Source organism: Streptomyces sp. ML-6 (genome assembly GCF_030116705.1).
Classification (GTDB): Bacteria; Actinomycetota; Actinomycetes; order Streptomycetales; family Streptomycetaceae; genus Streptomyces.
The window spans coordinates 4,294,224-4,350,852 of the sequence record NZ_JAOTIK010000001.1 but is presented as its reverse complement, the minus strand read 5'-3'; the positions used below and the strand labels follow the sequence as shown (position 1 = coordinate 4,350,852).

At 71.9% G+C, this 56,629-nt stretch carries 50 protein-coding genes, 1 tRNA gene and 1 riboswitch (2 of these 52 only partly in view); of the genes, 23 read left to right on the top strand and 28 right to left on the bottom strand.

The window, feature by feature from the left end; all coding sequences use genetic code 11:
- The 4 genes from groL to thrC all read right to left on the bottom strand — a co-directional run.
- A protein-coding gene (groL, locus tag OCT49_RS19320) for a chaperonin GroEL (protein WP_072487928.1) crosses the window boundary here: on the bottom strand, positions 1–1,517 show its 5' portion. Its footprint begins 106 nt before the window's first position; only the first 1,517 of its 1,623 coding nucleotides appear in the window; it begins with the start codon at positions 1,515–1,517; the stop codon falls past the left edge of the window.
- Positions 1,518–1,818: 301 nt separating this feature from the next.
- On the bottom strand, positions 1,819–2,025 hold the full coding sequence (locus OCT49_RS19315; RefSeq protein WP_003967346.1) for a cold-shock protein: 207 nt from the start codon (positions 2,023–2,025) through the stop codon (positions 1,819–1,821).
- A 444-nt stretch (positions 2,026–2,469) separates the two neighbouring features.
- Positions 2,470–2,748, bottom strand: a complete 279-nt coding sequence (locus tag OCT49_RS19310; RefSeq protein WP_148837220.1) for a MoaD/ThiS family protein — start codon at positions 2,746–2,748, stop codon at positions 2,470–2,472.
- Between the two features lie 31 nt (positions 2,749–2,779).
- On the bottom strand, positions 2,780–4,072 hold the full coding sequence (gene thrC, locus OCT49_RS19305) for a threonine synthase (RefSeq protein WP_283853107.1): 1,293 nt from the start codon (positions 4,070–4,072) through the stop codon (positions 2,780–2,782).
- An 18-nt stretch (positions 4,073–4,090) separates the two neighbouring features.
- Positions 4,091–4,218, bottom strand: a riboswitch (SAM riboswitch).
- A 154-nt stretch (positions 4,219–4,372) separates the two neighbouring features.
- On the opposite strand from thrC, the gene OCT49_RS19300 reads away from it, so the two are divergent.
- Together OCT49_RS19300 and OCT49_RS19295 are read left to right on the top strand one after the other, a co-directional pair.
- Complete coding sequence (locus OCT49_RS19300) at positions 4,373–5,335, top strand: glucosyl-3-phosphoglycerate synthase (protein ID WP_283853106.1); 963 nt, start codon at positions 4,373–4,375, stop codon at positions 5,333–5,335.
- Positions 5,336–5,389: 54 nt separating this feature from the next.
- The gene (locus tag OCT49_RS19295; RefSeq protein WP_283853105.1) at positions 5,390–6,805 is read left to right on the top strand and encodes an alpha,alpha-trehalose-phosphate synthase (UDP-forming); all 1,416 of its coding nucleotides are present in this window, start codon (positions 5,390–5,392) and stop codon (positions 6,803–6,805) included.
- A gap of 94 nt (positions 6,806–6,899) precedes the next feature.
- Here the strand turns inward: OCT49_RS19295 and otsB are convergent, their stop codons facing one another.
- The 3 genes from otsB to OCT49_RS19280 all read right to left on the bottom strand — a co-directional run bounded on the left by otsB (position 6,900) and on the right by OCT49_RS19280 (position 9,636).
- Positions 6,900–7,790, bottom strand: coding sequence for a trehalose-phosphatase (gene otsB / locus OCT49_RS19290; protein ID WP_283853104.1), 891 nt, complete (start codon positions 7,788–7,790; stop codon positions 6,900–6,902).
- Between the two features lie 218 nt (positions 7,791–8,008).
- Entirely contained in the window at positions 8,009–8,266 is a 258-nt protein-coding gene (locus OCT49_RS19285; RefSeq protein WP_283853103.1) for a DUF3263 domain-containing protein, read from the bottom strand.
- A gap of 80 nt (positions 8,267–8,346) precedes the next feature.
- Entirely contained in the window at positions 8,347–9,636 is a 1,290-nt protein-coding gene (locus OCT49_RS19280) for an ABC transporter substrate-binding protein (protein WP_283853102.1), read from the bottom strand.
- Between the two features lie 357 nt (positions 9,637–9,993).
- Here OCT49_RS19280 and OCT49_RS19275 point away from each other — a divergent pair, with 357 nt between their 5' ends.
- The 6 genes from OCT49_RS19275 (at position 9,994) to OCT49_RS19250 (ending at position 15,913) form a co-directional block, all read left to right on the top strand.
- Entirely contained in the window at positions 9,994–10,902 is a 909-nt protein-coding gene (locus OCT49_RS19275) for an SIS domain-containing protein (RefSeq protein WP_283853101.1), read from the top strand.
- Between the two features lie 179 nt (positions 10,903–11,081).
- Complete coding sequence (locus OCT49_RS19270; protein ID WP_502963395.1) at positions 11,082–12,014, top strand: ROK family protein; 933 nt, start codon at positions 11,082–11,084, stop codon at positions 12,012–12,014.
- Positions 12,014–13,168 carry an N-acetylglucosamine-6-phosphate deacetylase gene (nagA, locus tag OCT49_RS19265; RefSeq protein ID WP_283853100.1) on the top strand — a complete coding sequence of 385 codons (1,155 nt, stop codon included), beginning with the start codon at positions 12,014–12,016 and terminating at the stop codon, positions 13,166–13,168. Before OCT49_RS19270 ends, nagA begins: the two co-directional genes overlap by 1 nt.
- A 227-nt stretch (positions 13,169–13,395) precedes the next feature.
- Positions 13,396–14,430: a 1-phosphofructokinase family hexose kinase gene (locus tag OCT49_RS19260; protein ID WP_283853099.1), complete on the top strand. Its 1,035-nt coding sequence runs from the start codon at positions 13,396–13,398 to the stop codon at positions 14,428–14,430.
- A gap of 66 nt (positions 14,431–14,496) precedes the next feature.
- The gene (locus tag OCT49_RS19255) at positions 14,497–15,348 is read left to right on the top strand and encodes a class II fructose-bisphosphate aldolase (protein ID WP_283853098.1); all 852 of its coding nucleotides are present in this window, start codon (positions 14,497–14,499) and stop codon (positions 15,346–15,348) included.
- A gap of 223 nt (positions 15,349–15,571) precedes the next feature.
- Positions 15,572–15,913: a peptidase inhibitor family I36 protein gene (locus OCT49_RS19250; RefSeq protein ID WP_283853097.1), complete on the top strand. Its 342-nt coding sequence runs from the start codon at positions 15,572–15,574 to the stop codon at positions 15,911–15,913.
- 63 nt (positions 15,914–15,976) lie between these two features.
- Here OCT49_RS19250 and OCT49_RS19245 read toward each other — a convergent pair whose 3' ends face one another.
- Both OCT49_RS19245 and cdgB read right to left on the bottom strand, forming a co-directional pair.
- Complete coding sequence (locus OCT49_RS19245) at positions 15,977–16,948, bottom strand: CBM35 domain-containing protein (RefSeq protein WP_283853096.1); 972 nt, start codon at positions 16,946–16,948, stop codon at positions 15,977–15,979.
- A 152-nt stretch (positions 16,949–17,100) separates the two neighbouring features.
- Positions 17,101–18,744, bottom strand: a complete 1,644-nt coding sequence (gene cdgB / locus OCT49_RS19240; protein ID WP_283853095.1) for a diguanylate cyclase CdgB — start codon at positions 18,742–18,744, stop codon at positions 17,101–17,103.
- A gap of 428 nt (positions 18,745–19,172) precedes the next feature.
- Between cdgB and OCT49_RS19235 the strand changes: the two genes are divergently transcribed.
- On the top strand, positions 19,173–19,679 hold the full coding sequence (locus OCT49_RS19235) for a flavin reductase family protein (protein WP_283853094.1): 507 nt from the start codon (positions 19,173–19,175) through the stop codon (positions 19,677–19,679).
- Between the two features lie 142 nt (positions 19,680–19,821).
- Here OCT49_RS19235 and arfB read toward each other — a convergent pair whose 3' ends face one another.
- A complete protein-coding gene (arfB, locus tag OCT49_RS19230) occupies positions 19,822–20,256 on the bottom strand; it encodes an alternative ribosome rescue aminoacyl-tRNA hydrolase ArfB (RefSeq protein ID WP_283853093.1) in 435 nt (144 codons plus the stop codon).
- A gap of 209 nt (positions 20,257–20,465) precedes the next feature.
- On the opposite strand from arfB, the gene OCT49_RS19225 reads away from it, so the two are divergent.
- The gene (locus OCT49_RS19225; protein ID WP_283853092.1) at positions 20,466–21,041 is read left to right on the top strand and encodes a TerD family protein; all 576 of its coding nucleotides are present in this window, start codon (positions 20,466–20,468) and stop codon (positions 21,039–21,041) included.
- Between the two features lie 657 nt (positions 21,042–21,698).
- Positions 21,699–23,279 carry a M4 family metallopeptidase gene (locus tag OCT49_RS19220; protein ID WP_283853091.1) on the top strand — a complete coding sequence of 527 codons (1,581 nt, stop codon included), beginning with the start codon at positions 21,699–21,701 and terminating at the stop codon, positions 23,277–23,279.
- 130 nt (positions 23,280–23,409) lie between these two features.
- Here the strand turns inward: OCT49_RS19220 and OCT49_RS19215 are convergent, their stop codons facing one another.
- The 3 genes from OCT49_RS19215 to OCT49_RS19205 form a co-directional block, all read right to left on the bottom strand.
- Entirely contained in the window at positions 23,410–24,828 is a 1,419-nt protein-coding gene (locus tag OCT49_RS19215; protein WP_283853090.1) for a M1 family metallopeptidase, read from the bottom strand.
- A 71-nt stretch (positions 24,829–24,899) separates the two neighbouring features.
- Complete coding sequence (locus tag OCT49_RS19210) at positions 24,900–26,090, bottom strand: YncE family protein (RefSeq protein ID WP_283853089.1); 1,191 nt, start codon at positions 26,088–26,090, stop codon at positions 24,900–24,902.
- A complete protein-coding gene (locus tag OCT49_RS19205; RefSeq protein WP_283853088.1) occupies positions 26,087–26,683 on the bottom strand; it encodes an ankyrin repeat domain-containing protein in 597 nt (198 codons plus the stop codon). The genes OCT49_RS19210 and OCT49_RS19205 overlap by 4 nt, the downstream gene beginning before the upstream one ends.
- Positions 26,684–26,882: 199 nt before the next feature.
- Between OCT49_RS19205 and OCT49_RS19200 the strand changes: the two genes are divergently transcribed.
- On the top strand, positions 26,883–28,370 hold the full coding sequence (locus tag OCT49_RS19200; RefSeq protein WP_283853087.1) for a sensor histidine kinase: 1,488 nt from the start codon (positions 26,883–26,885) through the stop codon (positions 28,368–28,370).
- On the top strand, positions 28,367–28,996 hold the full coding sequence (locus OCT49_RS19195; RefSeq protein WP_283853086.1) for a response regulator: 630 nt from the start codon (positions 28,367–28,369) through the stop codon (positions 28,994–28,996). The genes OCT49_RS19200 and OCT49_RS19195 overlap by 4 nt, the downstream gene beginning before the upstream one ends.
- A gap of 19 nt (positions 28,997–29,015) precedes the next feature.
- Here the strand turns inward: OCT49_RS19195 and OCT49_RS19190 are convergent, their stop codons facing one another.
- On the bottom strand, positions 29,016–29,924 hold the full coding sequence (locus OCT49_RS19190) for a hypothetical protein (RefSeq protein WP_283853085.1): 909 nt from the start codon (positions 29,922–29,924) through the stop codon (positions 29,016–29,018).
- Positions 29,925–30,042: 118 nt separating this feature from the next.
- Between OCT49_RS19190 and OCT49_RS19185 the strand changes: the two genes are divergently transcribed.
- On the top strand, positions 30,043–30,540 hold the full coding sequence (locus OCT49_RS19185) for a hypothetical protein (RefSeq protein ID WP_283853084.1): 498 nt from the start codon (positions 30,043–30,045) through the stop codon (positions 30,538–30,540).
- 169 nt (positions 30,541–30,709) lie between these two features.
- Here the strand turns inward: OCT49_RS19185 and OCT49_RS19180 are convergent, their stop codons facing one another.
- On the bottom strand, positions 30,710–31,387 hold the full coding sequence (locus OCT49_RS19180) for a pentapeptide repeat-containing protein (RefSeq protein WP_283853083.1): 678 nt from the start codon (positions 31,385–31,387) through the stop codon (positions 30,710–30,712).
- A 116-nt stretch (positions 31,388–31,503) separates the two neighbouring features.
- On the opposite strand from OCT49_RS19180, the gene OCT49_RS19175 reads away from it, so the two are divergent.
- On the top strand, positions 31,504–32,709 hold the full coding sequence (locus tag OCT49_RS19175; RefSeq protein WP_283853082.1) for an NAD(P)-binding protein: 1,206 nt from the start codon (positions 31,504–31,506) through the stop codon (positions 32,707–32,709).
- Positions 32,710–32,812: 103 nt separating this feature from the next.
- On the opposite strand, the gene OCT49_RS19170 is transcribed toward OCT49_RS19175, so the two are convergent.
- Positions 32,813–33,286, bottom strand: coding sequence for a GNAT family N-acetyltransferase (locus OCT49_RS19170; protein WP_283853081.1), 474 nt, complete (start codon positions 33,284–33,286; stop codon positions 32,813–32,815).
- A gap of 193 nt (positions 33,287–33,479) precedes the next feature.
- On the opposite strand from OCT49_RS19170, the gene OCT49_RS19165 reads away from it, so the two are divergent.
- A complete protein-coding gene (locus OCT49_RS19165; protein ID WP_283853080.1) occupies positions 33,480–34,880 on the top strand; it encodes an NAD(P)/FAD-dependent oxidoreductase in 1,401 nt (466 codons plus the stop codon).
- A gap of 80 nt (positions 34,881–34,960) precedes the next feature.
- Here OCT49_RS19165 and OCT49_RS19160 read toward each other — a convergent pair whose 3' ends face one another.
- Entirely contained in the window at positions 34,961–37,600 is a 2,640-nt protein-coding gene (locus OCT49_RS19160; protein ID WP_283853079.1) for a CLIPPER-2 domain-containing protein, read from the bottom strand.
- A 299-nt stretch (positions 37,601–37,899) separates the two neighbouring features.
- Here OCT49_RS19160 and OCT49_RS19155 point away from each other — a divergent pair, with 299 nt between their 5' ends.
- Positions 37,900–39,636 (top strand): thiamine pyrophosphate-binding protein, encoded by a 1,737-nt coding sequence (locus OCT49_RS19155; RefSeq protein ID WP_283853078.1) that lies wholly within the window; start codon positions 37,900–37,902, stop codon positions 39,634–39,636.
- Entirely contained in the window at positions 39,633–40,889 is a 1,257-nt protein-coding gene (locus OCT49_RS19150; RefSeq protein WP_283853077.1) for a Glu/Leu/Phe/Val dehydrogenase dimerization domain-containing protein, read from the top strand. Before OCT49_RS19155 ends, OCT49_RS19150 begins: the two co-directional genes overlap by 4 nt.
- A 388-nt stretch (positions 40,890–41,277) precedes the next feature.
- On the opposite strand, the gene OCT49_RS19145 is transcribed toward OCT49_RS19150, so the two are convergent.
- A complete protein-coding gene (locus tag OCT49_RS19145) occupies positions 41,278–41,658 on the bottom strand; it encodes a hypothetical protein (protein ID WP_283853076.1) in 381 nt (126 codons plus the stop codon).
- A 167-nt stretch (positions 41,659–41,825) separates the two neighbouring features.
- Here OCT49_RS19145 and OCT49_RS19140 point away from each other — a divergent pair, with 167 nt between their 5' ends.
- Positions 41,826–42,800 carry an ArsR/SmtB family transcription factor gene (locus OCT49_RS19140; RefSeq protein ID WP_283853075.1) on the top strand — a complete coding sequence of 325 codons (975 nt, stop codon included), beginning with the start codon at positions 41,826–41,828 and terminating at the stop codon, positions 42,798–42,800.
- A gap of 47 nt (positions 42,801–42,847) precedes the next feature.
- On the opposite strand, the gene OCT49_RS19135 is transcribed toward OCT49_RS19140, so the two are convergent.
- Positions 42,848–42,921 (bottom strand) — tRNA-Thr (locus tag OCT49_RS19135).
- A gap of 179 nt (positions 42,922–43,100) precedes the next feature.
- On the opposite strand from OCT49_RS19135, the gene OCT49_RS19130 reads away from it, so the two are divergent.
- The 3 genes from OCT49_RS19130 to OCT49_RS19120 all read left to right on the top strand — a co-directional run bounded on the left by OCT49_RS19130 (position 43,101) and on the right by OCT49_RS19120 (position 45,624).
- On the top strand, positions 43,101–44,237 hold the full coding sequence (locus tag OCT49_RS19130) for an ABC transporter ATP-binding protein (RefSeq protein ID WP_283853074.1): 1,137 nt from the start codon (positions 43,101–43,103) through the stop codon (positions 44,235–44,237).
- 228 nt (positions 44,238–44,465) lie between these two features.
- Positions 44,466–44,879 (top strand): hypothetical protein, encoded by a 414-nt coding sequence (locus tag OCT49_RS19125; RefSeq protein ID WP_283853073.1) that lies wholly within the window; start codon positions 44,466–44,468, stop codon positions 44,877–44,879.
- A gap of 34 nt (positions 44,880–44,913) precedes the next feature.
- Positions 44,914–45,624 (top strand): nucleotidyltransferase family protein, encoded by a 711-nt coding sequence (locus tag OCT49_RS19120; RefSeq protein WP_283853072.1) that lies wholly within the window; start codon positions 44,914–44,916, stop codon positions 45,622–45,624.
- 286 nt (positions 45,625–45,910) lie between these two features.
- On the opposite strand, the gene OCT49_RS19115 is transcribed toward OCT49_RS19120, so the two are convergent.
- The 7 genes from OCT49_RS19115 to OCT49_RS19085 all read right to left on the bottom strand — a co-directional run bounded on the left by OCT49_RS19115 (position 45,911) and on the right by OCT49_RS19085 (position 53,136).
- Entirely contained in the window at positions 45,911–47,602 is a 1,692-nt protein-coding gene (locus OCT49_RS19115) for a DoxX family membrane protein (protein ID WP_283853071.1), read from the bottom strand.
- 117 nt (positions 47,603–47,719) lie between these two features.
- On the bottom strand, positions 47,720–48,676 hold the full coding sequence (rlmB, locus tag OCT49_RS19110) for a 23S rRNA (guanosine(2251)-2'-O)-methyltransferase RlmB (protein WP_148837186.1): 957 nt from the start codon (positions 48,674–48,676) through the stop codon (positions 47,720–47,722).
- Between the two features lie 96 nt (positions 48,677–48,772).
- Positions 48,773–50,176, bottom strand: a complete 1,404-nt coding sequence (gene cysS, locus OCT49_RS19105; RefSeq protein WP_283853070.1) for a cysteine--tRNA ligase — start codon at positions 50,174–50,176, stop codon at positions 48,773–48,775.
- 94 nt (positions 50,177–50,270) lie between these two features.
- Positions 50,271–50,675, bottom strand: a complete 405-nt coding sequence (locus tag OCT49_RS19100; protein ID WP_283853069.1) for a PPOX class F420-dependent oxidoreductase — start codon at positions 50,673–50,675, stop codon at positions 50,271–50,273.
- A 195-nt stretch (positions 50,676–50,870) separates the two neighbouring features.
- The gene (gene ispF / locus OCT49_RS19095; RefSeq protein ID WP_283853068.1) at positions 50,871–51,497 is read right to left on the bottom strand and encodes a 2-C-methyl-D-erythritol 2,4-cyclodiphosphate synthase; all 627 of its coding nucleotides are present in this window, start codon (positions 51,495–51,497) and stop codon (positions 50,871–50,873) included.
- Between the two features lie 37 nt (positions 51,498–51,534).
- Positions 51,535–52,281 carry a 2-C-methyl-D-erythritol 4-phosphate cytidylyltransferase gene (gene ispD, locus OCT49_RS19090; RefSeq protein WP_283853067.1) on the bottom strand — a complete coding sequence of 249 codons (747 nt, stop codon included), beginning with the start codon at positions 52,279–52,281 and terminating at the stop codon, positions 51,535–51,537.
- Between the two features lie 372 nt (positions 52,282–52,653).
- On the bottom strand, positions 52,654–53,136 hold the full coding sequence (locus tag OCT49_RS19085) for a CarD family transcriptional regulator (RefSeq protein ID WP_283853066.1): 483 nt from the start codon (positions 53,134–53,136) through the stop codon (positions 52,654–52,656).
- An 861-nt stretch (positions 53,137–53,997) separates the two neighbouring features.
- Here OCT49_RS19085 and OCT49_RS19080 point away from each other — a divergent pair.
- Positions 53,998–54,648: a DUF461 domain-containing protein gene (locus OCT49_RS19080; RefSeq protein WP_283853065.1), complete on the top strand. Its 651-nt coding sequence runs from the start codon at positions 53,998–54,000 to the stop codon at positions 54,646–54,648.
- Between the two features lie 122 nt (positions 54,649–54,770).
- Here OCT49_RS19080 and phoP read toward each other — a convergent pair whose 3' ends face one another.
- Both phoP and phoR read right to left on the bottom strand, forming a co-directional pair.
- Positions 54,771–55,442, bottom strand: coding sequence for a two-component system response regulator PhoP (phoP, locus tag OCT49_RS19075; RefSeq protein WP_502963482.1), 672 nt, complete (start codon positions 55,440–55,442; stop codon positions 54,771–54,773).
- 5 nt (positions 55,443–55,447) lie between these two features.
- Positions 55,448–56,629: the 3' portion of a two-component system sensor histidine kinase PhoR gene (phoR, locus tag OCT49_RS19070; protein ID WP_283853063.1), read on the bottom strand. The gene runs 93 nt beyond the window's last position; 1,182 of the gene's 1,275 nt are visible here — the last part of the coding sequence; its start codon lies off the right edge, out of view — the gene reads right to left on this strand; its stop codon occupies positions 55,448–55,450.

Genomic DNA, 56,629 nt, shown 5'->3' with positions numbered 1-56,629 from the left:
GACGCGGCGTTCTGCAGGGCGGAGCGCGTGACCTTCGCCGGGTCGAGGATGCCCTCGGCGATCATGTCGACGTACTCGCCGGTCGCGGCGTTCAGACCGTGGCCGACGGCCAGGTTGCGCACCTTCTCGACGACGACGCCGCCCTCGAGACCACCGTTGACGGCGATCTGCTTCAGCGGGGCCTCCAGGGCCAGCTTCACGGCGTTGGCGCCGGTCGCCTCGTCACCCGAGAGCTCCAGCTTCTCGAAGACGGCCGAGGCCTGGAGCAGGGCCACGCCACCACCGGCGACGATGCCCTCCTCGACGGCGGCCTTGGCGTTGCGCACCGCGTCCTCGATGCGGTGCTTGCGCTCCTTGAGCTCGACCTCGGTCGCGGCACCGGCCTTGATGACGGCCACGCCGCCGGCCAGCTTCGCGAGGCGCTCCTGGAGCTTCTCGCGGTCGTAGTCCGAGTCGCTGTTCTCGATCTCGGCGCGGATCTGGTTGACGCGGCCCTGGACCTGGTCGCTGTCACCGGCACCGTCGACGATCGTCGTCTCGTCCTTGGTGATGACGACCTTGCGGGCGCGGCCGAGCAGGTCGAGACCGGCGTTCTCCAGCTTGAGGCCGACCTCCTCGGAGATGACCGTGCCACCGGTGAGGATGGCGATGTCGCCGAGCATGGCCTTGCGGCGGTCACCGAAGCCCGGGGCCTTGACGGCAACGGACTTGAAGGTGCCGCGGATCTTGTTGACGACCAGGGTCGACAGGGCCTCGCCCTCGACGTCCTCGGCGATGATCAGCAGCGGCTTGCCGGACTGCATGACCTTCTCCAGCAGCGGAAGGAGGTCCTTCACGTTGCTGACCTTGGAGTTCACGATCAGGATGTACGGGTCGTCGAGGGACGACTCCATGCGCTCCATGTCGGTGGCGAAGTACGCCGAGATGTAGCCCTTGTCGAAGCGCATGCCCTCGGTGAGCTCCAGCTCCAGACCGAAGGTCTGGGACTCCTCGACGGTGATGACGCCTTCCTTGCCGACCTTGTCCATGGCCTCGGCGATGAGCTCGCCGATCTGGGTGTCGGCGGCGGAGATGGAGGCCGTGGAAGCGATCTGCTCCTTGGTCTCGACGTCCTTCGCCTGCTCCAGGAGGGCGGCGGAGACGGCCTCGACGGCCTTCTCGATGCCCCGCTTGAGGGCCATCGGGTTGGCACCCGCGGCGACGTTGCGCAGGCCCTCGCGGACGAGCGCCTGGGCCAGAACGGTGGCGGTGGTCGTACCGTCGCCGGCGACGTCGTCCGTCTTCTTGGCGACCTCCTTGACCAGCTCCGCACCGATCTTCTCGTACGGGTCCTCCAGCTCGATCTCCTTGGCGATGGAAACACCATCGTTGGTGATCGTGGGGGCGCCCCACTTCTTCTCAAGGACGACGTTGCGACCCTTGGGGCCAAGGGTGACCTTGACGGCGTCGGCGAGCTGGTTCATGCCGCGCTCGAGACCGCGCCGGGCCTCCTCGTCGAACGCGATGATCTTGGCCATGTGAAGTGGTCCTCCCGGACAGGGGTGGATTTCTCCGGACCGGGAGGCGCCCGCGACGGACGGCCTGCGTGACCGGTGGTTCCTTGCCCCGCCGGCCTGCGGGCCTCACCGGCCCGATCCAAGTTCTGTCACTCTCACCTGGAGAGTGCTAACGCCAATAATTAGCACTCGACCATGGAGAGTGCAAGCGCCCCCGGCGAAGGTCCGGCCACGGCGGGCGCGCCGGAACGCACGGAGGTCCGTACCCCTGGGGGTACGGACCTCCGTGCGTGAGTGGTGTCGTCGGTCGACCGCGCCGTACTCAGCCGACGGCGAGCTTGACCATGTCCGCCTGGGGCCCCTTCTGGCCCTGCGAGATCTCGAACTCAACTCGCTGACCCTCTTCGAGGGTGCGGTACCCGTCCATCTGGATCGCGCTGTAGTGGACGAAAACATCCGCACCACCGTCGACCGCGATGAAGCCGTACCCCTTCTCCGCGTTGAACCACTTGACGGTGCCCTGAGCCATGCCTAACTCCCCTATTACTGGCCCTTGCGCGGGGCCGCACTTCGCGGTCCCGGGTCAGAACCCACCCTCCGACAGGAGAGGGTGCGTGCGCCGGAACGCGTCGACCGCGGCTGAATGTATCTGCCCAACTGCCCTCTGCAACAGGTCAATCGGACGAGAATTCTCGACAGCGCCGAACGCCCGAATATGCGGAATTGGAGAGATTCCAGGGCAAGTCGGGCCAGACAAAGGCGACTTATGACGCAAGGAGTTCAAGCACTTTGGCTGCATCTTGTCGGTCGCGGCGCATTCTCATATGCAGGCGCCGCGGGCAGCTGGGGGGACTTCCCACACTCTACCGCGCTCAACCATGCAGAATTGCCCCCTCCGTTTCAAACCCGGAGAGGTTTGAAACCGGAGAGGGCAATTCCGTTCGGGTGATTCGGGAGGCTCCCCGACGAGCCGTCAGCAGCCGCCCGCGACGGCCGGGATGATCGAGATGCCGGCGCCGTCCGGGGTGGCCGTCTCCAGACCGCTCTCGAAGCGCACGTCGTCGTCGTTGACGTACACGTTCACGAATCGGCGCAGCTTGCCCTGGTCGTCCAGGACGCGGGCGGCGATGCCCGGGTGGTCCTTCTCCAGGGACTCGATGACCTGGGAGAGGGTCGTGCCCTCCGCCGGGACCTCGGCCCGGCCGCCCGTGTAGGTGCGGAGAATGGTGGGGATGCGGACGTTCACGCTCATGGTCGGGTGCCCTTCCTGAAGTCTCGGGTGGTCAGCTGGTGGCGAGGCCCGCGGCGCGGAACGCGTCCAGGCTGGGGCGAATCGTCGCGGTCGCCTGCGAGGTGGCGGCCACCGCGTCGAGGGTCTTGAGGCCGTCGCCCGTGTTGAGGACGACGGTGGTCAGCGTCGGGTCGAGGACCCCGGCCTCGATGAGCTTCTTCGTCACGCCGACCGTCACCCCGCCCGCCGTCTCCGCGAAGATCCCCTCGGTGCGGGCCAGCAGCTCGATGGCGTCGACCACCTGCTCGTCGTTCACGTCCTCCACCGCGCCGCCGGTGCGGCGGGCGATGTCCAGGACGTACGGGCCGTCGGCCGGGTTGCCGATGGCCAGGGACTTGGCGATGGTGTTCGGCTTCTGCGGCCGTACGACGTCGTGACCGGCCTTGAAGGCGGTGGAGACCGGGGAGCAGCCCTCGGCCTGGGCGCCGAAGATCTTGTACGGCCTGTCCTCGACGAGACCGAGCCGGATCAGCTCCTGGAGCCCCTTGTCGATCTTCGTGAGCTGCGATCCGGACGCGATCGGGATGACGATCTGGTCCGGCAGCCGCCAGCCGAGCTGCTCGCAGATCTCGTACGCCAGGGTCTTGGAGCCCTCGCCGTAGTACGGGCGCAGGTTGACGTTGACGAAGCCCCAGCCCTCGCCGAGCGGGTCGCCGATGAGCTCCGAGCAGAAGCGGTTGACGTCGTCGTAGTTGCCCTCGATGCCGACCAGCTCACCGCCGTACACCGCGGCCATGACGACCTTGCCCTGCTCCAGGTCGTGCGGGATGAACACGCAGGAACGGAAGCCCGCGCGGGCGGCGGCGGCGCCCACCGCGCCGGCGAGGTTGCCGGTGGAGGAGCAGGACAGGGTGGTGAAGCCGAAGGCGCGGGCGGCCTCGACGGCGATCGCGACGACCCGGTCCTTGAAGGAGTGCGTCGGGTTGCCGGAGTCGTCCTTGACGTACAGGCCGCCGGTGACGCCCAGCTCGCGGGCGAGGTTGTCGGCCTTGACCAGCTTGGTGAAGCCGGGGTTGAGGTTGGGCTTGTCCGCGACGTCCGCGGGGACCGGCAGCAGCGGCGCGTAGCGCCAGATGTTGTTCGGGCCGGCCTCGATGCGCTTCCTCAGCTCCTCGGGGGAACCGCTCGGCAGGTCGTACGCCACTTCGAGCGGCCCGAAACAGGACGCGCAGGCGAAGATGGGGCCGAGGTCGAAACGCTCCTTGCACTCGCGGCAGGAGAGCGACGCGGCGGGGCCGAGGTCGACGGAGGATTCGGTGTTCGCTGCAACAGTCTGCACAGCCATGATGGCGGAGGCCCTTTCTCCTCATCTTCCTTGTGACGCGCTTCGCCACAAGACGGAATTGGCACCTTCCCCACCGGGTCCTCGCGGCCGGCAGGAGGGTTGCCGGGACTTCAACGGGCCGTTCCCTCAGTCCCTCTGGATGAGCTCTTTGGCACCGGATCTTCGATCCGGGCGTTTATTGGCAGATGGACCCCGACATGCGACGGTCATCCGCGTTGTTCAAGACTGTAACCGAAGCACCAGGCTGTCGAGACAGCAGTCCGAACCGCGAGATGGATCACACAACAGGGAGTATCGACCGTGCTGGAAGAGGTCGAACGCTGGCTGACCGGGCGTTCCTGGTCGGCCGCCGACCGTCCGTTGGAGCGCCTGCTGGCCGCCAAGGCCGGGGACCCGCGCCGCGGAAGCGTGAGCGTGGTGCTGCCCGCGCTCGACGAGGAGGCGACGGTCGGCGACATCGTCACGACGATCCGGCGCGAGCTGATGGAGAAGGTCCCCCTGGTCGACGAGCTCGTGGTGATCGACTCCGGTTCCACGGACGCCACCTCCGAGGTGGCCCGGGAGGCCGGCGCCCGGGTGGTGCACCGTGACGCGATACTCCCCCGGATACCGGCCGTGCCCGGCAAGGGAGAGGTGCTGTGGCGCTCCCTCCTGGTCACCGGCGGCGACATCGTCTGCTTCGTCGACGCCGACCTGAAGGACTTCTCGGCGGACTTCGTCTCCGGCATCGTCGGCCCGCTGCTGACCGATCCGGACGTGCAGTTCGTGAAGGCGATGTACGACCGCCCGTTCGGGGACGGCACCGGCGGGGCGGCGGCCCAGGGGGGCCGGGTGACCGAGCTGGTGGCCCGCCCGCTGCTCAATCTGCACTGGCCGCAGCTGGCCGGTTTCGTCCAGCCGCTGGGCGGCGAGTACGCCGTGCGCCGGTCCCTGCTCGAACAGCTGCCGTTCCCCGTGGGCTACGGGGTGGAGCTGGGGCTGCTGGTGGACGCGCTGCACACGGTGGGGCTGGACGCGCTGGCCCAGGTGGACGTGGGGGTGCGCAGGCACCGGCACCAGGACGGGCAGGCGCTGGGCCGGATGGCGGCGGCGATCTACCGGACCGCCCAACTTCGGCTGTCCCGCGGTCACTTGGTGCGCCCCGCGCTCACCCAGTTCGAGCGGGGCCCGGACGGCTTCGTGCCGCGCACCCACGCCGTGGACACCGAGGAGCGGCCCCCGATGCGCGAGATCGAGGAGTACGTTTCGCGCCGCGCGGCCTGAACCGGCCCGACTTCGCACGTTTGGGCGGTTCGTGATCGGGCTAGATTCCGCAACATGGCCTCCGATCACGAAGCCCAGCCCACTGCCCAGCCCTCCACCCGGCCTTCCGCCCAGGTCCTCGTCGCGTCCAACCGCGGGCCGGTCTCGTACACCCTGGAGACGGACGGATCGCTCGACGCGAGACGGGGCGGCGGGGGCCTGGTCTCCGGGCTCAGCGCCGTCGAGGACAAGCTGTGGGTGTGCGCCGCGCTCGGCGACGGGGACCGGGAGGCGGTCCGGCGCGGGGTCGGCGAGCCGGGCGTGCGGATGCTCGACATCGACGCGGACGTCCACGCGGACGCGTACAACGGCATCGCGAACTCGGTGCTCTGGTTCGTCCACCACATGCTGTACCAGACCCCGCTGGAGCCGGTCTTCGACGCGGAGTTCCGCCGGCAGTGGGCCTCGTTCGAGACCTACAACCGGGCCTTCGCCGAGGCGCTCGCCGAGGAGGCGGGGCAGGGGGCGGCGGTGCTGGTGCAGGACTACCACCTGGCGCTGGTGCCCGGCATGCTCCGCACGCTCCGCCCCGACCTGCGGATCGGGCACTTCTCGCACACCCCGTGGGCGCCGGTCGACTACTTCCGGCTGCTGCCCGACGACATCGCCGAGCAGTTGCTGCGCGGCATCCTGGGCGCGGACCGGGCCGCCTTCCTGACCCGGCGCTGGGCCGACGCGTTCACCGACTGCTGCACCCGGATCGTGGGCGGCACCGGCCGGACCGAGGTCGGGGTGCACGGCCTCGGCGCGGACGCGGACTTCCTGCGCCGCCGCGCGCACGAGGCGGACGTGGACGAGCGGATGGCGGCGCTGCGCGAGCAGGCGGGCCCCGGCCGGAGGACGATCGTACGGGTGGACCGGACGGAGCTCTCCAAGAACATCGTGCGCGGCCTGCTCGCCTACCGGGCGCTCCTCGACGACCGCCCCGAGTGGCGCGAGCGGGTGGTCCACGTGGCGTTCGCGTACCCCTCCCGGCAGGACCTCGCGGTGTACCGGGACTACACGGACGAGGTGCGGCGGGTCGCCGAGGAGATCAACGCCGTGTACGGCACGGCGGGCTGGACGCCGGTGGTGCTGCACGTCAAGGACGACTTCGCCCGCTCGCTCGCCGCGTACCGGCTGGCCGACGTGGCGCTCGTCAACCCGATCCGCGACGGCATGAACCTGGTCGCCAAGGAGATCCCGGTGGTCTCCGACCACGGCTGCGCGCTGGTGCTGTCGCGGGAGGCGGGGGCGTACGAGGAGCTGGGCGGCGACGCGGTGGTGGTGAATCCGTACGACGTCTCCGCCACGGCGGCGGCGCTGCACGAGGCGCTGACGATGGCGGAGGACGAGCGGGCCGCGCGCACGGAACGGCTGGCCGCGGCGGCGGTCGCGCTGCCGCCGCAGCAGTGGTTCCTGGACCAGCTGGACGCGTTGCGGCGGGGTTGAGGGCCTGCGGCCCCTCGACCGGGCGGGCCGGGTCGTGCGGGGCCGGTCGTGCAGTACTGACCACGCGAGTCCGGCTGTACAAGTCCCGGTCGGCTCAGATGTGCTCGGCCAGGGCCGCCAGGAAACCGACGACCGCGGCCGGGCCGGCCAGGCGCAGGTCGGCCCGGTCCGCCAGTTCCGGCACCTCCGCGCCGCCGCTGCACACCAGCAGACCCGGGACGCCGTCGGGGCCCGCGGCACGGAGCTTCTCCACCGCCGCGTACGCCGCGAGGTCGCCGAGGTCGTCGCCCGCGTACAGGACGGACCCGGCGTTCGTCTCCCGTACGTACCGGGCGAGCGCGACGCCCTTGTCCACGCCCGGCGGGCGCAGCTCCAGGACGAGCTTGCCGGGCTCCACGACGAGTCCGTGCCGGGCGGCCAGCTCGCCCAGGGGGGCGCGCAGGGCCTCGAACGCGGCCTGCGGGTCGGAGGCGCGGCGGGTGTGGACGGCGATCGCCCGCCCCTTCTCCTCGGTCCAGGTGCCGTGCCAGGAGCCGGCCCGGTCCAGCACGCCGGGGAGTTCGGCGCGGACCGCGGCGAGGCCGGGGTGCGGGGCCGGGGCGTGGACGGTGCCGGTGACGGCGTCCCAGCGTTCGGCGCCGTAGTGGCCGAGGACGACGAGATGGTCGAGGCCGGAGACCCCTGCGAAGCCGCCGTGCCGGACCGCGACCCCGGCCGGGCGGCCGGTGATCACGGCGACGGAGGCCACCTTGGGGGCGAGCGCGGCCAGGGCGGGGACGGCGCCGGGGTGGGCGCGGGCCTGTTCCGGGTCGGGCACGATGTCGGCGAGGGTGCCGTCGAAGTCGAGGGCGACGACGGCGCGGTCGGGGCGCGCGAGGATCGCGGCGAGAGCCTCCCGGCCCGGTGCGGTGGCGGGGGTCGGGAGCTGGGACGGGGTCTCGCTCGGCGCGGATGCGGGTGCGCGTTCTTCCGGGTTGCTGCCCATGGGGCGAGCCTATAAGCCGGGGCGCGGGGCCGGACCCGTTGCGGCGTTCCGGACGGCGCCGCTCCCCGATCCGGCCGAAAAGCCCCGGGGCGTGTTCCGGAAGCCCCGTCCGGCCAGGGCTTTCGGGACACGCCCGAGGCATGTTCCGGAAGTCCCATCCGGCCGGGGTCGCGGTCCGGCCGAAAAGCCCCGGGGGGCGCTGCCCTCGGAAACGTGTTTCAGCGGCGGTCCCGGCGCGCGTCGCGCACCCGGCGCAGGCGGTTCACCGTCACCGGGTCCTCCTCCAGGGCACGGCGGTCGTCGAGGAGTGCGTTCAGCAGCTGGTAGTAGCGCGTGGGCGAGATGCCGAGCTGCTCGCGGATGGCCCGCTCCTTCGCGCCGGGGCCCGCCCACGACTGCCGTTCGACGGCGAGCACGGCGCGGTCCCTGTCGGAGAGTCCGTCCGGGTCGTCGGGGCCATGCGTGGGGGCGGTCATATCAGCCAACATAACGCCCGTCCGGCGGACCGCCACCTGCCGAGGGCGGGCCCCGGAAGCCCCGCCCCCGGGGTGCGGCCCTACTTCGCGCGCTCCGCCGCGGCCGCATCGCGCGCGATCCGTCCCAGCACGCTCCCGGGGCTGTCGGCCGGTTCGACCGCCCTGCCGATGTTCTCCTTGATCGACTCGCTGGTCCGGGCCCAGGAGGTCTTGCCGTACGGGTAGAACTCCGATTCCGGCAGCGCGGCCAGGAACTTCCACAGCGGCTTGTACGCGGGGTCGGACTCCATGGCCGCCGAGGCGCTGTCGGTGGTGGGGAGCATGTCGTACGCGTCGGCGAAGTCGATGACGTTCTTGTCGGTGAACAGGTAGTCGAAGAACTTGCCCAGTTCCGCGCGGTGGCCGTTCTGCTTGAAGCCCATGATCCAGTCGGCCACGCCCAGCGAGCCCCTGGCGGGGCCGTCGGCGCCGGGCATCGGCACCATGCCGACGGAGACGCCCTTGCGCCCGGCCTCCTGCATCAGCGTGGGATGGCCGTTCAGCATGCCGACCTCGCCGTTGGTGAACGCGGTGAACGCCTTCGCCCGGTCGAGTTTCCCGGGGGCGACGGGGCCGACGAGGCCCGGGCCGACCAGATTCGTTTTCAGCCATTCGAGGGTCTCGGCGTTCTCGGTCGAGTCGATGTCGTACGAGCCGCTGTCGTCGAGGTAGCCGCCCTCCCCGCCGAGCAGCCACATCATGGTCTCGGCCTGGGCCTCCTCCTGGCCGAGCGGCAGGGCGAACGGGTAGGTCACCCCGCGCTGCCCGAGCACCGCCGCGTCGGCGCGGATGTCGTCCCAGGTCCGCGGGGCGTCGAGGCCCGCCTGCGCGAAGAGCTTCTTGTTGTAGAAGAGCAGCCGGGTGCTGGCGACGAACGGCAGCCCGTACTGGGTGCGGTCCACGCTGCCCGCCTCGGCCAGGCGCGGCAGGAAGTTGGCCTGGGCCCGGATGGAGAGCATCTCGTCGGCCCGGTAGAGCTTGCCCGCCCTGGCGTAGTCGGCGTAGGAGGCGATCTGGGCGATGTCGGGGGCCCGCCCCTTCTTCACCATCTCGGCGACCTCGCGGTCGATGGCCTTCCAGGGGCGGACGCTGACGTCCACCCTGATGCCGGGGTGGCTCGCCTCGAAGCCCTTCACGATCTTGTTCCAGTACTTCTCGGAACTGTTGGCCGGGCCGGTGCCGTAGTCGGCCGCGACGATCTTGAGGGTGACGTCCTCCGAGCCGCTGCCACCCCCGCCCCCGCAGCCCGCCAGGGTCGCCGTCATGCCCAGCGCGGTCACGACCGCGGTCAGTATCCGGTAGCGCAACCGCACAGCCCAGACCGTCCTCATCCATAGCGTCGTCCGCGTCGGCCACGCCGTCGTGGGGTCCCGAATGAGCTGCGATCCTGCCCCAGGAGATCGTCGGAGGTCTACACCAAAGTCGGTATCGCTTTCGCAACATATCCAGACAGGTGTGCCGGGCGCCCCTGCGGGGCATTGCTCTCGAACTGGGCCTACTGCTAAGTAAGTTCGGGTGCGGGCGTCTTCTCCCGGGCACGGGCGCGGGCGGGGGCTCAGGCACGGGTCGGGGCCGCCCCCGTTCCGAACGCCACGCCGTACCGCCCGCACCGTCGCATCACACGCCGCCGCATGACACGACGTCACATCGCACGCCGTCACCTCCCACACCCCAAGGAGCCGTTCCGCATGTCGCGTACCGCATCAGAAATCGCCACCCAGCCCGACTGCTGGCGGCGCGCCGCGAAGGCGGGGGCGGTGTTCGACGGGCTGCCGCGGCCGGGCGAGCGCGTCGCGGTCACCGGCTGCGGCACCTCCTGGTTCATGGCCATCGCCTACGCGGCGCTGCGCGAGGCGGCCGGGCAGGGCGAGACGGACGCGTACCCCTCCTCGGAGTTCCCGGTCGGGCGGCCGTACGACCGGGTGGTGGCGATCACCCGTTCCGGTACGACGACCGAGGTGCTGGAGCTGCTGGGCGAGCTGCGCGGCAGGGTCGTCACGGTCGCGCTGACCGCCGATCCGGGCACCCCGGTCATGGGCGCCGCCGACGCGGTGGCCGTACTGGACTGGGCGGACGAGGACTCGGTGGTCCAGACCCGGTTCGCCACCACCGCGCTGGCCTTCCTGCGGGCCGGCCTGGAGGCGTCGGGTCCGCTTCCGGCCGGGGTGAAGACGGTGGCCGCCGCCGCGGTGGACGCGGAACTGGCGGTGACCGAGCCGCTGGACGAGGCGGTCGTCTCGGCCGAGCAGTGGACGTTCCTGGGGCGCGGCTGGACGTACGGACTGGCGCAGGAGGCCGGGCTGAAGATGCGCGAGGCGGCCGGCGCCTGGACCGAGTCGTACCCGGCGATGGAGTACCGCCACGGCCCGATCTCGATCACCGGGCCGCACCGGGTGGCCTGGGTGTTCGGCCGACTGCCGGAGGGGCTCGCCGGTGACGTGGCCCGGGTGGGCGGCACGCTGGTCGCGCACCCCTCGGCCGACCCGATGGCCGATCTGATCCGGGCGCAGCGGCTGGCGGTCGAGCTGGCGGAGTCGAAGGGGTACGACCCGGACCGGCCGCGCCACCTCACGCGCAGCGTGATCCTTTCGTCCTGACCCGTCACGGGGCACCCCGGACCGTACCGACGCGTACCGGGGCGTCCCGACACGTCCTGACGCGTCCCCGGGCCTCGCCCCAAGAGGTGGCAATGGCGTGGTCGCGATTTTGTATGGACACGCAACAAACTGGGATAGTGGACTAGACCTTTTTGGTTCCTCGGGCGAAACTGTTTCCCGTGAAACACGTCATCGCCCTCGATGTGGGCGGCACCGGAATGAAGGCCGCACTGGTCGGGGCCGACGGCGCCCTGCTGCACGAGGCGCGGCGGGCGACGGACAGGAAGCGCGGCGCCGACGCCGTCGTGGAGTCGATCCTCTCCTTCGCCGCGGACCTGCGGGCGTACGGCGAGGAGCACTTCGGCGAGAGTGCCGTCGCGGCCGGTGTCGCCGTGCCCGGCATCGTCGACGCCGACAACGGGGTCGCGGTCTATGCCGCCAACCTGGGCTGGCGCGACGTGCCCATGCGGCAGCTGCTCGGCGAACGGCTCGGCGGTCTGCCCGTCGCACTCGGCCACGACGTGCGCACCGGCGGACTCGCCGAGGGCCGGATCGGCGCGGGCAAGGACGCCGACCGCTTCCTCTTCGTGCCGCTGGGCACCGGCATCGCCGGGGCCATCGGCATCGCGGGCACGATCGAGGCGGGCGCGCACGGATACGCGGGCGAGATCGGGCACATCGTGGTCCGCCCGGACGGTCCGGACTGCGGCTGCGGTCAGCGCGGCTGCCTGGAGACCCTGGCCTCCGCCGCCGCCGTCAGCCGCGCCTGGGCCGCCGCGTCCGGCGATCCGGAGGCGGACGCCGCGGACTGCGCGAAGGCCGTCGAGTCCGGCGACCCCGCGGCCGAGGCGGTCTGGCGCGACGCGGTCGACGCGCTCGCCGCCGGGCTGGTCACCGCGCTGACGCTGCTCGACCCGACCACGCTCATCATCGGTGGCGGCCTCGCCGAGGCCGGGGAAACCCTGTTCACACCACTCCGTGCGGCCGTCGAGGAACGGGTCACGTTCCAGAAGCTGCCCCACATCGTCCCGGCGGCCCTCGGGGACACCGCCGGATGCCTGGGCGCAGGGCTGCTCGCCTGGGATCTTCTCTCCACGGAGGTATCCGTCTGATGGCCGCACGCGCAGACAGCACGGTTCTCGCAGGTGCCCGGGTGGTGCTTCCCACCGGGACCGTCGAGAACGGCCGGGTGATCGTCGAAGGCACCCGGATCGCGGGCAGCGCGGCACCGGACGCCCCCACCCTCGACCTGAGCGGCCACTGGGTGGTTCCCGGCTTCGTCGACATGCACAACCACGGCGGTGGCGGCGCGTCCTTCACCTCCGGCACCGTGGACGAGGTCCTCACCGGCATCCGCACCCACCGCGAGCACGGCACCACCACCCTGGTCGCCTCCACGGTCACCGGCGAGATGGACTTCCTCGCCCACCGGGCCGGCGTCCTGTCCGAGCTGGTCGAGCAGGGCGACCTGGCCGGCATCCACTTCGAGGGTCCGTTCATCTCGCCGTGCCGCAAGGGCGCGCACAGCGAGGACCTGCTGCGCCACCCGGACCCGGCCGAGGTCCGCAAGCTGATGGACGCGGCCCGCGGCACCGCGCGGATGTTCACCCTCGCCACCGAACTCCCGGGCGGCATCGACTCGGTGCGGCTGCTCGCCGAGCACGGCGTGATCGCGGCCATCGGCCACACCGACGCCACGTACGAGCAGACCGTCGAGGCGATCGACGCCGGCGCCACCGTCGCCACGCACCTGTTCAACGCCATGCCGCCGCTCGCCCACCGCGACCCCGGCCCGATCGCCGCCCTCCTGGAGGACGAGCGGGTCACCGTCGAGCTGATCAACGACGGCACGCACCTGCACCCCGCCGCCCTGGAGCTGGCCTACCACCACGCGGGCGCGCACCGCGTCGCACTGATCACCGATGCGATGGACGCGGCCGGCTTCGGCGACGGCCGGTACCAGCTCGGCCCGCTCGCGGTCGAGGTCAAGGACGGCGTGGCACGGCTGGTCGAGGGCAACTCGATCGCGGGCTCCACGCTCACCCTGGACACCGCGTTCCACCGGGCCGTGACCATCGACCGGATCCCGGTCGGCGACGTCGTGGAGTCCATCTCCGCCAACCCGGCACGGCTGCTCGGCGTGTACGACCGGGTCGGCTCGCTGGAGCCGGGCAAGGACGCCGACCTGGTGGTCCTGGACGCGGACTTCGCGCTCAAGGGCGTCATGCGCAAGGGTGAGTGGATCGTCGAGCCCACGCTCGGCTGATCCGTCCGACGGCCCCGGGGCGTGGGGCAACCGGGCCTCGGGCGTGTGGCAAGCGGGCCCCGGGGGGCGTGACGGCCTGGCCCCGGGGGTACGTAACGAAGAGACGGCGGTTGGTCCGGGGGTCTGGGCCGACCGCCCCCTCTTTGGCATGATCGCCTGAGAAACAGCCAGAAAGCGCATACCATCCACGGTTTCGCGCTCGGACAGGGATCGGGGGAGCGGCCGCGGTGATCCTGACGGTCACACTGAATACGGCACTCGACCTGACGTACGACGTCCCCAAGCTCGTCCCGCACGCCAGTCACCGCGTCGGCGACATCTCCGAGCGCCCCGGCGGCAAGGGACTCAACGTGGCCCGGGTGCTGTCCGCCCTCGGCCACGAAACCACGGTCACCGGTTTCGCCGGCGGCTCCACCGGGGCCGTGCTGCGCGAGCTGCTGGCCGGGCTGCCGCCGCACGGGTCCGCCCCGGCCGGCGCCCCGGACCCCGGCCCCATCCCGGCTCCGGGAAGCACCCCCGGAACCGTCCCGGGAACCGCTCCGGAACCCGCCCCCGCGCCGATCACCGACGCCCTCGTCACCGTCGCCGGGAACACCCGTCGCACGATCGCCGTCGTCGACCGGGCCACCGGCGACACCACCCAGCTCAACGAGCCCGGCCCGCTCATCACCGCCGACGAGTGGACCGCCTTCCTCGACCGGTACGAGGAGCTCCTCGCCGGGGCCGACGCCGTCGCGCTCTGCGGCAGCCTGCCGCCCGGCATCCACGTCGGCGCCTACGCCGAACTGGTCCGCCCGGCCCGCGCCGCCGGTGTCCCGGTGCTCCTGGACACCAGCGGCGAACCGCTGCGCCGCGGCATCGCCGCCCGCCCCGACCTGATCAAGCCGAACGCCGAGGAACTGGCCCAGCTCACCGGCTCCCGCGATCCGCTGCGCGCCACCCACGACGCCCGCCGCCGGGGCGCGCACGGGGTCATCGCCTCGCTGGGCCCGGACGGCGTGCTGGCGGTCACCCCCGACGGGATCTGGCGGGCGATGCCGCCCGCCAAGGTCCTGGGCAACCCGACCGGCGCGGGCGACTCCGCGGTGGCCGGACTGCTGTCCGGCCTCGTCGAGGGGCTGGACTGGCCGGACCGGCTGCGGCGGGCGGTGGCACTGTCGACGGCGACCGTGCTCGCCCCGACGGCCGGTGATTTCGACCGCGCGGCGTACGAGGAGCTGCTGCCGTGCGTCGTCATCGAGGAACACGCACCAGCGGCCTGACAGGGCCGCGCCCGTCCCGGACCCGCCGCCCCGAGCGGGGGTCCGAAGAAGCACCAAGAGGTCAGCATGCCGCTCGTCAGCACCGGTGAACTCGTCTCCGCCGCCCAGGCCGAGGGACGCGGGATCGCCGCCTTCAACGTCATCACGCTGGAGCACGCCGAGGCCATCGCGGCCGGCGCGGAGCGCGCCGGGGCGCCCGCCGTCCTGCAGATCTCCGAGAACGCCGTGAAGTTCCACGGCGGACGGCTCTCCGCCATAGCCGCCGCGGCCGCCGCCGTCGCCCGCGCCTCCGACGCCCCGCTCGCGCTCCACCTCGACCACGTCGAGTCCGTGGGCCTGCTGCACCGGGCGCACGACGAGGGCTTCGGCTCCGTCATGTTCGACGCGTCCAAGCTGTCGTACGAGGAGAACGTGCGCGCCACGGCCGAGGCGGTGGCCTGGGGCCACGAGCGCGGCATCTGGATCGAGGCCGAACTCGGCAAGGTCGGCGGCAAGGAGGGCGAGGCCCCGCTCGACGCCCACGCCCCCGGCGTCCGGACCGACCCGGACGAGGCCGCCGCGTACGTCCGCGACACCGGCGTGGACGCGCTGGCCGTCGCGGTCGGCTCCTCGCACGCCATGACCGAGCGCACGGCCGCCCTGGACCACGAGCTGATCGGCCGGCTGCGCGACGCGGTCCCGGTCCCGCTGGTGCTGCACGGCTCCAGCGGCGTCCCGGACGAGGAGATCCGCCGGGCCGTCGCCTCCTCCGGCATGGTCAAGATCAACGTGGGCACGGCCCTGAACACCGCGTTCACCGGCGCGGTCCGCGCGTACCTGGCCGAGAACACCACCGGCGTCGACCCACGCAAGTACATCGCCCCCGCCCGCGAGGCGATGGCCGCGACGGTGGCGGGCTTCCTGGCCCTGATGGGCTGACCGCACGACGCGGCGCGCCGCGTGCGCCGAACAGCTTTCGGCCAAGGTCCGGCGAGAAACCCGTGCGGCCGCGGCCAGAATTGCAAGGGATGCGACACGTCGACGTGAAATGGATCGAGCCAATGTTCTTCCGTGCCTCTACTCAAATGCGGCGGGCCCAGAAAGGATCTCCCCTTGGATCCCCACCCAGGGGGTCCAAGGGGAGAGGAAGTCTCACGTGAGCATGCTCAGGAAAAGCCTGACGACCGCAGCCTTGGCCGGCGCACTGCTGGCCGGAGTCCCGGCCATACCGGCCGTGGCGGCCGACCCCAACACCTGCCCAAAGGGAAACCTCTGCGGGTGGTCGGGAACCAACAGGACCGGAACGAGGACCGTCTACTCCAAGGCGCCCGGCTGCTATCCCATAACCACCGCCCGGTCCTTCTCCAACCAGACGTCTTACCGCGTAGTGCTCTGGCACATCAGCACCGGCTGCGGCGAGGGCACCAAGCTGCTCACCCTGAATCCGGGCACCTACACGGACAACACCGGGTCAACCGCCACAGGGATCGAGGTCTACGGATAGACGAATGCGGCCTCTCCCGGATTCGAAAATCAGGAGAGGCCGAAAACGCCTATCGCAACCGGGCTAACTCTTCGCCCGGGTGACTTCCAGCCAGTCCAGGATCACATCGCACTGGTTGCCGTCCTGGCAAGAAATACTGATCTCGTTCTCACCCTTGACCAGCTCGACGGGGGCCCAAGTGGTCTGCCAGTTCTTCTCCCAGTCCGGGTCCGAGGAATGGATGAAGTTCTTGAGCCCGATCGGCTGCGAGTTCGGCTTCCCGTTGACCGTCAGCGTGGCATTGGCGTCCTTGGCTGGGATCGCATAGCGCACCGTCAGTCGATACGAACCGCCGGTCTGCATCTCTGCCCTCCACGTCACGGACGACCCGACCGTGTTGAAGCCAGTGACGTACGAGCCGTTAGGGCCCTCTGCACCCTTGATGGCCTTGTCGAGTATGGCCGTGCCGCCGAGCTTCAGCGTCGCCGCGTCCTGCTTCGGCAGCTCGACCGGCGCCTCGGAGCTGGCGGACTGCTTCGGCTTCGGGGACTCCTCGACCTGCTCGCCGGGCTCGGCGGAGGAGGTCGCCTCGTCCTTCTTCTTGTCCTTGTCGTCGTCCCCGCTGATCAGCGCGGCGCCGATGCCGATGAGAACGACCAGGACCACCGAGACCGCACCGATCAGCAGGCCCTTGGTGTTCGGGCCGCCCTTGCCGGAGGGGCCGCCGGCACGGCCGTGGGCGGCCTGCTGCGGGGCGGTGACGGCGCCGGGGTAGGTCTCCGGGGCGGCGTACTGCGCGTTCGGCCGACCGTACGCCTGCTGCGGGCCGTGCCCCGGCTGCTGCGGGACCTGCTGATGGCCGTACTGGCGCTCGCCGACGGTGCGCACCTGGTTGTACGAGGTGCGGGGCACGCCCGGCTGCGGGGCCGCCGGGCCCGGGTAGCCGTAGCCGCCCTGGCGTGGCGGCTGGGCGCCCGCCGCCTGTCCGTCCTCGTACAGGTAGCCGAACGGATCGTCGTCCTCGGGCGTGTTTGCGCCGTTGTTCCCGGCCGTCATCCCTGGGTCACTCCTCACCATCTCGCCAGCCGTCGCCGAATGCTGCCAACCGTGGCCGACCGGCCGAGCCTACCCCGAACGGACCGCACCAAGAATTGTCGCCGCAGGTCCCTGAAGCGCCCCGGAGCTCGGAAACCACGTGGTCGTGAACGTCAGCCGGCCCTGCGGTGAACCTTCGCCCGGGACCGCTTCTCGACGTACATCCGCTGGTCGGCGGAGCGCAGCACCTCTTCCGCGGTCATTCCGCAGGCGGCCCAGCCAATGCCGAAGCTGGCCCCGACGCGCACCGCCCGGCCGTCGACCCGGATGGGCGGAATGATGGCGTTACGCAGGCGTACGGCCAGATCCGCGGCGTCCGCGGCACCGAGGCCGTCGGCGAGGACGACGAACTCGTCGCCCCCGAGCCGGGCGACGGTGTCGCCGTCGCGGACACCGGTGGTCAGCCGCCGGGCGACCTCGATCAGCACCGCGTCACCGGTGTGGTGGCCGAAGCGGTCGTTGATCGACTTGAAGCCGTCCAGGTCGCAGAAGAGGACCGCGAGCCCCTTCGTGCCGTCGTCGTTGTCCTCCTCGGGCGCGACGGCGTGCACATGGTGGTCGTACGGGCCGCCGGGTGCCGTGTCCACGTCGTAGCCGTGCGCCCGCGCCTCCGGGTCGTCGAGGTCTCCGTAGGCCGCGTCCAGCGCCTCGACCGCGGAGGCGGTGGCCGCGTGCGGGCGGTCGCAGAGCCGGGCGCCCAGCCTGGAGCGCAGCTCGGCGCTGTTGGGCAGGCCGGTGAGCGCGTCGTGCGAGGCCCGGTGCGCGAGGTGCAGCTCGTGCCGCTTGCGCTCCTCTATGTCCTCGACGTGGGTGAGCAGGAAACGGGGGCCGTCCGCGGTGTCGGCGACGACGGAGTTGCGCAGCGAGACCCAGAGGTAGGAGCCGTCGCGCCGGCCGAGCCGCAGCTCGGTCCGGCCGCCCTCGGCGGAGGTGCGCAGCAGGGTGCCGATGTCCTCGGGGTGGACGAGGTCGGCGAAGGAGTAGCGGCGCAGGACGGAGGCGGGGCGGCCCAGCAGCCGGCACAGGGCGTCGTTGGTGCGCAGCAGCCGGCCGTGCTGGTCGCCGCCCAGCTCGGCGATGGCCATGCCGCTGGGGGCGTACTCGAACGCCTGCCGGAAGGACTCCTCGCTGGCCCGCAGCGCCTGCTGCTCCCGCTCCAGCCGGACCAGCGCCCGCTGCATGTTTGCTCTCAGCTTGGCGTTGCTGATCGCAATGGCCGCCTGCGACGCGTACATCTGGAGGGCCTCCCGGCCCCAGGCACCGGGGCGGCGGCCGTTGCGGGGGCGGTCCACGGAGATCACGCCGAGGAGATCGAACCTGCCGCCGGACGCGTACATCGGGGCGTAGAGGCGGTCCTGGGGGTGCCACTCGTCCTCGAAACGGGGATCGGGCCCGTCGGTGTGCCACTGCGGCACGTCGTCGTCGAGGAGGACCCAACCGTCGGTGTGCGGTATGAACCGCAGCTCGTCCCACGCCTGCCCCATCGCCAGCCTGCGCTCCCAGGAGGCGCGGGAACCGACCCGGCCGGTGATCAGGGCTTCCGCTGCGCTGTTGCCGGCGAAGGCGGCGACGACGAGGTCACCGTCGGGACGGACCATGTTCACGCAGGCCAGCTCGTAACCGAGGCCGCGGACGATTCCGTCGGCCACGGTCTGCAGCGTGTCGGCCAGGCTCCGTGCCGTGTTGAGATCGGCGACGGCCTGGTGCAGTTGCCGCATCGTCGCAAGACGGACATACGGCTCCGACTCGGCCTCCATTGCTCGCACTCCCCGAGACCTCGACAGCACTCCAGGTTTCATATCGACGTACTTACTGCAGTTCACCCCAACTGAATCACAGTGAGCTGTGCCGTCGGTACACAGGGTCAACTAATATTGCACTCTGTGACTCAAGTCACAACAGATCGTGAAGGGGTGCGAGGGGCCTCCGGGCCGTTCCGTCCTTTTCTTGAACGCAAATCCGGGCGTTGCAGTGCCTGGGCGCGTTGCCGTTGCCGCGCCCGAGCCCGCTGCCGTGACCGTCCCCGCGTCCGGGCGTGGCCGGCCGCCCGGCGGGGCCGGGGTCCTAGGACCCGGCTGGTCCCCTGGCCCGATGTGGTACTGCGCGGCGCGCGGCTAGCGTTCCGGACGTGTTGCAGACGAAATCCCCCACCCCGCGCCCCCCGTCCGTCCTCCATGCTGAGGGGGTGAGCAACGATGAGTTCCGGGCCGCGCTCGCCCGGCTGGCGGCCGGAGTGGTGCTGGTCACCGCCCAGGAACCGCCGCTGGACGAGCACGGACGCGGCGAGGAGGTCGGCATGACGGCGACCGCCTTCATGTCGGTGTCGCTGGACCCGCCACTGGTGATGGTCAGCCTGCGCAACGACTCCCGGATGGACGACCTGCTGTCGGAGCAGCCGCTGTGGGCGGTCTCCGTGCTCGCCGAGGACCAGCGGCAGGTGGCCGCCCGGTTCGCGATGAAGGGCCGGATCAGCGACCGGCTGCTGTTCCAGGACCTCCCCTGCACGCGGGGGGAGATCACCGGCGCACCGCTGATCGGCGGCGCGCTGGCCACCCTGGAGTGCCGCACCGAGCAGCGGGTACTGGCGGGCGACCACACGCTGGTCATCGGCCGGGTGCTGAGCACGGGCCTGCCGCGTGAGGGCGGGGAGCCGCTGATGTACTTCCGGGGGAACTACCGGCAGCTGGGCTGAGCGGGACCGCCGGGTGCCGCGGACGGACCGGGCGTGCCGGATGTGCCGGATGCCCTGGTTGCGGGGGCGCCGCGGGTTACGGCCGCGGGGCGCGGGACGCCACGGGGTACGGACGGGGCGTGCGGGGGCGTGGGGGCCGTCGTCACCAGTCGCGGCCGGAGCGGCCGCGCTTCGTCTCGCCGCGCTGCTTCTTCTCACGCAGCCGCCGCTCGTTGATCCCCCGCGGGATCCTGGTTTTGCGGCGCGGCCTGGGAGGCGGCGCCGTCGCCTCGGCCAGCAGCGAGGCGAGCCGGACGAGGGCCGTCTCACGGTTGCGCCACTGGGAGCGGTGCTCGGAGGCCCGCACGGCGATCACCCCGCCCACCAGCCGGTTCTCCAGGCGCTGGAGGGCCCGCTCCTTCCACACCTCGGGGAGCGCCTCGGTCGCCGCGAGGTCGAAGCGGAGCTCCACCTGGGAATCGCTGGTGTTGACGTGTTGCCCGCCGGGCCCGGAGGACCGCGAGAAACGCCACATGAGCTCGGCCTCCGGCAGGGAGACCGAGCCGCGGATGACATAGGGCCCGGACATGACACCCATGTTCCCCGGCCCGCGGGGTGCCCGTCACCTTCTTTTGCCGCACCGGTCGTGGGACACCGTCGGTCCGGCGGCGGCCGGGGCCGACCGGGGTACTTCGGTAAAGAAAGCAAAGGGAGCAGGAACCTCACGGTCCCCCGCCCGCGTTATGACCTGTGACGGTAGCTTCGTGATGACATGAAGCCCGCACTCGACGATGAAAGGGACTTCCCATGGCTGTAAGCCTGTCCAAGGGCGGCAACGTCTCCCTCACCAAGGAGGCCCCGGGCCTGACCGCCGTCACGGTCGGCCTCGGCTGGGACGTCCGTACCACCACCGGCACCGACTTCGACCTCGACGCCTCGGCGATCGCGGTCAACCCGGCGGGGAAGGTCGTCTCCGACGGCCACTTCGTCTTCTTCAACAACAAGTCGACGCCGGACCAGACCATCGTCCACACCGGTGACAACCTCACGGGCCAGGGCGAGGGCGACGACGAGCAGATCAACGTCAACCTGGCGGGCCTGCCGGCCGACGTCGACAAGATCGTCTTCCCGGTCTCCATCTACGACGCCGAGACCCGCAGCCAGAACTTCGGCCAGGTGCGCAACGCGTTCATCCGCATCATCAACCAGGCCGGCGGCGCCGAGATCGCCCGTTACGACCTGAGCGAGGACGCCGCCACCGAGACCGCCATGGTCTTCGGCGAGCTGTACCGCAACGGTGCGGAGTGGAAGTTCCGCGCCGTCGGCCAGGGCTACGCCTCGGGCCTGCGCGGCATCGCCCAGGACTTCGGCGTCAACATCTGAGCCGATCCCGACGCGGAGTTCCCGATCGACGCGGAGTTCCCCGTACGGAGTTCCCGACGCGGAATCCCGGCGCCCGGTCCGGTGTCCGGCCCGGTGTCCAAGGCGGGTGATCGTCCGACGCGGATGATCACCCCGCACGGGTGATCCGCCCCCGGGCACGGAACAGAAAAACCCCCGGCTGTCACGGCCGGGGGTTTTTCGTGCCCGCGAACCGGGCCGCCCTCTTTCCCGGCCGACCCCTTTACCGGTTGCCCCGCTTTCCTGGGCACTCCCTTCCCGGCCGGCCCGCTTTCCCGGGCACCTCCTTTCCCGGCCCCCTTTCCCCCGCGTCACTCCCCCAGTCACTTTCTGCGGTCTCCCCTTTCCCGCCGCTTTTCTTCGCACGGGCCCCACGAACTTCGCACCGGCCCCACGACCGGAGCCCGCGGCTCCCTCGCTCCAGGTCGCCGGCCCGGCCACCGGACCCGGCGCGCCCGCCATGCCCCACGATGTCCGCCGTGTCCCACTCCCCTGCCGAATAACGAACACAGGCGTATTCCCTTCGGACAAGAGGTGGTCAAAAAAATGTGAGGTATTTGTTGGCACACCGTCAATTTCGGTCTTTCGGTGGCACGCTCTCCGCTCGTAACCCCCCACGGAACGAGCAACGGAGAACGCATGACCCCCCACATGAACACCCGTCGCGCCGCTGCCCTGGCCGCAGTGGCCGCGATGGTCGTCGTCGGCGTCCAGACCGGTGCGGCCAACGCCTCGCCGGACAACGGAACTGACGGCCCCTCCGCCACTCGCAGCGTCGTCCCCTTCGGCGCGAACAAGGCATCGCAGCGCACCGCCGCCATCAAGTCCGCCCAGTCCGAAGCCGCTTCGGCCGCCGAGTCCCTCGGCCTCGGCGGCAAGGAGAAGCTGATCGTCCGTGACGTGATCAAGGACGCCGACGGCACCGTCCACACCCGCTACGAACGCACCTACGCCGGGCTGCCGGTCCTCGGTGGCGACCTCGTCACCCACACCGCCGCCGGCGGGAAGCTCAAGGGCGTCACCAAGGCCACCGAGGCGCGGATAGCCGTGCCGTCCACGACGGCGAAGATCAAGACCGCGGCCGCCGCGCGCAAGGTGATCTGGGCGAGCGGCGGCAAGCCCGTCCTCGCCCTCGAAACGGTGAAGAAGGGCGTGCAGAAGGACGGCACGCCGAGCAGGATGCACATCATCACCGACGCGAACACCGGCAAGGAACTCCGGCGGTTCGAGGCGATCGAGACCGGCGTCGGCCACAGCCAGTACAGCGGCGACGTCGACCTCACGACCACCGAGAGCGGCTCCGGCTTCGAGCTGACCGACGGCGAGCGCGGCGGCCACAAGACGTACGACCTGAACCAGGGCGAGAGCGGCACCGGCGACCTCGTCACGGACGACGACGACACCTGGGGCGACGGCACCGGCGGCGACCGCCAGACCGCCGCCGTGGACGCCGCCTACGGCGCCGCGCAGACCTGGGACTTCTACAAGTCGGCGTTCGGCCGCGAGGGCATCGCCGGTGACGGCAAGGCCGCGTACTCGCGGGTCCACTACGGCGACGGGTACGTCAACGCGTTCTGGGACGACAGCTGCTTCTGCATGACGTACGGCGACGGCGCCGACAACAAGAGCGCGCTGACCGCCATCGACGTCGCGGGCCACGAGATGAGCCACGGCCTGACCTCGTCCACCGCCAACCTGGACTACTTCGGCGAGTCCGGCGGCCTGAACGAGGCGACCAGCGACATCCTCGGCACCTCGGTGGAGTTCGCCGCCGACAACAGCACGGACATCGGCGACTACCTCATCGGCGAGAAGATCGACATCAACGGCGACGGCACCCCGCTGCGCTACATGGACGAGCCGAGCAAGGACGGCGGCTCGGCCGACTACTGGGACAGCAGCGTCGGCGACCTCGACGTGCACTACTCCTCCGGTGTCGCCAACCACTTCTTCTACCTGCTGTCCGAGGGCAGCGGCGCGAAGACCATCAACGGGGTCGACTACGACTCCCCGACCGCCGACGGCTCGACCGTCACCGGCATCGGCCGGGACAAGGCCGTCCAGATCTGGTACAAGGCCCTCGCCGAGTACATGACGTCCTCCACCGACTACGCGGGCGCCCGCGAGGCGACCGAGCAGGCGGCGACCGACCTGTACGGGGCGGACAGCGAGGAACTCTCCGCCGTCCAGGCCGCCTGGAGCGGCGTCAACGTGAAGTAACGGAACCGCGAGGCGCAAAAGCAGAGAAGCGCAGAAGCGCGGAAACGCGGAAACAGAGACGCGGAGACGCGGAGACGCGGAGAAGCGGAGAAGCGGAAAACGGAGAAGCGCAGGAACACGCGGGAGCCGGTCAGTCCTTCGGGGCGGGCCGGCTCCTGCCGTACAGCCAGGTGTCCCACAGCTCCGTCAGATCCCGGCCCGCCACCCGTTCCGCGTGGGCGGTGAAGTCGGCGGTCGAGGCGTTGCCGTGCCGGTGGGCCTTCGTCCAGCCCCGCAGGAGCGCGAAGAAGCGTGCGTCGTCGGCCATCGTGCGCCGGAGTTCATGGACGACCATCGCCCCGCGCCCGTACACCGGCGCCTGCGAGATGTCCTTCGCGCTCGGCGGATCGGCGGGCGGAAAGGCCCAGTTGGCGTCGTCCTCGAAGGCCTCGTCGAACAGCTCCTGGATCGGGACGCCCTCCTTGTCGGCCGCCCACAGCCACTGCGCGTAGGTCGCGAAGCCCTCGTTGAGCCACATGTCCCGCCAGCTCTCGGGCGTGACGGAGTCCCCGAACCACTGGTGGGCCATCTCGTGGACCAGCAGCCCGGCGTCCGGCGGGCCGGGGAAGAACGGCCGGCCCTGGGTCTCCAGCGCGTAACCGGCGTCCCCGGGGCGGTCGACGATCGCGCCCGTGGCGGTGAAGGGGTAGGGGCCGAACCGTTCGGCCTCCCACTTCACGACCTCGGGGATCCGGGCGAGGATCCGCTCGCTCCGCTTCGCGACGGCCGGGTCGGCGGCGGTGAACACCTCGATGCCGTCCGCGGTCCTCGACGTCCGGGTGGTGTAGCGGCCGACGGCGACCGTGGCGAGGTAGCTCGCCATCGGTTCGGGGGTGCGCCAGCGGTACGTGGTGGTGGCGCCCGAGGTGCGGCGGGAGACCGGTTCCCCGTTGGAGACGGCCGTCAGGCCCTCGGGGACGGTGACGGCGATGTCGTACGTCGCCTTGTCGCTCGGGTGGTTGTTGCCGGGGAACCAGGTCATCGAGCCGGTCGGTTCGCCGAGCGCGACCGACCCGTCGGCGGTCCGCAGCCAGCCCTCCTGCGAGCCGTCGGGGTCGGTGAGGGTGCGCGGCGAACCGGAGTAACGGACGACCGTGCGGAAGGTGCCGCCCTCGCGCAGCCGGTCCTCGACCTCGGCGGCGGGGCGCAGCGTCAGCTCGTGACCCGTCCGGTTGACGGCGGCCGGGCGGCCCTCGACGGTCGCGGAGTCCACGGTGAGTCCGGCGAGGTCGAGGTCGAAGGCGCTGAGGTCCTGGGTCGCGCGGGCGGTGATCGTGGCGGTGCCGCGCAGCCGGTGGGCGGCCGGGTCGACGTCGAGCACGAGGTCGTAGTGCGTGACGTCGTAGCCGCCGTTGCCGAGCTTCGGGAAGTACGGATCGCGCAGGCCGGACGCGCCGGGCGTGCCCCGGACACCGCCGGTGTCGCCGCTGCAGGCGGCGGACGTCACCAGGAGCAGCAGGGTGACGACGGCGGCTCGGGCCGTACGGTGCACGGGCGTTCGCTGGTCCACACCGGCGATACTAGGACGTTTCCGGCACATGCCGCCCTCCGGGCCCGGCAGGGTCGGTGGGCCCGGAGGGGTCAGAGGGCCGCGATGCCGAGGGGGCGGGCCGTCGCCGGCACCTCGTACGGCCGTCGTCCGCCCGTGAGGTCGACGACGGTGATGCCGTTGCCGTACCCGTCGCGGGTGAAGCCCTGGGTGACGTACGCCGTGCGGCCGTCCTCGGACACCGCCACGTCCTCGTGCGGGCCGTCCAGCGGCACGACGCGTTCGGAGCCGTCGGGGGCGCGGACGGTCAGGGACGGGCCCCGGTCCTCGGAGAGGATGGGGCCGGTGCCGACGACGAGGAGGGTGCCGTCGGGGGCGAGCGTCGCCCCGTGCTGGTGGGTGTCGGCCGTCATCCGCTCGACGGTGGACTTCCCGGTGCGCGGGTCGAGGACGACGAGCCGTTCCCCCTCGAAGGGCAGCAGCAGTCTGCCGTCGGCGGGGCGGACGACGGCGTAGTGCGGCTTCAGCCAGGAGCCGAGGCCGCCCTCGGTGCCGTACGGGGCGACCTCGAAGCGCCGCGTCTCGCGCGTGCCCGTGTCCACCGCCGTGACGTCGAAGGAGTCGTGGTCGGTGGCGTACACCTCGGTGCCGTCCGGCGAGACGTCCACGTCGAAGGGGCGGCGGCCCACCGGCACCGTGGTGGTGATCTTCCGGGTGGCGGTGTCGACGATCTCCAGCATGCCGTTGCGGCCGGGCACGTTGACGCCGACGTAGACGTGCCGGCCGTCGGGGGCGAGGGCGATGCCCATGCCGCCGCCCCGGTACTCGCCGGTGGTGGCGGGGCCGGTCTCCGTCCGGTACGGGATACGGGTGAGACGGGTGCGGGTCGCGGTGTCCACGACGGCCACGCCCTCGGCGGTCGCCACCCAGGCCAGCCCGTCGTCCCCGACGACGAGGCCGTAGGGCGCGGTGCCGACCCGGACGGAGCCGAGCCGGTGCCGGTCGCGGCCCGGCCGCGGGTCGACGAACGTCACGGTGTCGCCGCCGAAGTCGGCGACCAGGAGCGTGCCGGGCGGGGTCGCCGCGGAGGCGGTCGGCGCCGACCGCGGGGAGTCCGGCGCGCGGGACCCGGCGGGCGCGGTGGCCGACGGACCGGTCCCGGCGGACAGGCCGTCCGACATCCCGGCGGACAGGTCGTCCGACGTCCCGGCCCGGGTAGCGGTCGTGCAGCCCGCGAGCACCGCGGCCGCGGCGAGCGCCACCACCGCGCGGCGCGCGTTCACCGGGCGTCCCGCAGGCGGGCGGCGATCTCCGTGAAGCCGCGGCGTTCCGCGTGGGCCAGCGCGGTCACCCCGTCGCCGTCCGGAAGGTCGACGTCCGCACCGGCCGCCAGCAGGAGCTCGACGATCTCCTGGTGCGCCCGACCGCCGTCGCCGAGGATCACGGCCTCCAGCAGGGCCGTCCAGCCGAGCCGATTCACATGGTCGACGTCGATGTCCGTGACCCGGAGCAGTTCCCGCACGTAGGGGGCGTGGCCGCGCTCGCTCGCCGGGATGAGCGCGATGCCGCCGAACCGGTTGCACAGCTTCAGGTCGGGGCCGGCCGGCAGGAGGGTGCGCAGCATCGGGACGCTGCCGGTGACCCCGGTCGCCAGCCAGGGGCTCTCCTCGCGCAGGTCCTGCGCGTCGGGGTCCGCGCCCGCCGCCACGAGCAGCCGGGCGGCCTCGACGTGGTCCCCGTGGACGGCGAGGAGCAACGGGGTGCGCAGTTCCCCGTCGCGGCAGTCGACGCGGGCACCGCCCTCGATCGCGGTCCGCACTCCGTCGGTGTCGCCGGTGTGCGCGGCGTCGAGCAGTTGTCGATCGAGGGCGTTCATGTCGTGACTCCTGGGGATCGGTCCGCCCGGCCACCCGGCCGACTCCGCTTCGCCGCTGTTGTTGCTGCGGCGGCGGCAGGGGTGGGCGAGCCCGTTCGGCTCTGCCCTCCATGATCCGCCCCCCGCCGCCCCGTACGGTCGATGGACCGGCTCGAAGCCGGACGCGGGACGGCCGACGGTCCCATCAGCCGATCGGTTGATGCGGAGCCGCCCGTCCGGGGTGATCGTGGAGGTATCACGAGTGGGGAGCGAGAGGTACGAGGTGGAGCACCGACCCCGATCGGCACCCGGCACGGGCCGGCCGGACGACACCCCGGCCGACGCCCCGGGCGCACGGGGCGCGGCCACCGCCCGGCCCCTGCCCCGGGGCCACGACAGCCGCTCCCCCGGGACCGGCCGACCGCTGTCCGCGGGCAGCGACCGTCGCGCCCCCGCCGCCCGGACGCCCGATCCGGACGCCCGGTGGCTCACGCTCCTGATGCACGCCGCGTTCTTCCTGCTGCTAGGCGCCTCGCTCACCCGCTTCCTGCTGCGGCACCCCGGCGAGGCCCGCACCCCGTGGATCATCGCGCTCTCCGTCGCCCTGGCCGTGCTGTACGTGCTCGGGCCCGTGCTCGGCTCGCGTCCGACGCCGCGCTCCCTGGTGTGGCTGGGGGTGCTGGTCGCCGTGTGGATGGTGCTGGTGCTCCTCGCGCCGAGCTTCGCGTGGTGCGCGGTGCCGCTCTTCTACACCGGGCTGCGCATCCTCCCGCCGCGCGCCGCGCTCGCCCTCGTCTGTCTGCTCACCCTGTTCGTCGTCGCCGCGCAACTGCGGCTGGCCGAGGGCTTCGACCCGAACCTGGTGCTCGCCCCGCCCGCCGTGGCGGCCATCGCGACGGCGGTCTTCGTCCACATGCAGCGGCAGGCCGCGCGCCAGCGCGAACTGTCCGAGCAGCAGCGCGAACTGATCACCGACCTGCTGCGCACCCGCCGCGAGCTGGCCGCCACCGAACGCCGCGAGGGAACCCTCGCGGAACGCCAACGGCTCTCCATGGAGATCCACGACACCCTCGCACAGGGCCTGTCCAGCCAGCAGATGCTGCTCCAGGCCGCCGACCGCACCTGGGACACCGACCCGGCGACCGCCCGCCGCCACGTCCGTACGGCCACCACCATCGCGGAGAGCAACCTCGCCGAGGCCCGCCGCTTCGTCCACGACCTGGCCCCGGCCGACCTCGCGGAGGGCGGCGGTCTGGAGGCGGCCCTGCACGCCCTGGCCACCCGTGAGACGGCGCAGTCGCAGGGGCGGCTCACCGTCCACTGCCATGTGGAGGGGGAGGGCCACGCCGCGCTGCCCGACCGGGTGCAGTCCGCCCTCCTGCGCATCGCCCAGGGCGCGCTGGCCAACGTGAAGGAGCACGCGCACGCCACGGAGGCGGCGCTGACGCTGACCCACCTCGACGACCGGGTCGTCCTGGACATCACCGACGACGGGCAGGGCTTCGTGCCGCCCGGGGACACCGGCCCCGCCAGGGGTGTGCGCGGCCACGGGCTGCCCGCGATCCGGGCCCGGCTGCACCAGCTCGGCGGCACGCTGACGATCGAGTCGGCACCGGGCGAGGGCACGGTCCTGTCCGCCGCCGTGCCGCTCACCCCGGCCCCCGCCCCACCGACTGCCCCACCGACCGCCCCGGAGGACCTCGCATGACCGCGACGCCGCCCGTACGCATCCTGCTCTGCGACGACCACGTCGTCGTACGCGCCGGTCTGCTCGCCCTCCTCGGCAGCGAACCGGACATCGAGGTCGTCGGCGAGGCCGGCAGCGGCGAGGAGGCCGTCGCCCTGTCCGCCAAGCTCACCCCGGACGTCGTCCTGATGGACCTTCAGCTCGGCGAGGGCATCGACGGCGTCGAGGCGACCCGCCGCATCGCCGCCACCGGCGTCCACGTGCTGGTCCTCACGACGTACGACACGGACGCCGACATCACCCGCGCCATCGAGGCGGGCGCCACCGGCTACCTGTTGAAGGCCGAGCGCCCGGAGGAACTGTTCGCCGCGATCCGCTCGGCCGCCCAGGGCCGTACGACGCTCTCCCCGCCGGTGGCCAGCCGGGTCATGGCCCGGATGCGCAAGCCCCTGCCCACCCTCACCGACCGGGAGCTCGACATCCTGGCCCAGCTCTCCCAGGGCCTGGGCAACCGCGACATCGCCCGTGCCCTGTTCATCAGCGAGGCCACGGTCAAGACCCACCTGGGCCGGATCTACGACAAGCTCGGCGTCGACACCCGCGCGGGCGCCGTCGCTGTGGCGAAGGAACAGCGCCTGCTGCCGTGAGGGCCCTCGTCAGCCCCCGTCAGCCCTCGTCGAGGAGTTCGTCGGTCGTCTTCACCGTGAACGCCCGGTCGACCCAGAGGTCGAGCGTCCGCAGATCCCGGCACGAGCCGATCCGTTCCCGGACGGCGTCGCTCACGGCCACGCCCCGACGGTCCAGCATCCGCAGCACGCTCAGGGAACGCTCCTTCGCGATGCCTTCTTCCCGGCCTTCTTCCCGGCCCTCTTCGCGTCCCTCGTTGCGAAAACTCTCGGCGACGATGCCGCGGAAGTGGCTGAGGCTCGTGCTCATCAAATTCCTCCAGATCTCGCGGGCCGGGGTGTCACCCAACCCCGCCTCGGTGAATTCGGCGAAGATCGCCGCGGCATCGGCGTCCGTGGCCCTGAGCGCCAGGGCGAGGGCTTCCAGTATGACAGCGATGTCCCGATCGTTACCATGTGTGATCGCCGAGAACACCGCCATGGGGATGTCCTCGGCGGCCCGCGCGGCGTCCGTCACGGGGGGAACGTTGTGCGGCCCCAGGACCAGGGGGAAGACGGCAAGGCTCGGGTGCTTCTCCAGCCCGATGCGAATCGGCTCGGCCGCCCATTCGGCGGTCGCCTTGTCCCGGCAGACCACCAGCAGCACCGGCGGGTAACGGAACTTCGCGTACAAGTGGGCGAGGTAGTACGCCCAACTGCTCCGCTTCTCCGGGTCCTTCCTGCCCTGCGCCTCGATCGCCAGTAAGTAGCAGCTGCCACCCACGACATCGATCCGCAACAGCGTGTCGACGTGCCGCTCGACGGGACGCAGCTCGGTCAGGTCCGTATCCATGAGGGAAACGGCGACCGGCTCCGGAAAAGGCACACCCAGCGCCCGGAAAGCGCTGGTGAACAGCGTCGGATTCTCCTGGAAAATCCGATGCTGCGCTTCATGAGGTGAACTGACCATGCACAGAAAGATATGTGCCTGTCATATGCAGAATTCGGGTTTCCCCAATCTCTCACCTGATCGAGCGCACCGGCCCGCCCCGGCGTTGACGGTCCTGCGGGCATGACACCATCGAAGCGTGCTCGACATCGGCTACTCCCTCTCCCGGCGCTTCCCCGATCCGCCGCAGACCGACTACCGCCGCGCGGACGTCCACGCGCTGCGGCACGACCTGTTCTCCGGGGACGTCTACCTCGCGGACACCAAGGAGGACCGCGAGGTCTCCACGGCCTGGGGATGGGTGCCGGTGCTCGACTTCGCGTGGGCGCTGTGCGACATCGTCGAGCAGATCGACCAGGACCCGCGCGGCAACCGCTCGCACCGGCAGCAGTTCGCCGAGCTGGACTTCACCGAGTCGTCCGACCGGATGCTCTTCGAGCGCCGCTTCGGCTGGGTGGACATCGAGGCCGACTGGATGCCCGGCGACGAACCCCCGCTCACCTTCAGCCACTCGCTGCTGCGCCGCGAAGCCCGCGACTTCCTGCACGATCTGATCGCCGACCTCTCCGACATGCACGAGGGGCTCGCCGACAACCCCGTGATCTGGGACCTCCAGGCCCGCTTCCCCCGTATCTGATCCCGCGGGCCCCCGTACCCCGGGCGCCGACCGCCGTGCCCCGCCGGGCTCGTACCCCCGCGGGCCCCGTACCCGGGCGCCGGGCCGGGCCCGTACCCGTACCGCAGTCCCGTCCATCCCAGCCCAGCCCGCGCAGGCCCCCGCCCGGTCCGTGGTCATGGCATGGTCATTACGTCTCCACCCGCACCCCGATCTGCGCCGCGAACGCGGGTGCCAGTTCCATCAGCTGGACCGGGCTGATCACCGCGCCCGACAGCCGCTCCACCCCGCGCGCGATGTCCAGCTCCGCGACCGCGCGCAGGTCCACCGCGTCCATCCGCACGGAGCTGAAGTCGACCCGTCTCAGCACGCAGTCGCGGAACTCCACCCGCGTCAGCTGCGCGTCCCCGAAGTCCGGCTCGGAGAGCACACAGCCCTCGAACACCACGTCCTTGAGCCGCGCCTTCCGCAGATTCAGGTAGTCGATCTTCCCGCCGCGCACGAGCACCCGCTCCAGCACCGCGCCGTGCAGCTGCACCCCGCCCAGCCGCGCGTCCACCACCTCCACGTCGCGCAGCGACGCCCCCGCGAGGTCGGTGCCCACGCCCCGTACGCCCGTCAGCACCGAGTCGATGAACCGGGCCCTGCCCAGCTCCGTGCGGTCCAGCACGCAGCCGTCCAGCGCGCAGTCCATGAACCGGGCCCCGGGGCCCGAGCCGTCCGCGAGGTCCGTCCCCTCGAACCGCACCCCGTCGTAGTCGCCGTCCGGCTCCAGTCCCGCGCCGCCGTACGGGACGAGCGGCGGCAGCCGCACCTGCGGCCGCCGCGCCGTCGCGAGGGTGTCCGTCTTCCTGCTGCTGCGTGCCATGCCCCCATCGTGACCCACACCACTGACAACGCCCCCGCCCCGATGTCACGAACCGCGCCCCGCGAACCGTCCAGGGGGCGGCAGCACGCTCCAGCAAAGGAGAAGGAGACCGGGAGATGCAGCGCATCCACATCATCGGCGGCGGCCTCGCCGGGTTCACCGCGGCGATCACCGCCGCCGAGTCCGGCGTCCGGGTGACCCTCCACGAGGCCCACCACACCCCCGGCGGACGGGCCAGGACCGCCGAGGGCAGGTACCTCACCAACGAGGGGCCGCACGCCCTCTACTCCCGCGGTCCGCACTGGGCCTGGCTCGAACGGCGGGGGCTCCTCGGCGCCGTCGTCGGCGTGCCGCCCCTCGAAGGCGCCAGGCTCCGTTTCCGGCTCGGGGGCGCCCTGCGCCGCGTCCCGCCGCTCGCCCTCCTCCGGCTCGCCCGCCGGGGCGCGAAACACGCCCCCGTCGACGTCGACTTCCGCACCTGGGCGACCGGGCAGGTCGGCGAGGAGGCCGCCCGCACGGCCTCGCACTACGCCGCCGTGGCGCTCTTCCACCACGACCCCGGCGCGCTCTCCGCCGCGTTCGTCCAGGAGCGGCTGCACCGCGCCGCCGTGCTGCCGCCCGAGGCCCGCTACCCCGTCGGCGGCTGGGCCCAGGTCATCGACCGGATGGCGGCCCGCGCCTGGAACCTCGGCGTCCGGGTCGAGACGGCGTCCCGCGTCGACGCCGCCGGCCTCGCCGACCTGAGCCGGCAGGGTCCGGTGGTCGTCGCCACCTCCCTCGACTCGGCCCGCGGCCTGCTCGGTGACTCCTCGCTGGTCTGGGACAGCGGCAGGACCGCCCTGATCGACCTGGCCCTGCGCACCCGGCGCGGCGACGCGTTCGCCGTGTCCGACCTGGACGCCCCCGGCTGGATCGAGCGCTTCAGCGCCCAGGACCGCACCCTCGCGCCCGCCGGGCAGCAGCTCGTCCAGGGACAGTTCCCCCTCGCCCCGGAGGAACCCCGGTCCCTGGGCATCGCGCGGGCCGAGGAGGTCCTCGACCTCGGCTTCCCCGGCTGGCGGGAGCGCGTCGAGTGGCGGCGCGAGGCCACCTCGTCCGGCCGCACCGGCGCGGTCGACCGGCCCGGCACCACCTGGCGCGACCGGCCCGCCATCGACCGCGGCGACGGCATCTACCTCGCGGGCGACCAGGTCGCGGCGCCCGGCCTGCTCAGCGAGGTGTCGTTCAACAGCGGCCTGGAGGCGGCCCTGCTCGCCACCGGGGCGACGGAGACCCACCGCCCCCGCACCGGCCGCACCCGTCGCACCGCGACGGCGGGGTAGCCCGGCCCCGACCAGGCCGCCGCGGATCCGCACGGACCTGCGAACGGCGAAGCCGGGTGCTCCAGACCCCGGGACGGCCCGTCGGGGGGCGGGCCGTCCCGGCTCACCGCCCGCCGAGTCCGGCCAGCGCCCCGTCCGTCAGCCGGTACACCGTCCACTCGTCCTGCGGCCGGGCGCCCAGCGACTCGTAGAACGCGATGGACGGGGCGTTCCAGTCCAGGACCGACCACTCCAGACGCTGGTAGCCGCGCTCCACGCAGATCCGGGCCAGCTCCGTCAGCAGCGCCTTCCCGTGCCCGCCGCCGCGCCGCTCCGGGCGTACGTACAGGTCCTCCAGGTAGATGCCGTGCACCCCGCGCCAGGTGGAGAAGTTCAGGAACCACAGCGCGAAGCCGACCGCCTCGCCGTCGTCGTCCTCGGCGATGTGCGCGTACGCGGCGGGCCGCTCGCCGAACAGCGCCTCGTGCAGTTGCTCCTCGGTGGCCCTCACCTCGTCCAGGGCCTTCTCGTATTCGGCCAGCTCACGGACCATGGCGTGGATGACGGGGACGTCGGCAGGGGTGGCGGTACGAATCATGGGGGCAGGGTAAACGGGAACGTCTGTTCCGGTCCGCCCCGTCCCGAGGGCCGGACCTGGTGACGACCGCAGACAGCCCGGACCGGGACGAGAGCCCCCTCGGCGCAGTAACGTCCCGCCCGGAGAGCACACACCCTTCACCACGCCGCGGCGTCACACCGGACGGCGTCACACCGGACAAACCAGGGGCAGCATGAGCACCGTCAGCACCGTCAACGGCGGCATATCGTTCTGGTACGCGGACCAGGGCACTCCCCCCGCCCGGGAGCCCCTGCCCGGCGACACCACCGCCGACGTCTGCATCGTCGGGGGCGGATACACCGGGCTGTGGACCGCCTACTACCTCAAGAAGGCCGTCCCCTTCCTCAACATCACCATCCTGGAAGCCAGGTTCTGCGGATACGGCGCCTCCGGACGCAACGGCGGCTGGCTCTACAACGGCATCGCGGGCCGCGACCGCTATGCGAAGCTCCACGGCCACGAGGCCGCCGTCCGCCTCCAGCAGGCGATGAACGAGACCGTCGACGAGGTCGTGCGGGTGGCCGCCGAGGAGGGCATCGACGCCGACATCCACCGGGGCGGGGTCCTCGAAGTCGCCTACACGCCCGCTCAGTTGGCCAGGCTCAAGGACTTCCACTCGGTGGAGATCGCCTTCGGCGAGACGGACCGCGTCCTGCGCGGCGCCCGCGAGACCTGCGAACGCGTCAACGTCACCGGGGCCGTCGGCTCCACCTGGACCCCGCACGGCGCCCGGCTGCACCCGGTCAAGCTCGTCAAGGGCCTCGCCGCGACCGTCGAGGCGCTCGGCGTGACCATCCACGAGTCGACGCCCGTCACCGAGATCAGGCCCAAGCACGCCCACACCCCGTACGGCACCGTTCGCGCCCCGTACGTCCTGCGCTGCACCGAGGGCTTCACCGCGAGCCTCAAGGGCCAGCGGCGCACCTGGCTCCCCATGAACTCCTCGATGATCGTGACCGAGCCGCTGCCGCAGTCCGTCTGGGACACCATCGGCTGGGACGGCCGCGAGACCCTCGGCGACATGGCGCACGCCTACATGTACGCCCAGCGCACCGCGGACGACCGGATCGCGCTCGGCGGCCGGGGCGTCCCGTACCGCTTCGGCTCGGCCACCGACAACGACGGCCGCACCCGGCCCGCGACCGTCGAGGCGCTGCGCGAGATCCTCGTCCGGCTCTTCCCCACCACCGCGGGCGCCCGCATCGACCACGCCTGGTCGGGGGTGCTCGGCGTCCCCCGCGACTGGTGCGCCACCGTCACCCTCGACCGCTCCACCGGCCTCGGCTGGGCGGGCGGGTACGTGGGCTCCGGCGTCGCCACCGCCAATCTCGCCGCCCGCACCCTGCGCGACCTGATCCAGCAGGACTCCGGCCAGAGCGGCCCCACCGAACTGACCGAACTGCCCTGGGTCGGCCACAAGGTCCGCCGCTGGGAGCCGGAGCCCTTCCGCTGGATCGGCGTCCACGGGATGTACGCCGCCTACCGCTCCGCCGACCGCCGCGAACTCACCTCGCCGCGGGCCGGCACGGACCCGGTCGCGAAGCTCGCGGACCGGCTGGCCGGGCGGCACTGACGACCGGAACGACGCGTGGGCCCCGCCACCGGGGTGGTGGCGGGGCCCACGACGCGTTCGGCCGGCCCGGTGCGGGCGCGTCACTTCACGTGGCAGAGATCCTTGCCGTGGCACGGCTTCGGCTCGGGCTTGCAGTGCTCGCTGCCCTTGTGGTGCTTGCCGGGCTTGCTCGGCTTACCCGGTTTACCGGGCTTGTCGGGGCACGGCTTCGGCTTCGGGTCCGGCTTGGGCTTGCAGTGCTTGCCCTCGCACGGTTTCTTCCCGACGGTGACGCGGGCCCGGTCCTCGTTCGACCGGACGGTCCCGTTCTCGGCCGTGGCCACCGCGAGGTTGGTCACCTCGCCGCGCCGGGCGTCGGCGGCCGTGATCGTGTAGGTGCCGGTGCAGGTGGTGCTGTCACCGGCCTGCCCGGCCGGGGCGAGCGTGGTCGCCCCGCAGGTCACGCCCGTCGTCACCCGGTCGTCGGTGACCGAGACCCCCGTCAGTTCCTGGGAACCGGTGTTGGTGACGGTGTACGTGTACGTCACCTCGTCGCCGACCCGGTACACGCGCGAGGCGTCCACCGTCTTCACCAGGTGCAGCCCCGGCTCGGTCCCGGCCCTCAGGATGACCTCGTCGGGTTCCGACACCACCTCGGTGGAGCCGGACCGCCCGTGCGCGGCGGCCACGTTGATGACCGTGCCCCGCGCGGCGTCCGCCTCGGTGACGGTGTAGGTGCCGGTGCAGGTGGTGGAGGCCCCCGGGGCCAGCGTCGTCGCCCGGCAGGTCACGTCCGGTACGAGATCGTCGGTGACGCCGACGCCGGTCAGTGTGGCGTTGCCGGTGTTGGTGACGGTGTAGGTGTACGTCACCTCGTCGCCGGGACGGTACACCCGGGTGTCGTCGGCCGATTTCTCCAGCCGCAGCCCCAGTTCGGAGGCGACCAGCACGGTCACGTCGTCGGGCGCCGACTGCACCTGCGCGCCCCCGGACCGCCCGTGCGCGGTGGCGACGTTGGTGACCGATCCCTGCTCGGCGTCGGCGTCGGCGATCGTGTAGGTGCCGGTGCAGGTGGTGCTGTCACCGGCCTGCCCGGCCGGGGCGAGCGTGGTCGCCCCGCAGGTCACACCCGTCGTCACCCGGTCGTCGGCGATCGAGAGGTCCGTCAGCTGCTCGGGACCGGTGTTGGTGACGGTGTAGGTGTACGTCACCTCCTCGCCGACCTCGTACACGCGGGTGTCGTCGGCCGACTTCTCCAGCCGGATGCCGGGCCCGGCCCGGGTCTCCAGGGTGACGTCGTCGGGCGGTGAGTCGATCGGGTCGTCCCCGGACAGCCCGTGCGCGGTGGCGGTGTTGGTGATCGAACCGGCCTCGCCGTCCGCCTCGGTGACGGTGTAGCTGCCGGTGCAGGTCATCGTCTCGCCCACGGCGAGCGTGGTCCTCGGGCAGGTGATGCCGGTGACCCGGTCGTCGGTCACGTTCACGTCCGTCAGCGGGACGTTGCCGCTGTTGGTCACCACGTACTCGTAGGGCACCTCGGTGCCCGGCGTCACCGGGGTCGGCAGCGGCGGGTCCGAGGGGATCTGCTTGACCAGGTTGAGCTGGGGCAGTTCGGCGGCCGGATGGACGCTGAGGTTGCGGATGAGGTGGACGTCGGTGAACAGCCCGGTCGACGCGGCGAAGCCGAACTTGTAGGTCGAGGGCACCGGTTGGGGCGCCGGGGTGGACAGCACCTGCTGCGTCCCGTTGCCGTCGTGGAAGTCGATCGAGACCGTGATCACCGGGTTCGGTGCCGGGGAGACCTCGACGGTCACCGTGCGGCGCGAGGGCTCCAGCAGCGCCTCGGCCTCCTGCGGCGTGGCGTCCGCCGGGATCGAGGTGGTCGGCCCCTGCAACTGCCCCGGCAGCGTGGAGGGCCAGGGCCCGGTCGTCGAGAAGTTGCTGGTCGTCGCGTCGAGGAAGCAGTAGCCCTCGGTGCCGTCGCCCGGACCGCGCAGCGTCACCATGTTCGCGCCGGGCGCCGGGACGCGGAAGGCCGTACCGGCCGGGGAGCGGGTGGCGCAGCCGTTGCCGCGGTGCTCCCAGTCGCCGAAGTAGTTGCCGAGGACGTCCAGGCCGACGCCCACGTAACCGCTGTTGACCCCGGGCAGGAAGGTCGCGTCCGGGTTGTCGTCCGGGAGCTTCTGGGCGTAGCCGAGGCTGCCGCCGAAGGCCCCGGGCGCGGTCAGCGAGGCGGCGCCGTCGATGAGGAAGAACGAGATGCCGTCGGCCGGAGGGTTGGTCGTCCCGCCGTACTGCCACTGGTCGAAGGTCGTGACCAGCCCCTGGTTCGCCGGGAGTGCGTGGTTGTAGAGCACCGCGGCGGACTGGTCGTTGGACGCGTCGGTCAGCCGGAGGTAGCCGTGCGGCGCGGCGTCGTTCGGCGGGACGGGCCCGGTCGCGCCGGCCGGGCAGCCGGTGAGCGGGTGGGTGCCGGGGCCGGGCGCCGGGGCCTCGGGCGCACCGGTCAGACAGGCGGGCCCGAACGCCTCGAACTCCGCGATGGCGTCGGCCCCGGTGAACGTCTCGTCCACCAGCGGTACGCCCGCGGGCTGCGCGGCGGCCGTCTGAACGGGCAGCCCCAGACCGGTGGCCACCAACGCCAGCACTCCCAGCCCGCCCGCGGCCAACCGCCCCAGCCGACCCTGCCCACGCCCTCGCACCCGACTCCTGGTCGGCGCATCGAAATGTCTCAGCCTCATGCCGGGCAAGGTAGGGATCCGGCCCGGCCGCCGGACGTGACACGCACCGTGACCGCCGCCCGCCCACCGTCCGGCGTACGCATCCGAATGACGGCCGATATGACGGATAGGCCGAACGGCCCGAACAGTCCGAACGGTCCGACCGCCCCCGCACCGCGGCGTCCGCCCTCTCCTTCCCCCGCCTGACCAGTGGCGCGACCTCACCCCCACAACTGAACAAATGTTCAGTACTCGCGCGCATTGACAGGGGCCGCCCACACTCCAAATACTGACTGCTCATTCAGTAAGGAGCCCGTGCAGTGCCTGGAGAAACCCCGCCCGAACCGCCCGCGGCCACCCGCGCCCGGCCCTCGCGGAACGACCTCACCGGCGGGGAGGCCCTGGTGCGGGCGCTCGCCGCGCACGGCGTGACCCGGGCGTTCGGCATCCCCGGTACCCACAACCTGGAGATCTACCGGCATCTGGCCGCCCACCGCATCGACCACGTCAACCCCCGCCACGAACAGGGCGCGGGCTACGCCGCCGACGCCTATGCCCGGGTCAGCGACCGGCCCGGCGTGGCGATCACCACCACCGGCCCGGCCCTGCTGAACATCGCGGCCGCCGTCGGCCAGGCGTACTCCGACAGCGTTCCGCTGCTCGTCGTCTCGCCCGGCATGCCGCTGCGCCACCCCCGGCAGTCGACCGGCCTGCTGCACGAGACGCGCGGCCGGGCCGAGGTCCTGCGGGACGTCGCGGCCGTCAGCCACCGGGTGTCCTCGGTCGAGGAGATCGGGGCGGCGGTCGCCCGCGCCTTCACCCTCTTCCGCACGCGGCGCCCCCGGCCCGTGCACATCGAGATACCGCTGGACCTGCTCACCGCCGTGGAACCGGCCGGACCGGTACGGACCGCCCCGCCCCTCTCCCCCGCAGCGGCGGACCCGGACGCGCTCGCGGCGGCGGCCGGGGCGCTGCGTGCGGCCGTGCGGCCCGGGATCGTGCTCGGTGGCGGGGCGCGCGGGGCCGCCGCCGAGTGCCTGCGGCTGGCCGTGGAACTGGGCGCGCCCGTGGTGACCTCGGCCAACGGCAAGGGGATCGTCGCGGAGACCCATCCGCTGTCGCTCGGCGTCTCCCTGCACAGCCCGGCCGTGCGGCACTGGCTGGCGGAGTGCGACGTGGTGCTCGCCGTCGGCACCGAACTCGCCGAGTCCGACCTGTGGGAGCCGCTGCCCGCGCTCGGCGGCACCCTCGTCCGGGCCGACATCGACCCGGCGCAGATGTACGCGGAACCGCCCGCCGACGTCCCCCTGGTCGGCGACGCCCGCCCCACCCTGCACGCCCTCATCGCGGCCCTGTCCGAATCCGCCCCTGACCCCGCGCGCGCCGGAGCCGACCCCGCACGCCCCGAAGCCGACCCCGCGCGCGCCGGAGCGTCCCAGGCTGTGGAAGCGCACCAGGCCGTCGAAGCCCACCGGGTCGTCGCCGCGCTGCGGGAGGAGCGGAACGCCGAGTCCCACAGCCGGGACGCGCATCTGCTGCCGTACCTGGCGGCGATCGGGTCGGTGCTCCCCGCGAACGCGGTGCTCACCTCCGACAGCGCCCAGTGCTGCTACTACGGCGCGCTCCCGCACCTGCCGATCACCCCCGAGGGCCGCTACCTGCACCCGACGGGCTTCGGCACGCTCGGCTACGCGCTGCCCGCCGCCATCGGCGCCAAGGTCGCCGACCCCACCCGCCCGGTCGTCGCGCTGAGCGGCGACGGGGGCCTCCAGTTCTCCGTGCAGGAACTGGCCACCGCCGTGCAGTTGGGCTTCCCGCTGCCCGTCGTGGTCTTCGACAACGGCGGCTACGGCGAGATCCGCGACGAGATGGTGTCCCGCGGCGACCGCCCCATCGCGGTGGACCTGCCGCGGGTCGACCTGCCCGCCCTGGCCCGCGCCTACGGCGGCCACGGCACCCGCGCCGACTCGCCCGAGGCGCTCGCCGGGGCCCTGCGCCGGGCCCTGGACACCCCGGGCCCCACCCTCATCACCGTCCCCCAGGAGCTCCCGCGATGACCACCTCCCCGACCACGTCCCCGACCGCCTCGCCGGCCTCCCCCCTCCCCCCGCCGATATCCCCCTTCACCCCGCTGGTCTCCCTCACCTGGACCGACGAGGAGACCGGCCACCAGGGGCACCTGGTGATAGACCGGCTGGTGCGCGGCGTCTCCAGCGGCGGCCTGCGGATGCGCGCCGGCTGCACGCTGGAGGAGGTCACCGGCCTGGCCCGGGGCATGTCGATGAAGGAGGTGCTGCACTACGACCCGCGAAACCGCTACATCCCGCTGGGCGGCGCCAAGGGCGGCATCGACTGCGACCCCCGCGACCCCGCCGCCTACGGTGTCCTCGTCCGCTACCTGCGTGCCGTGCGCCCCTACGTCGAGCAGTTCTGGACCACCGGCGAGGACCTCGGGCTGACCCAGGACCTCGTGGACCGGGCCGCCGCCGAGGCCGGCCTGGACTCCTCCATCCAGGCCGTGTACCCGCTCCTCGACGACGAGGAGGCCGCCCGGCGGCGCCTCGCCGACGCCTTCGCCATCGACGTGGACGGCATCGGCCTGGACGAACTGGTGGGCGGCTGCGGCGTCGCCGAATCCGTGCTCACCGCGCTGGACCGGGCCGGGGTCGCCCACCGGGGCATCCGCGTCGCGGTGCAGGGCTTCGGCACGATGGGCGGCGCCACCGCCCGCTTCCTGGACCGGGCCGGACTGCGCGTCGTCGCCGTCGCCGACGTCAAGGGCACCGTCGCCAACCCCGCGGGACTGGACGTCGAGGCGCTGCTCGCCGCCCGCGACGGCCACGGCGCGGTGGACCGTGCGGCACTCCGCCCCGAGGACCGCGAGCTGCCGGCCGACGCCTGGCTGACGACCGGGGCGGAGGTGCTGGTGCCGGCCGCCGTCTCGTACGCCATCGACACCACCAACCAGGCCCGGATCACCGCCCGTTGGGTCGTCGAGGCCGCCAACATGCCGGTGCTCCCGGAGGCGGAGGCGCTGCTCGCCGCCCGCGGCATCACCGTCCTGCCGGACGTCGTCGTCAACTCCGGCACCAACGCCTGGTGGTGGTGGACGCTCTTCGGGGACATCGGCGCCGACGCCGACGAGGCGTTCGCCCACACCCGCCGGTCGATGCGCACCCTGGTCGATCTGGTGCTGACCCGCGCCGAGGCCGAGAACCGCACCCCCCGGGCCGCCGCGCACGCCCTGGCCGCCGACCGGCTCCCGCTCATCGCGGAACGCTTCGGATCGTTCCGCCGACCGGCCCGCTGACCATTCGGCCGAACGTTTCGCCACATTCCACGAATTCCTTCCCGCCGACCCCCGTCGATTCCCGCCAACTTTCCCTCGACTTCCCGCCGACTTCCCGCCGACTTCCCACTGGCTTCCCGCCTCTTTCCCGCCCCGGCGCACGCGCGGGCGCACACACTGGCGTACATCCCGAAGAAAACGTGCCGCGCACATGCCGGATCCCTGCGATCCTGAGCAGAAAACTCGAAAAGGCTTGCGGGGGAATCGACTTTCGATTCCCCCGCAAGCCCTGGGCGGGATTCAGCGAGAACCCTCACCGGGAACCCCTCGGATCTCCAGGAACACCGGAGCCCTCACCCCGTCCGGACGGCCCGGACGCCCCGGACGGCCCGGACGCCCCGCACGACCCTTACTTGACGAGCCGGATGGAGTTGTACGGGGTGTAGTCGTAGTCGGCGTACGTGTTGGCCTTCTGGTGCCCGCCGCAGTTGTTGCCGGCCGCGTCATAGCAGTTGCGGGCGGTGGCGCCGCCGGTCTGGTGGTTGTAGATCCGCTTGACGCCGTACTGGTTGTAGATCTTGTGGACGCCGTAGGAGTAGAAGATGTAGGTGGGCTTGTCGTTGGCCCAGCTGCCGTTCGGGTAGAGGCAGACGGCCCCGGACGGGCAGCCGTGGATCGTGGCCGCCGCTCCCGCCGCGGCGGCGCTCCCGCCGAGCGTCAGCACCGAACCGGCGGCGAGCACGGCGGCTGCCGCGACGGTCCTGGTGATCGCGTTCCGGACCTTGCGCATATGCGATTCCCCCTTTTTCCGATGCCGCGTCCCCCGTTCGAGAACCACGGATCCCCTGTTTCTTCCGCTCATTCCTGAGCTCCCCACATAATGGAAGCGAAGGTCGCCGGGGGGCGAACGGTTTGCACCACGGGGAAAACAGTTCGAAGCACCTATCGGGGGGACCGATGGAACTGCGCATCCACTTCACTGCGGACGACCTGGCACGGACCACGGTGGCCACCCGGCCGGACGACATGTGGGAATTGGTCAACAGCCTCCACATTCTCCAGTCCCCGCGGCCACCGTCGGAGTACGGGCCCTGGCTGCACCACGTCCGGACCCGATTCACCGAACGGGACCTCAGATCCCTCGTCCGGTACGTGACCGCTCTCGTCCCGTACCGGGGGGCCTTCCCCGATTTCCTCACCCCGTCGGGCGCGGACGGTTTCGAGGCCGCGCTCGACCTCGTCCGCGCCACCCCGGCCGCCCGGCTCCGCGAGGAACTCGCCGTCCACTTCCGGCACCGCACCCCGCCCCCGTGGGCCCGCCTGCTCGCCGACGGCGACCGCCACGCCCGGCAGGAACTCCAGGACGCCCTCACCACGTACCACCGCGAACTGCTCGCGCCCCAACTCCCCGTGATCGGCGAGACGTTCCACCTCGCACGCGCCCAGCACAGCCGGGACATCCTGGCGGGCGGCGTCGAACAGCTCCTGCACACCCTGCCGCCGTCGATCCACTGGCGGTCCCCGACCCTGGTCGCCGACTACCCGCGCGACCGCGACCTGCACCTGCGCGGCCGGGGCATCACGCTGATCCCCTCGTTCTTCTGCACGAAGTGCCCGATCACGCTCATCGATCCGGACCTTCCCCCCGTCCTGGTCTACCCCGTCACCGGCCGCCCCCTGCCGGAGACGGGACCCGAGGGCCTGACCGACCTGCTGGGACGAACCCGCGCCCTGGTCCTCCAGGCGCTGACCCCGCCCTGCTCGACCGGCGAACTGGCCGTCCGCACCGGCGTGTCCATCGGCACCGCGAGCAAGCACGCCTCGGTCCTGCGCCGCGCGGGACTCGTCACCAGCACCCGGAAGGGCTGCATGGTGCTGCACGCCCTGACCCCACTCGGCCACGCCCTGACCCGCCCCCGCCGCGTCCGCTGAACGGAAGAAGCCCAGGCCAGAAGAGATCCGACCTGGGCTTCACGTCGAGCCCCCTGTCGGATTCGAACCGACGACCTACGCATTACAAGTGCGTTGCTCTGGCCGGCTGAGCTAAGGAGGCATGCCGAAGCAGTGTAACCAACACCTCGCCCCGGGAGGCCCCGAAATTTCCCGGCCTTCGAACTACTGACAGATTCGAAATGGCCAGGTAGCGTCGCGGAAGGTTCACTCAAGTGGACCAGACCACTCCCTTACTCGGATCGTCCGGCACGTTCCTGCCGGTGGAGGAGAAGATTCAGCATGGCCAGTGTCACGTTCGACAAGGCGTCCCGCGTCTACCCCGGCTCCACGAAGCCGGCCGTGGACCAGCTGGAGATCGACATCGCGGACGGCGAGTTCCTCGTCCTCGTCGGCCCCTCCGGTTGTGGCAAGTCGACCTCCCTGCGCATGCTCGCGGGTCTCGAGGACGTCAACGGCGGCGCGATCCGCATCGGTGACCGCGACGTCACGCACCTGCCGCCGAAGGACCGGGACATCGCCATGGTGTTCCAGAACTACGCGCTCTACCCGCACATGACCGTCGCGGACAACATGGGCTTCGCGCTCAAGATCGCCGGGGTCAACAAGACCGAGATCCGGGCGAAGGTCGAAGAGGCTGCCAAGATGCTGGACCTCACCGACTACCTGGACCGCAAGCCGAAGGCGCTCTCCGGTGGTCAGCGTCAGCGTGTGGCGATGGGCCGCGCCATCGTGCGCGAGCCGCAGGTCTTCCTCATGGACGAGCCGCTGTCGAACCTCGACGCCAAGCTCCGCGTCTCCACCCGTACGCAGATCGCCTCGCTCCAGCGCCGCCTGGGCATCACGACCGTGTACGTCACCCACGACCAGGTCGAGGCCCTCACCATGGGCGACCGGGTCGCGGTCCTCAAGGACGGTCTGCTCCAGCAGGTCGACTCGCCGCGCAACATGTACGACAAGCCGGCGAACCTCTTCGTGGCCGGCTTCATCGGCTCCCCGGCCATGAACCTGGTCGAGGTCCCGATCACCGACGGCGGCGTGAAGTTCGGCAACAGCGTCGTCCCGGTCTCCCGCGAGGCGCTCTCCGCCGCCGCGGACAAGGGCGACACGACCGTCACGGTCGGCATCCGCCCCGAGCACTTCGACATCGTCGAGCACGGCGGCGCCGCCGCGAAGTCCATGTCCAAGGACAGCTCGGACGCCCCGGCCGGCCTGGCCGTCTCGGTCAACGTGGTCGAGGAGCTCGGCGCCGACGGCTTCGTCTACGGCTCCGCGCGGGTCGGCGGCGAGGACAAGGACCTGGTCGTCCGCGTCGGCGGCCGCGCCGTCCCGGAGAAGGGCACCAAGCTCCACGTCGTGCCGCGCCCGGACGAGCTGCACGTCTTCTCCACCTCGACGGGCGCCCGCCTCACCGACTGACGCCGACGTCCCGCAGCACCGCGCGAACGGCCTCGCACTCCCGGGAGTGCGAGGCCGTTCGCGCGTCACGGGGCGGTTTCGGGTTTGGGACGCGTGCCCCCGGATTCCCCGGCACACCGGGCATTTCGGCGCCGCGCGTCAACCCGGGATTCGAAAAGCACTCTCGAACCTTCCCCCTCAAGGGTGACGAAATGTCGCCATATCATTACTGCCCGCTACGCTCGCTGCGTGACCCAGACTGCGCGCCGCATCGGCCGATCCCTCGCCTTCGTCCTGCCCGTCGTGATGGTCCTCTCCGGGACCCTCGCCGTCACCAGCGTGCCGTGGGCGGCGAACAACTCCGAGCCGCAGGTCCTGACCGCGTCGGCTCACGACATCTCGAAGCGCGCCGAGGCGCGCGCCCCGCAGGACGTCCTGCGCGACCGGCTGCTCGTGGAGCTCCGGGAGAAGGACCCGGGCGTCGCGCTGACGGACCTCCAGCGCTCCGTCGAGGGCCGTCCCTCGCTCGCCCGGCACTGCATGTCGATCGCGAAGGCACTGGGCCGCGCCGCGGTCGACAAGTACGGCCCCACGCGGGCCCACCGGTTCTCCCGCCCCGTCTGCGACACCTCCTTCGCCTCGGGGGTCGCACAGTTCAGCTGACCGGACGTTCCGGGCACCGCCTATCGTGCCTGGCATGCATACGTATCCGACGCAGGCCGTGGTCCTGGCAGGCGGCCAGGGGTCGCGCCTGCGCCCGTACACCGATGACCGCCCCAAGCCGATGGTCGAGATCCCGGGCACCGGGACTCCGATCATCGGCCATCAGCTTTCCTGGCTGGCCGCCGAGGGCGTGACCGACGCCGTGGTGTCGTGCGGTCACCTGGCCGAGGTGCTGCAGGAGTGGCTGGCCTCCGCGGTGCTGCCGCTGCGCGTGACCACCGTCGTGGAGTCCGAGCCGCTGGGACGCGGCGGCGGACTGAAGTACGCGGCCGCCCGGCTGCCCGACCCCGAACAGCCCTGGTACGCCACCAACGGCGACATCTGGACGCGCTTCTCCCTGCGCGAGATGGCCGCGTTCCACACCGAACGCGACGCGACCGCCACCCTGGCCCTGGCCCGTCCCCGCATCCCCTGGGGTGCCGTGGAGACGGACGCGTTCGGGCACATCACCGACTTCATCGAGTCGCCGCCCTCGCCGTACCTGATCAACGCCGGGGTGTACGTCTTCTCCCCGGCGTTCACGAAACTGCTGCCGGACCGGGGCGACCACGAGCGGACGACGTTCCCCGGGCTGGCCCGTGAGCGCAGGCTCGCCGGGTACCCGCTGCCGCAAGGGGCGTACTGGCGGGCCATCGACACGGCGAAGGACCTGACCGAGGCGGCCAAGGAACTCGGCGCCCGATAGGAAGCAAGCGGTCACGACAGGAAGCAAGCGGTACGGGGCGGCGGAAAGCCGTGCCGAAGCGGCGGGAAGCCCGCCCAGAGCCACGAGAAGCCCGTACCGGAGCCGCAGGAGGGCCGTACGGGGCGGCAGAGGCAGTACGGGTGGCAGCGGACAGGCGTCCGCCTCAATCGCACAAAAGGGGCGGTCACCGGAACGAACCGGTGACCGCCCCTTTGCGTGCCGGGTCGGCGTACGGGCCGTGGGCCGGGCCTCCCCGCCCGGTACCCACGGCCCTGCCATCGGTGGCTCAGCCGAGCAGGCCGCCGATGGGGTTCTGGCCGCCGGAGGAGGAACCCCCGGTGGAATCGCCGTCGTCCGGGCCGCCGCCGGAGGAACCGCCACCCGTGCCCGTGGAGCCGGAGGACGTCGGGCCCGAGCTGCTGGCGGCCGGGGGCTCCTGCGGTGCCGTCTGCGGCGGCACCTGCTGGCTCGTGCCCTGCGTCTGGCTGGGCTGCCCCGCCCCGGCCGTCCGGCCGGACGACTCGCGGACGGTGTCCGAGGCGGGCGTGGACGCTCCCGCCGTGGGGGTGGTGGGGGCGACGCTGCGGGACGGTACGGGCCGCTCGCCGGCGGGCGACTGCGTGGCCCGGCCGCTGCGGGACTCCTCGGGCAGCGGGGAGCCGGGCAGCCGGTTGGTCGGCTCGCCGTTCGGGCCGGGCACGGTGACGACCACGGAGGAACGCACCGCGCCACCGAGCAGGGAACCCACCAGCAGGGTGAGGCCGACGACGACGGAGGCCACGACGGCCCCCCGGCGCAGCACCCGGCGGCGCAGCTCCCAGATCGCCGAGCGCGGGCCGAGCCTGCGCCACGCCTCGCCCGCGAGCCGCCCGTCGACGGAGTAGACCGGCGCGCCCGCGATGATCAGCGGGCTCCAGGCGGCGAGGTAGATGATGTCCGGCGCGTCGTAGACGGCGACGCTGCGCCAGCTGACGGTGACCAGCAGGGCGGCGGACAGGAGCGCGCCGACCGCGGCGGAGACCCGCTGCCAGAGGCCGAGGACGGTGAGCACCCCGACGACGACCTGGAGGAAGGCGACGGTCAGCCCGGCACCGACCGGGTGGGAGAGCGCGAAGTCGCGCAGCGGCTCGGCCGTCTCCCAGGGGTGCAGCGCGTTCAGCCACTTGACCATGGAGCCGCGCTCACCGCCGTCGAAGAAGACGGGGTCGCACAGCTTGCCCATGCCGGCGTAGATGGAGATGAAGCCCAGGAAGACCCGCAGCGGCAGCAGCACGACGCCGAGGTTCATCCGGCGGCCCGGGTAGTAGGCGTGCCGGACGGAGTCGCCGTGGCGCCCGCCCCGGTCCTCCGCCTCCTCGTAGCCGTCCTCGTCGAAACCGCCCTCGTCGAAGCCGTTCGCGGCGAAACCGCCCTCGTCGAAGCCGTCCGCCGCGAAGCCATTCGCCGCGTACGCCGGTGTTCCGTACGGCGGGCTGTCCACGGGGTCGTAGGCGCCGACCGCCCGACGCATGGGCGGCAGCAGGGGGCCGTTGCCGTAGGGGCCCGGCTGCTGGGGCGCGGTGATGACGGGGTTGGGCTGGGTCTCCTCCAGGCAGTCGATGCCGCCGGGGGTCTGCCCGCCGTCGAACTCCGGGGCCGCGTAGGGGTCGTAGGAGTCGTACCCGGCTCCCGGGCGGCCCGCGGTGGAGTTGCGCACGGCCTGGAGGAGCCCGGTGGCGCCGGGGTCGCCGGGGGCGGACCTGCCGCTCCACACGACGGGCGCGCGCCGGCCGCGCGCCGTCCCCGCGCCGGCGCTCATGGCAGGGATCCTGGGCGCGCCGACGGGCGCCAGACCGCGCAGCCGGGCGCGCTGGCCGGGGGCGAGCTGCACCCGGAAGCTGGCGTGGTTGACGATGACCTGCGCAGGATCGCAGTCCACCTTGGTCATGCTCAGGGCCGGTAGTTCGTCGAACCGAGGCGTTCTGGTGTCCACACTCATCTAACCGAGTGATGTGTGGTTAGGACACTGCCTTGACGGGCCCGATGTGTCCGAGACCCGTCAACGGGGTCCGGCGGGGGGCTGCTCCGGTCGGCCGCCCCCGGACGGGTGGGCCGCTCAGGCCCGGCGGCGGGCGACCTCGTACAGGACGATCCCGGCCGCCACCCCGGCGTTCAGCGACTCCGCGCCGCCCGGCATCGAGATGCGGACCCGGTAGTCGCAGGTCTCGCCGACCAGGCGGCCCAGGCCCTTGCCCTCGCTGCCGATGACGATGACGACGGGACCGGCGAGCTCCTCCAGGTCCTCGACGGTGTGCTCGCCGTCGGCGGCGAGGCCGACGACCGTGAGACCGGCCTTCTGGTAGCCCTCCAGGGCCCGGGTCAGGTTCGTCACCCGGGAGACCGGCGTGCGCGCCGCCGTGCCCGCCGAGGACTTCCAGGCGCCCGCCGTCATCCCGGCCGCGCGCCGCTCGGGCACGACCACGCCGTGGCCGCCGAAGGCGGAGACGGAGCGGACGATCGCACCCAGGTTGCGCGGGTCGGTGACCCCGTCGAGGGCGACGATGAGGGGGTCCTCGCCGTTGTCGTACGCGGCGGCGGTGAGGTCCTCCGGGTGCGCGTACTCGTACGGCGGGACCTGGAGGACGAGGCCCTGGTGGTTCAGGCCGTTCGTCATCCGGTCCAGCTCGGGGCGCGGGGCCTCCATCAGGTTGACGTTGCCGCGCGCGCCGGCGAGCTGGAGCGCCTCGCGGACCCGCTCGTCGTTGTCGATGTACTGCTGGACGTACAGGGTCGTCGCCGGGACGCCGTCGCGCAGGGCCTCGTAGACCGGGTTGCGGCCGACGACCATCTCGGAGGTGCCCTTGACGCCGCCGCGGCGCGGTGCGGGGCGGCGTGCCGCGGCCTGCTTGGCCTGGGCGTTGGCGATGCGGTTCTTCTTGTGTCCCTTGCGGGCGGAGGCCGGCGGCGTCGGGCCCTTGCCCTCCAGGCCACGGCGTCGCTGCCCACCGCTGCCGACCTGCGCGCCCTTCTTGTTGGACGTCCGGCGGTTCCTGCGCTGGCTGTTCCCGGCCATGACCTACCTGTTTCGTTGCTTCTCAGACATGTCTCTCGGACATGCGTGCGTAAGTGAAGTGTGCCGCCCGGAACGCCGGGCGGCACATGGGGGCGGCTACTGCCGCGGGCCGAGCGTCCACCGCGGCCCGGTCGGGCCGTCCTCGATGACGAGTCCGGACTGGCCCAGCTGGTCGCGGATGGCGTCGGCGGCGGGCCAGTCCTTGCGGGCGCGGGCGGCCTCGCGCTGGTCCAGCACGAGCCGTACGAGCGTGTCGACCACCCCGTGCAGGTCGTCGCCGCGGTCGCTCTCGCCCGCCCAGTGCTCGTCGAGCGGGTCGAGGCCGAGGACGCCGAGCATCGCGCGGACCTCCGCGAGCCGGGCGACGGCCGCCTCCTTGTCGTCGGCGGCGAGCGCGGAGTTGCCCTGGCGGACCGTGGTGTGGACGATCGCGAGCGCCTGCGGGACGCCCAGGTCGTCGTCCATCGCCTCGGCGAAGGCCGGCGGCACCTCGGTGGCGGGCTCGACCGTCTCGCCCGCCTTCTCGGTGACCCGCTGCACGAAGCCCTCGATCCGCGCGAACGCGGACTCGGCCTCGCGCAGGGCCTCCTCGCTGTACTCGATCATCGACCGGTAGTGCGGGGTGCCGAGGTAGTAGCGCAGCACGATCGGGCGCCACACCTTGACCATCTCGCTGACCAGCACGGAGTTGCCCAGCGACTTCGACATCTTCTCGCCGGCCATGGTGACCCAGCCGTTGTGCACCCAGTACTTCGCGAACTCGTCGCCGTACGCCTTGGCCTGGGCGATCTCGTTCTCGTGGTGCGGGAAGATCAGGTCGATGCCGCCGCCGTGGATGTCGAAGGCGGTGCCGAGGTACTTGTGCGCCATGGCGGAGCACTCCAGGTGCCAGCCGGGGCGACCGCGGCCCCACGGGGTCTCCCAGCTGGGCTCGCCCGGCCTGGCCGCCTTCCACATGGCGAAGTCGCGCTGGTCGCGCTTGCCGGTCTCGCCCTCGCCGGACGGCTGGCGCAGGTCGTCCAGGTCCTGGTTGGACAGCTCCAGGTAGCCGGGGAAGGAGCGCACGTCGAAGTAGACGTTGCCGTCGGCCTCGTAGGCGTGACCGCGCTCGATCAGACCCCGCATCATCTCGATCATCTCGGGGACGTGGCCGGTCGCACGCGGTTCGCAGGTCGGCGGGAGGCAGCCGAGCGCGTCGTAACCGGCGTTGAAGGCCCGCTCGTTCTCGTACCCGATCGACCACCACGGGCGGCCCTGGTCGGCGGCCTTCGTGATGATCTTGTCGTCGATGTCGGTGACGTTCCTGATGAACGTGACGTCGTAGCCCCGGTACTCGAACCAGCGGCGCATGATGTCGAAGTTCAGCCCCGACCGGATGTGTCCGATGTGCGGGGCGGCCTGGACGGTCGCGCCACAAAGGTAGATCGAGACACAGCCCGCCGTGAGCGGGACGAAATCACGGGTCTGCCGGGCGCTGGTGTCGTACAGGCGAATAGTCACGCCTCAAGGGTAGTGGGCGCGCACCAGTGCCCCGCGACCCCTTGGGGATCGCGGGGAAAAAGTTTCTCGCGGCGGTGTTCCCGGCCGGGTGCCCTCAGAGGTGTCCGACGACCTTCCGCGGGGTGATCCGGACGACCACCCGCTGGGCGTCGTCGACGGACGAGGGGTTGAACTCCGCGTACTTCTTGCCGGTGTACTTCGTGGACAGCTCCTCGATGAGCTCCGGTCCGCCCTCGGTGGTCAGCTCGGCGGTGCCGCGGATCTCGGCGTACGTGTACGGGGCGTCGAAGGGCTGCACGACGACGGTGACCCGCGGGTCGCGGCGCAGGTTCTTCTCCTTGCGGCGGCCGACCGTCGTCGAGATGAGCACGTCGTCGCCGTCGCGCTTGACCCAGACCGGGGAGACCTGGGGACTGCCGTCGGGCTGGATGGTGGCGACGGTGACGAAGACCGGGGTGTCGAGAAGCGCCTTGAGCTTGTCGGAGAGGGCGGCGGTCATGGCGTAGGTCCTCCAGGGGATCGGTGTTGCTCCTACCCGTACCCCAACCCCGGCCCGGTCCCTCCGCTTCCCGGCCCTGCCCACCGGAAGGGTCAACACCGGCTACGACGGGCCCGGGCCGGGCTTGCGGCAGCGGTCCCGGCGGGTCAGGCCAGGTCAGGTCAGGACCGTACGGGCGCCAGGGCCGTACGAGTGTCAGCCCGTGCGGTACACCAGCGCGGTCGCGATCCCGGCGAGGCCCTCGCCCCGCCCGGTGAAGCCGAGCCCGTCGGACGTGGCGGCGGAGAGCGAGACGGGCGCTCCCACGGCGGCCGACAGCACCCGCTGCGCCTCCTCGCGCCGCTTGCCGATCTTCGGCCGTACGCCGACGACCTGGACCGCGACGTTGCCGATCCCGAAGCCCTCGGCCCGCACGATCCGCGCCGCCTCGGCCAGCAGGGTCACCCCGGCGGCGCCGGACCACTCGGGCCGCCCGGTGCCGAAGTGCTGCCCGAGGTCACCGAGCCCGGCGGCGGAGAAGAGCGCGTTGCACGCGGCGTGGGCGACGACGTCGGCGTCGGAGTGTCCGGCGAGGCCCGGCCCCTCGCCCTCCCAGAGCAGCCCCGCGCACCACAGCTCGCGGCCCTCCTCGAAGGCGTGGATGTCGGTGCCGATCCCGACCTGCGGGATCACCGGAGCGGGCCGTTCCGCAGAAGCCGCCCCTTCCGGGGCCGCCCCTTCGGAAGCCGCCACTCCGGGAGCCGCCACTCCGGAAACCGCCCCTTCGGAAGCCGCCACTCCGAGAGCCGGCTCCTCGGAAGCCGTGGCTCCAGGGGCCGCCATTCCGGGAATCATCGTTTCTTCAGAAGCCGCCGTCTCCTCAGAAGCCATCGTTCGCCCTCCTGCGCGCGAGTACCGCCTCGGCCAGCACCAGGTCCAGCGGCCGGGTCACCTTGAACGCCTCCTCGTGCCCGGGGACCACCACGACCGGCGCCCCGAGCCGTTCCACCATGCCCGCGTCGTCCGTGGCGCCCTCGCCGTCCACGGCGACGGCCGCGTGCGCGCGCACCAGCGTCTCCCGGTCGAAGCCCTGCGGGGTCTGCACCGCGCGCAGCCTGGCCCGCACGGGCGTGCCGAGCACCGGTTCCGCCTCCCCCTGCGCACCGGGCTCGACCTCCTTGACGGTGTCGGCGAGCGGCAGCGCGGGAACGACGGCGGGCGCCCCGTCGCGCACCGCCTCGATCACCGCGTCCACCGTGTCGACGGGCACCAGCGGGCGCGCCGCGTCGTGGACGAGGACGACGGAGACGTCCTCGGGCAGGGCCTCGACACCGAGGCGCACGGACTCCTGCCGGGTGCCGCCGCCGGGCACCACGAGGTAGTCGGTGCGCTCGGGCAGGGCGTGCTCGTCGAGCAGGTTCTTGACCTCGCCGGCGCCGTCCGGCGGGGCCACGACGACGACCAGGGAGACCGAGCGGGAGGCCGCCATGGCCCGTACCGCGTGGATGAGCATGGGCGTCCCGCCCAGCGCGCGCAGCGCCTTGGGGGCGCCGGGGCCGAGCCGCACGCCGCGACCGGCCGCGGGAATCACCGCTGCGGTGCGGTACGGACGCGATTGATCAGACATCGGTTGCACTCCGGAGCTTCGGCATGTTTGTTTCCACGGTCGACGTGGGTATGGCCACAAGCGAGCCGGGCGCCACGCCCCGATTCGACCGGGCCCTTTCCGTGACACCCGATCGAAATCGGACGAACCGCACCGGCCGCTCGGGATCGACTGCATCGGCCGCCTCGGCCGTACAAGATCACGAGCAACGTATCGGGGGCATCACCGATGAAGCCAACGCATCGGTGAATCGAAACGGAATCCGGACGGGCGGCGTTCCGAATCCGGACATGCCACACCGGGTCCGGACATGCCGCAATGCCCGGCGACATACCGTGAATTCGGTCGTCAGCGGGCACTGCGGCACATTTATTGCAACCGGTGCGAACCGGGTCAGGACGCGAGGACCTCGTCGAGCAGGGTCTCGGCCTTGTCCTCGTTGGTGTTCTCCGCGAGAGCGAGCTCGCTCACCAGGATCTGGCGAGCCTTGGCGAGCATGCGCTTCTCACCCGCGGACAGTCCGCGCTCACGCTCACGACGCCACAGGTCGCGCACCACCTCGGCGACCTTGATGACATCGCCGGAGGCGAGCTTCTCGAGGTTTGCCTTGTAGCGCCGGGACCAGTTCGTCGGCTCCTCGGCATACGGTGCGCGAAGCACCTCGAAGACCCGGTCCAGGCCTTCCTGCCCGACCACGTCGCGCACGCCCACGAACTCCGCATTGTCCGCCGGCACACGAACCGTCAAGTCGCCCTGGGCGACCTTGAGCACCAAGTAGGTCTTGTCCACGCCTTTGATCTGGCGAGTTTCGATAGCCTCGATCAGCGCGGCCCCGTGATGGGGATAGACCACGGTGTCGCCAACCTTGAACGTCATGTGACAGGTACCCCTTCCGTGGCTATCAAGAGTAACACGAGAACTGCTTCTCCTGAATGGCGTTTTCGCAGGTCAGGGCATATCTCGGGGCTTGACAACAGCGACGCGCACGTGCTGCGGAAGGCTCCCGGGAGGCGGTATTCGCAGGTCGGAGCGGTTGTGCGGGCGAGGTGAAACACGCACGTCACACGCCTCGGAACCGGCCCCTGGAAGGGCCTAACGTCCCGTTTTGTCGGATTCCTGACACCGGAGTTTCCCTCCTCCGTTCGGAGATCGATCACTCGTACGGATGTAACTGGCGTCGATCAATGGAATTGATCAGCAACCCGATGCGAGTGCTTATACGCATGGAATGCGCCACGCTCCATGAATTGATCACCGGCAATATGTGAACGGCGTGTGTCGACCTGTTTCGGACCGCGCGGACCTGCAAACCTTTGCCGGACGCGGGCCGCGAAGGGGCAGGGATCGCGGAAGTTACCGGTAAGTCGGGAAGTCCGCCGAAACCGTGCCCCGGATCTCGCCGGACCTCTGTCCCGGACCTCTGTCCCGGACCTCTGTTCCGGATCTCGCCGGAGCTCCGTGCCGATCCCACGGCCTCCGTGCCGATCTCACCGACCCCCTCGGTGTCCTGGCCCCGTCGTTGTCCTGGCCGGGCCGGCCGGCCCGGCCGTGCCGGGGCCGCGGCGCCCACCCCGGGCCGGGTCCGAATGGAAGCCCCGGTGGGAGCCCTAGGGGCGGGTCGGGTGCGGGACGGCGGGGGCGGCTCGGTAGCCTAAGGCCGCTGACACACCCTTAGGGCGGCTTTACGTCGCCCGCCCCCCGTCCGCAGTCCGAACCGTTCAAGGAGTTGCCGCCGCCGTGAGCCGCAGCCTTCGACACGGCGCCCTCGCCGCCACAGCCATCGCGTTCTCGATCGCCTCGCTCGCCGCGTGCGGTGCGGGCAACGACGCAGCGACGCTGCAGATCAAGCCGGACAATGCCGCCACCACCATCGGCGACATCAGCGTCCAGAACGTGAGCGTCGTCACCCAGCCCGAAGCCACCACCGAGGGCCCGGCCGTCGTCACCGCGACGGTGTTCAACAACGGCACGAAGCCGCAGACCCTGGAGACCGTCACCCTGCCGGGTTCGAGCACCCCGGTGAAGCTGACCCCCGCCGAGGGCGCCGGGCCGATCGTGATCCAGGCCGGCGACAAGGTGGTCCTGGGCGGTGCGGACAACGCCTCCGCCGTGATCGAGAGCGGCCTGGAGGCCGCCAAGGACGGCGACGTGCAGCGCGTCGTCTTCAAGTTCAGCTCGACCGGCGAGGTCCCGCTCGACGCGTTCGTGGTCCCGGCGAAGAGCTTCTTCGAGGGCTACGGTCCCAGCGCGCTGCCGACCCCGCCCGAGACGCAGCCGACCGGCACGACCAGCCCGTCCGGGAAGCCCACCGGCTCGGAGGCGGAGAACGGCGAGGACGCCGGGACCACCCCGGCCGACGACTCGTCCGCCTCGGCCGAGGACCACTGACACACCGGGCCACCGCAGCCGCCCCGCCCACCGCGCGGGCGAGCGCGGGGCGGCCCGGATACGCGAACGGCGGAGGGCGCCCCCGGGATGGGGCGCCCTCCGCCGTTCGCGTACCGGCCGGCCTACGGCTCGAACTTGTACCCCAGGCCCCGCACCGTCACCAGGAAGCGCGGCGCGCCCGGGTCGGGCTCGATCTTGGCGCGCAGCCGCTTGACGTGGACGTCGAGGGTCTTGGTGTCGCCCACGTAGTCCGCGCCCCAGACCCGGTCGATGAGCTGCATGCGGGTCAGGACCCGGCCCGCGTTGCGCAGCAGCATCTCCAACAAATCGAACTCCTTGAGCGGCAGGTCGACCTTGCCGCCGGCGACGGTGACGACGTGGCGGTCCACGTCCATCCGCACCGGTCCCGCCTCCAGGGCGGCCGGGGCCGCCTCCTCCGGCTCCCCGCGGCGGCGCAGCACCGCGCGGATGCGGGCGACCAGCTCCCGCGAGGAGAACGGCTTGGTGACGTAGTCGTCGGCTCCTATTTCCAGGCCGACGACCTTGTCGATCTCACTGTCCTTCGCCGTGACCATGATCACGGGGACGTTGGACCTGCTGCGCAGCTGACGGCAGACCTCCGTGCCGGGCAGGCCCGGCAGCATCAGGTCGAGCAGCACGAGGTCGGCGCCGTTGCGCTCGAACTCGTCAAGCCCGTCCGGGCCCGTGGCCGCGATCGCGACCTCGAAACCCTCCTTGCGGAGCATGTAGGACAGGGCGTCGCTGAAGGATTCCTCATCCTCGACGACGAGCACTCGGGTCACGGAAGGACCTCCGGGGCAGGGAACGGTTCAAGGGTGTCGGGGTGGGCGGGTCCGTAGGGGCCCTCGTCGTCGTTGACGATGAGCGGTCCGCCCGAGCTGCGGTCGCGCTCCCGTGCGGAGCCCGCTTCGGGCAGCCGCAGGGTGAAGGTGGAGCCCTGGCCCTCCGAGCTCCAGACCGTGACCTCCCCGCCGTGCGAGGCGGCCACGTGCTTCACGATGGCGAGGCCGAGGCCGGTGCCACCGGTGGCCCGTGAGCGGGCCGGGTCGACGCGGTAGAAGCGTTCGAAGACCCGCTCGCGGTCCTTCTCCGAGATGCCGATGCCCTGGTCGGTCACGGCTATCTCGATCTGGTCCCCGCCGGGCACGGACAGTCGCCTGACGGCGATGCCCACTCGGGTGCGGGCGGGGCTGTAGTTGACGGCGTTCTCGACGAGGTTGCCGAGCGCCGCGGCGAGCTGGCCGCGGTTGCCCCAGATGCGGAGCTCCGCGGTGCCGCCGGCCGCCATGGTGATCTGCTTCGAGCCGGCCTGCTGGCGGCAGCGGTCGATGGCCTCGGCCACCAGCTCGTCCACCCGGACCGGTTCGGCGTCCTCCAGCGGGTCGTCGTTCTGCACCCGCGAGAGGTCGATGATCTCCTGGACGAGGTTGGTCAGCCGGGTCGCCTCGATCTGCATCCGGCCCGCGAACCGTTCCACGGCCTCCGGCTCGTCGGAGGCGTCCAGCACGGCCTCGGAGAGCAGCGAGAGCGCGCCGACCGGGGTCTTGAGCTCATGGCTGACGTTGGCGACGAAGTCCCGGCGCACCGCTTCTATCCGGCGGGCCTCGGTGAGGTCCTCGACCAGCAGGAGCACCAGCCGGGAGCCGAGCGGGGCGACCCGGGCGGAGACCGCGAGGGCCTCGCCGCGGCCCGTGCCGCGCCGGGGGAGGTCCAGTTCGACCTGCCGTATCTCACCGTCGCGGCGGGTGTCCCTGGCCATGTTGAGCATCGCCTCGACGGCCAGCCGGCCGCCCCGGACCAGGCCCAGCGCGTAGGCTGCCGAGCTGGCCTTGACGACGCTGTCGCTCTCGTCGAGCACGACCGCCGAGGAGCTGAGCACGGAAAGGACCGTGTCCACCCCGGGCGGCAGGGGGGCGTTGCTGTCCGGCCGCATGGAAGTGCGCGTGGGCTTCTTCTGGTC

Excerpts from the sequence above, each read along its gene's own strand:
- OCT49_RS19315 (WP_003967346.1), bottom strand. The coding sequence starts at position 2,025 with ATGGCTCAGGGCACCGTCAAGTGGTTCAACGCGGAGAAGGGGTACGGC.
- OCT49_RS19310 (WP_148837220.1), bottom strand. The coding sequence starts at position 2,748 with ATGAGCGTGAACGTCCGCATCCCCACCATTCTCCGCACCTACACGGGC.
- thrC (WP_283853107.1), bottom strand. The coding sequence starts at position 4,072 with ATGGCTGTGCAGACTGTTGCAGCGAACACCGAATCCTCCGTCGACCTC.
- OCT49_RS19295 (WP_283853105.1), top strand. The coding sequence starts at position 5,390 with ATGGCCTCCGATCACGAAGCCCAGCCCACTGCCCAGCCCTCCACCCGG.
- otsB (WP_283853104.1), bottom strand. The coding sequence starts at position 7,790 with ATGGGCAGCAACCCGGAAGAACGCGCACCCGCATCCGCGCCGAGCGAG.
- OCT49_RS19285 (WP_283853103.1), bottom strand. The coding sequence starts at position 8,266 with ATGACCGCCCCCACGCATGGCCCCGACGACCCGGACGGACTCTCCGAC.
- OCT49_RS19280 (WP_283853102.1), bottom strand. The coding sequence starts at position 9,636 with ATGAGGACGGTCTGGGCTGTGCGGTTGCGCTACCGGATACTGACCGCG.
- OCT49_RS19275 (WP_283853101.1), top strand. The coding sequence starts at position 9,994 with ATGTCGCGTACCGCATCAGAAATCGCCACCCAGCCCGACTGCTGGCGG.
- nagA (WP_283853100.1), top strand. The coding sequence starts at position 12,014 with ATGGCCGCACGCGCAGACAGCACGGTTCTCGCAGGTGCCCGGGTGGTG.
- OCT49_RS19255 (WP_283853098.1), top strand. The coding sequence starts at position 14,497 with ATGCCGCTCGTCAGCACCGGTGAACTCGTCTCCGCCGCCCAGGCCGAG.
- OCT49_RS19250 (WP_283853097.1), top strand. The coding sequence starts at position 15,572 with ATGCTCAGGAAAAGCCTGACGACCGCAGCCTTGGCCGGCGCACTGCTG.
- OCT49_RS19245 (WP_283853096.1), bottom strand. The coding sequence starts at position 16,948 with ATGACGGCCGGGAACAACGGCGCAAACACGCCCGAGGACGACGATCCG.
- cdgB (WP_283853095.1), bottom strand. The coding sequence starts at position 18,744 with ATGGAGGCCGAGTCGGAGCCGTATGTCCGTCTTGCGACGATGCGGCAA.
- arfB (WP_283853093.1), bottom strand. The coding sequence starts at position 20,256 with ATGGGTGTCATGTCCGGGCCCTATGTCATCCGCGGCTCGGTCTCCCTG.
- OCT49_RS19225 (WP_283853092.1), top strand. The coding sequence starts at position 20,466 with ATGGCTGTAAGCCTGTCCAAGGGCGGCAACGTCTCCCTCACCAAGGAG.
- OCT49_RS19220 (WP_283853091.1), top strand. The coding sequence starts at position 21,699 with ATGACCCCCCACATGAACACCCGTCGCGCCGCTGCCCTGGCCGCAGTG.
- OCT49_RS19205 (WP_283853088.1), bottom strand. The coding sequence starts at position 26,683 with ATGAACGCCCTCGATCGACAACTGCTCGACGCCGCGCACACCGGCGAC.
- OCT49_RS19200 (WP_283853087.1), top strand. The coding sequence starts at position 26,883 with ATGCGGAGCCGCCCGTCCGGGGTGATCGTGGAGGTATCACGAGTGGGG.
- OCT49_RS19195 (WP_283853086.1), top strand. The coding sequence starts at position 28,367 with ATGACCGCGACGCCGCCCGTACGCATCCTGCTCTGCGACGACCACGTC.
- OCT49_RS19190 (WP_283853085.1), bottom strand. The coding sequence starts at position 29,924 with ATGGTCAGTTCACCTCATGAAGCGCAGCATCGGATTTTCCAGGAGAAT.
- OCT49_RS19180 (WP_283853083.1), bottom strand. The coding sequence starts at position 31,387 with ATGGCACGCAGCAGCAGGAAGACGGACACCCTCGCGACGGCGCGGCGG.
- OCT49_RS19175 (WP_283853082.1), top strand. The coding sequence starts at position 31,504 with ATGCAGCGCATCCACATCATCGGCGGCGGCCTCGCCGGGTTCACCGCG.
- OCT49_RS19170 (WP_283853081.1), bottom strand. The coding sequence starts at position 33,286 with ATGATTCGTACCGCCACCCCTGCCGACGTCCCCGTCATCCACGCCATG.
- OCT49_RS19165 (WP_283853080.1), top strand. The coding sequence starts at position 33,480 with ATGAGCACCGTCAGCACCGTCAACGGCGGCATATCGTTCTGGTACGCG.
- OCT49_RS19160 (WP_283853079.1), bottom strand. The coding sequence starts at position 37,600 with ATGAGGCTGAGACATTTCGATGCGCCGACCAGGAGTCGGGTGCGAGGG.
- OCT49_RS19150 (WP_283853077.1), top strand. The coding sequence starts at position 39,633 with ATGACCACCTCCCCGACCACGTCCCCGACCGCCTCGCCGGCCTCCCCC.
- OCT49_RS19145 (WP_283853076.1), bottom strand. The coding sequence starts at position 41,658 with ATGCGCAAGGTCCGGAACGCGATCACCAGGACCGTCGCGGCAGCCGCC.
- OCT49_RS19140 (WP_283853075.1), top strand. The coding sequence starts at position 41,826 with ATGGAACTGCGCATCCACTTCACTGCGGACGACCTGGCACGGACCACG.
- OCT49_RS19130 (WP_283853074.1), top strand. The coding sequence starts at position 43,101 with ATGGCCAGTGTCACGTTCGACAAGGCGTCCCGCGTCTACCCCGGCTCC.
- OCT49_RS19120 (WP_283853072.1), top strand. The coding sequence starts at position 44,914 with ATGCATACGTATCCGACGCAGGCCGTGGTCCTGGCAGGCGGCCAGGGG.
- OCT49_RS19115 (WP_283853071.1), bottom strand. The coding sequence starts at position 47,602 with ATGAGTGTGGACACCAGAACGCCTCGGTTCGACGAACTACCGGCCCTG.
- rlmB (WP_148837186.1), bottom strand. The coding sequence starts at position 48,676 with ATGGCCGGGAACAGCCAGCGCAGGAACCGCCGGACGTCCAACAAGAAG.
- OCT49_RS19100 (WP_283853069.1), bottom strand. The coding sequence starts at position 50,675 with ATGACCGCCGCCCTCTCCGACAAGCTCAAGGCGCTTCTCGACACCCCG.
- ispF (WP_283853068.1), bottom strand. The coding sequence starts at position 51,497 with ATGGCGGCCCCTGGAGCCACGGCTTCCGAGGAGCCGGCTCTCGGAGTG.
- ispD (WP_283853067.1), bottom strand. The coding sequence starts at position 52,281 with ATGTCTGATCAATCGCGTCCGTACCGCACCGCAGCGGTGATTCCCGCG.
- OCT49_RS19085 (WP_283853066.1), bottom strand. The coding sequence starts at position 53,136 with ATGACGTTCAAGGTTGGCGACACCGTGGTCTATCCCCATCACGGGGCC.